Here is a 57,671-nt window from a genome sequence, read left to right as displayed (position 1 = left end):
TCCTCCTCGCCTCCGCGCTGCTCGTCTCGGCCTGCTCCTTGGGCAGCTCGACATCGGCGGCGTCGGCGACAAGGGCGACGGCGACAGGGACCACGACGCCGGGGACCACGGCGAGATCGGGAACACCGGCGCTCCATGCGCTGCCCGGCGCCACACCGTCGGCTCTGACCCCGTACTACGGGCAGAAGCTCACCTGGCGCAGCTGCGGTGGCCGCGGCTTCGAGTGCGCCACGTTGAAGGCGCCACTCGACTACGCCACGCCGGGCCGTGGCGACCTCAGGCTGGCCGTCAGCCGCAAGAAGGCCACCGGCCCCGGCAAGCGTCTCGGCTCGCTGCTGCTCAACCCCGGCGGACCGGGCAGCGCGGCCGTCGGCTACCTGCGGTCGTACGCGGGCATCGCCTACCCGGCGGCGGTCCGCGCCCGCTACGACCTGGTGGCCGTCGACCCGCGCGGTGTCGCCGGCAGCGAGCCGGTCGAATGCCTCAGCGGACGCCGGATGGACGCGTACACGCAGACCGACTTCACCCCCGACGACCGGCGGGAGACCGACGAACTGGTCTCCGCCTTCAAGGAGTTCGCGAACGGCTGCGGCGCGCAGGCCCCGCGGTTGCTGCGCCATGTCTCGACGGTCGAGGCCGCCCGGGACATGGACATCCTGCGCGCGGTGCTGGGCGACAAGCGGCTGACGTACGTCGGGGCGTCGTACGGGACGTTCCTCGGCGCGACGTATGCGGAGCTGTTCCCCGAGCGCGTCGGCCGGCTGGTCCTGGACGGCGCGATGGACCCGTCCCTGCCCGCCCGCAAGCTGAACGAGGACCAGACGGCGGGGTTCGAGACGGCGTTCCGTTCGTTCGCGAAGGACTGTGTGCGGCAGCGGGACTGCCCGCTGGGCGGCGCCGACGCGACCCCGGCTGAAGCGGGCAGGAAACTGAAGGCATTCCTCGGCCGGCTCGACGCGAAACCCATCCCGGCCGGAGACTCCGGCGGCCGTGCCCTCGGCGAATCCCTGGCCACCACGGGGGTGGTCGCGGCGATGTACAACGAGAAGTCGTGGCCCCGGCTGCGCCAGGCCCTCACCCGGGCGATCGACCACAGGGACGGCTCCGGCCTGCTCGCCCTCTCGGACGGCTACTACGAGCGGGGCGCGGACGGCGAGTACGCGAACCTGATGTCCGCCAACGCCGCCGTGAACTGCCTGGACTCCCCGTCGGCGTTCTCGACCCCCGAGCAGGCGCGGCGGGCGCTCCCCGCCTTCGAGAAGGCCTCCCCGGTCTTCGGCCGCTTTCTCGCCTGGTCGTCGCTGAGCTGCGCGTACTGGCCGGTGATGCCCACCGGCACCCCCCACCGCATCGCGGCGAAGGGTGCGGCCCCGATCGTCGTCGTCGGCACCACCCGCGACCCGGCGACCCCGTACCACTGGGCCCGCGCCCTCGCCTCCCAGCTGTCCTCGGGACGCCTCCTCACGTACGACGGCGACGGCCACACGGCGTACGGCCGCGGCAGCCGGTGCATCGACTCCGCGATCAACACCTACCTCCTCGACGGCACCCCTCCCACCCGGGGAAAGCGCTGCTCACAGGCCTGATCACGATCCCCTTCCGGGGTGCCCCCGTCATGTCTCCGGGCTGTCTCCGGGGTGCTTCAGGGGCTGGTACGGAGCACCCCGGAAACTGTGTAGACTTACCGACGTTGCTGATCGCACCATAGTGCGGACAGCGCGCCGCCTTAGCTCAGATGGCCAGAGCAACGCACTCGTAATGCGTAGGTCTCGGGTTCGAATCCCGAAGGCGGCTCCGAGAAGCCCCAGGTCAGATAGTCGCTGACCTGGGGCTTTCTGGTGCCCGCAAGCCGCTCACGCGGCCGTGCGTGAGTTCGGGGTGGGACCACATGTGGTGTACGGGTGCGGTGGCGTCGGCGTGATCGCGGTGCGGGGTGGGCAGGACAGGGGAGGTGGGGGGAGATGGTGAAGAAATGCCGGGCGGGATGTGAGGCGGGGATGCGACGATGCGCGTGAATCGACGATGCGCGAACCCGTTCGAGAGGTCCCTTGGATGTCTGGTGAGGTGCGGAGGCGCCGCGAAGCAGGCGCTGTGAAGAGGCCGTTGGGGGCGGAAACGTGGAGCTGGTCGAGGTGAGCCAACAACGGAACGTCTGGTTTCGACGCTTCCCATCGGCGGAGAACGCGCTTACTGGTCCCGGCCGCGGCGCGGAGTGCGAACTGGTCTGCTTCCCGCACGCGGGCGGCTCCGCCACCTACTGGCAGCCCCTGGCTCGCGCACTCGCTCCGACCGTGGACGTGGCGGCCGTGCAGTATCCGGGACGGCTCGACCGGTTGCGTGAGGCGCCGGTCGAGGATCTGCATCTGCTGGCCGACCTGATCGCCGAGGCGCTGGGCCCGAGGGGAGACCGTCCCCGGGCGTTGCTCGGGCACAGCATGGGGGCCTCACTCGCGTACGAGGTGGCCGTACGGCTCGCCCGGCGGCCCGGCGAGGAGCCGCAACTGCTCGTCGTGTCGGGCCGCCGCGGACCGGCTGCCGCCCGGGGAAGGAACCGGGAGTGGCCAGTGGGTGACGCCGAACTGGTCCGGCGGATACGCGGGTTGGGCGGCACGGACGCCCTGGTCCTCGACGACCCGGGAGTGCTGGAGCTGATCCTGCCCGCGCTGCGCGGCGACTACAGGGCCCTCGCCTCATACGAGGACACCCCCGGCCGGCCGCTGTCCTGTCCCGTGGTCGCCCTCACCGGCGACCGTGACCCGGAGGCGACCGTCGAGGAGGTCCGAACCTGGGGCGAGCAGACCTCGGGCGACTTCCGCATCCGGGTGCTCGCGGGCGGTCACTTCTTCCTCAACGACCATGCCGGGGACGTCATCGACCTGATCCGCGGACTGCTGCCCACCCGCGCCGGCTGACGGGGGCGGACCACCACCCGCCGGCATCGCCCACCGGCCTTCGTCTGTGCGGAGTCTGTGAGCCGCCTGGATCCGGCCATAAAACGGCCCGCTTCCTGAGAAAACTTGACCGGAAGACGAGGCTCGTGTGTCACTTGTGGACAGGTATTCGTGAGCGGCTCGGCGCGTCGACTTGCGGAGGCGGGGGGCACGGGGGTGGCACGACTGACACCTGGGCATGCCCCTGCAAGGGGCCTCGAAGGCGATCGCTTGCAAGAACTTGAGGAATCTTGTAATGGGGGAAAGCGATGCGGTTTCGAATGCTGGGACCATTAGAGGTCGTTTGCAGCGACCAGTTGGTCGGACTGGGCGGAACGAGACAACGTGCGACACTCGGGTTTCTGTTGCTGAACACCAACCGGGTGGTGGCGAGCAGTCAGTTGATAGAGGCGTTGTGGCCGGTCGGCAAGGCGCCCAAGTCGGCCCGGAAAATACTGCAGAACTCCGTGTGGAGACTGCGCAGGGCGCTCTCCCCGGTCGAGCGCGACGCCGGCTGTGTGGAGCTGTTGAGCCAGGCCCCGGGCTACATGCTGCGGGTCGCGCCCGACCGGACGGACCTCCACAACTTCCGGGGTCTGGTCGAAAAGGGTCGCGCGGAACTGGCGGCGGGATCGCCGGAAAACGCCTCCCTGCTGCTGCGGGACGCACTGGCCCTGTGGCGGGGACCGGTGTTGGCGGACCTGGTGGAAACCGGAATTGACTGGCCCGAGCTGACTTCTGTCAGGAACGCCCGGCTGGACGCTCTGGAGCACTATTTCGAGGCCGAGTTGGCATGCGGTCATCATCACCGCATTCTCGGCGAGTTGGAGAAGACGGTTGCCACCGAGCCGCTGCGGGAACGGCTGCTCGGACAACTCATGCTGGCGCTCTACCGGTCGGGGCGGCAGACGGACGCATTGGACGTTTACCAGGGCGCCCGCACCGAAATGGTGGAAAAACTCGGACTCGAACCGGGCCACGCCCTCAAGGCCTTGCAGCAGGCCATTCTCGTCCATGACCCGGCACTGGTCCCGGCCGGCGTCCGGCAGCAGATCGAGCTGCTCATGACGGGCGCCCCACGTGACCGCGCGGAGCCGGCCCCGCCGGGCGTACCGGGCGGGGACGCCGTACCCGCGCAGCCGGAGACCCCCGCCGTACCGGCCGTACCCCGCGACCGCCGGGTCGGGGAGAGCACGGCTCCGGAGGAGCCGGCCACCCGGCCGCCGACCGCCGAACGGCCGACCACGGAGGCGCCCGCACCGCCGGTGCTGCGGACCATGGTGGCCGAGCGCAAGGACGTCAGCGTCCTCATCGTGCGCGCCCAGCTCAGCCCGGAGGACGGCGACAGCGACCCCGAGCGGATCGACGAGGCCGCCGAGAACGCGGCCACGGTCATCCGCGAGGAGGTCGAGTGCCTCGGCGGTACGGTCACCGCCTCGATCGGCTCCATCTGGCTCGCCCTGTTCGGGGTGCCCCGCACCGGCGAGGACGACGCCGAACGCGCGGTGCACGCGGCGATGACGATCCGCGACCGCCTCGGTGTCGCGGCGGGCCCCGCCGGACCGGCCACGGCCGCGCGCGGGGTCTCCGTCCAGGCGGCGGTCGCCACCGGCGAGGCGCTCGTCCGCTACCAGCCCGACCGAGGCGAGGTCCCGCCGTCGGTCAACGGCGCTCTCCTCGACGAGTGCCACACCCTGCTGTCCCTCACCCCCGCCGGGGAAATCCGGGTCTGCGACGCCACCCGCCGCGCCACCGAGTTCGCGGTCACCTACCACCGCGGCGACTCCTCGCCCGGCTGGCAGGTCGGGGGCTTCCGCCAGGAGTACGTCGCCCTGCACGCCGTACCCGTGATCGACCGCGAGTACGACCTGGACGTGCTGCGCGGCCTGCTCCAGCGCACCCGGCACCAGGCGACGCCCCATCTGGTGACGGTGCTGGGGGAGCCCGGCATCGGCAAGACCCGGTTCATCATGGAGTTCGAGCGGCGGGTCGCGGCCAACCCGGAGGCCGTACGGCTGCTGGTGGTACGCAGCCGGCCCGTCATCGGCGAGGAGCCGCTGGAAGTCCTGTACGACCTGGTGGCGTCCTGCTGCGGCATCCTGCGGGGCGACTCGCCCGAGACGACACGGGCCAAGCTCAGCGCCACCGTCGAGCGGCTGGTCGAGGCCGAGGAGGAGCGGCAGTGGATGCTGACGTGTCTGCACCCGCTCCTCGACGCCGAGGTCTGCGCGAGCACCCGGGTCGCGGTCGGCGACGCCCTGGCCGCGTCGCGGCAGCTGCTCGCGGAGATAGCGGGGCGGGGCCCGCTCGTGGTGGTCTTCGAGGACCTGCACTGGGCCGACGACGTCCTGGTGGACTTCGTCGAGGACCTCGCGCCGCCGGTGGGCTCGCTGCCGCTGCTGGTGATCGCCACCGCCCGGCCGGAGCTGCTCAAACGGCGCCCGGAATGGGGCAGCGGTATCCGGCACGGACTCACGCTCACCCTGGAGCCGATCTCCGACGCGGCCATCGACCGGCTGCTGGAGTTCCTGATGTCCACCACGGCCGGCGGCCCCAACACCGCCGCCGGGGGACTGTTGCAGGCGCTGCTGGAGGGGGCGGGTGACGATCCGGCCGCCCGTCGCGCCCAGTTGCGCCGCATCCTGGCGTCCGGCTCGGCCTCCCTCAGGGACGAGCGGTGCGGCCCCGGCGCGGGCGGCCCGCAGACCGCCGCGCCGGACCTCTGTCTGCCGAGGTCAGCCGGACACCCGTACCGGTAGCCGAGTGGGCGAGATCAGCTGCCTGGGGTTCTCGAACTCCAGGGAGCCGGTCTCGTCCACCGCGATGTCCCGGTAACGGTCCATCAGGATGTTCAGGGCGACCTTCGCCTCAAGACGGGCCAGCGGCGCGCCGAGGCAGAAGTGGATGCCCTGCCCGAACACCAGGTGGCTGGTGGTGCGGTGGATGTCGAACCGGTCCGGGTCGGGGAACCGTGAGCCGTCCCGGTTCGCGGCCCCGATCCACGGCGTCACCAGCGACCCGGCGGGGATCGTGTGACCGCCCAGCTCGGTGTCGGCGGTGGTGACCCGGGCCAGCCTCGGGAACGGCGGCCGCAGCCGTAGCACCTCCTCCAGCGCGCCCGGCAGCAGCGAGCGGTCCGCGCGCACCGCGGCCCCGACCTCCGGGTGCCGGTCGAAGAGGAGGACGGCGTTGCCGATGAGGGCCATCGTGGTGGCGTGCCCGGCGAACATGGTCAGACCGGTCACCCCGACGATCTCACCGTCGTCCAGGTACGTGCCGTCGACCTTGGCGCCCGCGAGCCTGCTGAGCACATCGTCAGTGGGGTTCTTGCGCAGCCGCCGTACGTGCTCCAGCAGATACGCGTTCATCTCTCGTACCGCCGGGACGACTTCGTTCTCCAGCTGCTCCGGGGGAACGGTCGCGGCGTCCACTGTGCCGAGGGCCTCGCCCCACACCCGGAACAGCGGCTCGTCCTCGACCGGCAGGCCCAGCAGTTCCAGGATCACGTTGATGGGCAGGGCGTAGGCCAGCGAGTCGATCAGGTCGAAGCGGTCGGCGCCGCCCACCCCGTCGAGCAGGGCGTTGGTGATCTTCTCGATCCGGGGCGTCAGCCCGGTCACGGCCCGTGCGGTGAACACGGAGCTGATCACCGAGCGGAGCTGGCGGTGCCGGGGCGGGTCCGTCGTCACCAGGTTGCCCATGTCGAAGAAGTCGAGATCGGGCTGCGGTGGATTGAACGCGTGGGCGGTGTCCGAGGAGAAGGTGGTCGTGTCGGCGAGGATCCGGGAGATGTCGGCGTAACCGAACACCTGCCATCCCTTTTCCGGGTCCCGGTACACCGGCTGGGTGTCGAGCATCGAACGGAACCAGGCGAACAGTGACTCCGCCGGATCCTTTGCGAGAGTATCCGAAGCTATGCTCATGATCCTGACCTTATCCTCGCGTTTCTCGGGCCACGGTGAATTCCGCGGGCGTAAAAGGAATGCGTGAGAGATCTGAAACCGGCAGCGGACCGAAGTCCGCTGCCGGTGATGCGGCGCCGGTTTCCGAAGACCGCCCGTAGACCGTCGGCAGATCGGGGGGAGACCGGGCCGGGAGCGCGGGTCAGAACGCCGACATCGAGCGGTACAGCCGGCGGTCGACCTGCGGGGCCCGCAGGGCCGCCGCGCTCGTCAGATGCTTGATCTCAGTGGCGGTCAGGAGCTTGCCGCCGGCCGCGCGGATGCCCGACTCGACGGCGCCGTCCATGTAGCCGCTCCAGCCGTCGGCGATGTCGCCGCCCGCGAACTTGACGCGGCCGTGCGGCTTCTGGATGTCGCGGTGCAGCCGGGTCAGCTGGAACGGCTGGCGGAAGGCGCCGACACCCAGCGCGAACTCGTCCGCGTGCCAGTCGTGGGCCGTGTAGCCGAGCAACTCGGCGTCCGGGAGGATGTCCTTCACCGCCGCCTCGACCTGCCTGCCGTCCCGTACGTCGAAGGTGTCCTTCACACTGAACGCCACCACCGGCTGGCCCACGTCGAAGCGGCCCATGATGCAGATCGGGTGCCCCTCCGGGGCCTCCGCGACGAAGCGGTCGGCGGGCTGCTTCAGGTCCAGCCACAGCTTCTTCTCGTGCGGCACGCCGATGCCCGCGGTGGAGGCCGTGAGGTGCGCCTCCGGCAGCCCCGGGGTGAACCGGATCGTCTTCCACACGTTGACCGGTACGGCCATGATGACCTCGGGTGCGACGAAATGCTCCCCGGCGCGGGTGACGACGCGGACCCGGCTGCCGTCCTGCTCGACCGAGGCCACCGGGGAGTTCAGGCGCAGCGTGGGCGCCGCCTCCGTCAGGATGGCCTTGAGCAGGGAGACCGTGCCGTCCTTCGGACGGTAGGTGTTGACGCCGTGGAAGCCGTCGAAGTTCCAGCCGGACAGCGCCCACCACTGGGTGAGGTGGGTCAGCGCGCCGCGCTTGCTGGAGCCGCCGTACAGCGAGGTCGTGCTGGTGAGCCGGATCTCTTCGTCAGGGGCGTACGTCAGCTGGTCGAGCCGGTCGCGCAGCGAGAACCCGTCGTGCCTGCGCACCAGGTCCTCGCGGTAGAGGGGCTCGTAGGGGCGCTCGAAGTACTCCCGGTTGCCGTCCTCGAAGAACGGGGTGAACAGCTCTTTCTGGCGGGCGTACGCCTCGGCCGGGTCGTACTCCTGGAACCCGTCGAGGGTGGGCAGGATGCTTCGCTCGACCCCCGCGTCGGCGACGATCGGGACCTTGTAGCGGGTCAGCTCCCGCCACACGTACGGCTGGAGCGGGTCGACCCAGGCGCCGCCGCGCTCGATCTGCTGTCCCAGGTAGGTGTCGGTCCAGGTCCGTCCCCCGATGCGGTTGCGCGCCTCCAGCAGGAGGACGCGCTTGCCCTGGGCCTTCAGCTCGCGCGCGGCGGTGACCCCGGCGAGGCCGGCGCCGACGACGATGACGTCGAAGTCCTTCAGCTCCGCCGCCGCGGCAGGCCGCGCGACGGCCGCACCCGCCGCGGTGACGAGCGTGGTGGCTCCGGCCGCCTTCAGCAGGGTGCGTCGCGGCAGCCGCGACGCGGTCCGGCCGGAACCGGACGCCGCGTTCTCGTTGGCCGATATCGCGCCGTGGTCGTTGCGTGTACTCACATTTCTCCTCGATGTGTCGCCGGCATGAATGCCGGGCACTCCCCCGGATCTTCGGACTGTGTCCGGAAAACGCTGCCAAACGTAGTCGAGCAGCAGCGATTTTCGGTCTTCCGCGGGTAATTCCGTTTAGAGGGCGACAGGGGGTGGCCGGGGATTGAAATGCGAGAATTGCGTGCAGGTGGAATGCAAAAAAGCCTCCGGGGTACGGCTGGTGGGCCGTACCCCGGAGGCCGGGTGGAACGCGTGCGTCAGGCGGAGGGCTTGCGGAACTGCTCGATGAGAGCCGCGTAGCCGCTGTCGGCGTGGCCGTCGGCCACCGCGCGGTCGGCGAGCGCCTTGAAGAAGCGGGGCATTTCGGCGTTGATGCCGAGGGTCTCGCTCTCCTCGGCGAGGTGCTCCATCGCGTCCTGGTGGACCGTCATGGTGGCGTCACCGGCCGGGTACTTGCCCTCGTCGATCTGCGGGGCGTACGCGGTCACGTACTCGGTGACCACGTTGATCATCGTGTTGGCCAGCGGGGCGAAGGTGGTGGCCTTCACCTTGGCGGTGCCCAGCAGGGCGGCGCCCTGGAGGAAGCCGTTGAGTATGCCCCACATGATGCCCAGCAGCGACATGTCGTAGAGCGCGGACAGCCCGTGGTCGGTGTCCAGGTACGTGGTGCCCGCGGCGCCCAGCGCGCGCAGCGTCGCCTCGTGCTCCTCGAAGGCCGCCTTCGGGCCGCTGTAGAGCAGGACGGCGGCGTCGGTGGCGATGTCCGGCGGGATCGCCATGATGGCGCCGTCGAGGTAGGTGGTCTCCGCGCCCGCCGCCCACTCGGCGGTCTCGCGGGCCTGCGTCGAGGTGCCGGTCGTCAGGTTCACCACGACCTTGCCCTTGAGCGCACCGGCCAGCGGGTCGAGCAGCTCGCGCACGGCGGTGTAGTCCGTGACGCAGACGATGACCAGCGGGCTCGCCGCGACCGCGTCCGCGACCGAACCGGCGCGGGTGGCGCCCTCGGCGACGAGCTGGTCGGCCTTGGCGGTCGTGCGGTTCCACACGGTGGTGGGGTGCCCCGCCTTGAGGAAAGCAGCGGCTAGTGCCTGGCCCATCAGACCCAGGCCGATGACCGACACCGGAGCGTGGGCTGCGTTGGTGTTCGACATGGCGTACTCCCGTTCCAATTCACACTGTGGTTTGCATGGTTTGCATCTCGGCGATGGCCAACCCGCTGCCCGCAACCCTCGCACCGCGCTGCGGACGACGGACAGTGGCAGAAGTGCCGACCTTCGCAAAATTCCTGCCGTAGGCTTGGCGGTATGAATCCTGGGTCTGTCGCCATAGCTCTGGTCAACGACACGGACATGCAGGTGTGCGAGGTCTACGAGACGGCCATCGCCTACGCGGTCTTCGGTGATCCCCAGCCGGACCTCGCCGACCCCTGGTACGACCTGCGGGTGTGCTCGGTGACCCCGCCCTCCGCCGCCGGCCCGGCACGGGGGTTCTCCGTCCGCACCACCCACGGCGTCGAGGACCTCGTCACCGCCGACACCGTGATCGTGCCCTCGGTGCCGGACGCCGTCGTCAACCGGGGGGAGTCCCTCCCGGCCGAGTTCGTCGACGCGCTGCGCCGCGCCTACGACGCCGGTGCCCGCATGGTGTCCCTGTGCACCGGGGCGTTCGCACTCGCGGAGGCCGGTCTCCTGAACGGCCGCCGGGCCGCCGCGCACTGGCTGAACACGGCGGACCTGGCCAAGCGTTACCCCGAGGTGGAGGTCGACGACTCGGTCCTCTACGTGGACGAGGGCCGGGTGCTGACCAGTGCCGGTATGACGGCCGGACTCGACCTGTGCCTGCACATCGTGCGCCATGACCTCGGCGCCCACGTCGCCAACCAGCTCGCCCGCCGGCTCGTGGTCTCCGGTCACCGGCCCGGCGGCCAGAGCCAGTTCGTGGACCTCTCCGTCCCGGTCACCGACGACGACAGCCTCGCCCCCGTCATGGACTGGGCCGCCCGCCACCTCGACCAGCCCCTCACCGTCGACGGCATGGCCAAGCAGGCCGGGATGAGTACCCGGACCTTCTTCCGGCGCCTCCAGGCCGCCACCGGGATGACCCCGCTCAAGTGGCTGCTCAACCGGCGCCTCGCGCACGCGCAGACCCTGCTGGAGACCACCGACCTGCCGATCGAGCGGGTCAGCGAGTTCAGCGGCCTGGGCACGGCGGCCAATCTGCGCCGCCACTTCACCCTGCACGTCGGGGTGACGCCCACGGACTACCGCCAGTCCTTCGGGGCGGCCCCGGCCCGCCGCGCCATCCTCGACGGACGCCGCTGAACCCTGCGGGGCCCGGATACCTCTCGCGCCCGGGCCCCGCAGGGGCTACGCCCCGGCGGCCTCTTCCGCGGTGCGGGGACCGCTGGCGCCGTAGGGGTTGTCGACGACGTAGCGCCAGTTGCCGTCCTCGCCGCGCTGGAGGACGTCCACCGCGACACCCTCCAGGTGCTCCGGCTTGCCGTCGGCGTCCTTGGTCTCCATCGACCACTCGACGATCAGCATCGCCGTGTCACCGGTCACGAGGGTCTGGAGCACCTTCGCGTCCACGGTCGGGCCGTAGGACATGAACTCCTTGACCCGGTCCCGACGGGCCTGGCCCGTCAGCGGCACACCCGGGTCCCAGACGCCGACGGCGTCCTCGGTGTACATCGAGTTGACGGCGTCCGCGTCACCGGAGTTGAACGCCTCTCCGAACATCTCCTGATGCGTCTCGATGTCGCTCGACAAATACTTGTCGTACTTTCCGCTGGCCATGGATGAGCCGCTCCATTCACTCCCCCGCGAGGGAGTCGGACGAGAGTTGACAGATGGACATCGGGCGGATTGGGCATCGCGCCGCGCATTTCGACCCGTTGAACGCTACTGGCCGCCCGGAACGACCGGGCCACACCCCGGTAACCGCCCCTGACCAGTGGTGGAGAGCCGGCTGTTACCGTGCCGAGACCGCGTCCCAATCCGTCTCGGCCGCGTAGAGGCGGAAGTCACGCGGCTCCCGGCCGAGAGCCCGCCGCACACCGTCGGAGAGATAAGCCGTCCGGCCGTCACGAATGGTGTCGAAGAGCTCGTTCATGAAATCCGCGAAATCCCGCGAGTAGCCCCGTGAGACGAGATGCCGGGCGTAGGTCTCGCGGTCCACCACGACCGGGCGGATCTTGCGGCCCGCCGCCTCGGCGATCAGGTCGACGCACTCGGCGAACGTCATCAGCCGCGGCCCCGACAGGACGTACAGCTCGCCCGCGTGCCCCTCCTCGGTGAGCGCGGCCACGGCGACGGCCGCGATGTCCTCGGCGTCCACGAACGGCTCCACGCCCTGACCGTCCGGCAGGAACACCTCGCCGGCGGCGACGTCCGGCGCCAGCAGCCGGTCCTCGCTGAAGTTCTGCGAGAACCACGTGGGCCGCAGGATCGTCCACTCGGCGGCCGACTCCCGCACCGCACGCTCGGCGGCGAAGCGGCCCTCGTCGTGCGCCCACTGCTCCAGCACCCGCGCGGACAGGAACACCAGCCGCCCCACACCCCGCCGGGTGGCGAACGAAACGAAATCGGCGAGGAGTTCCGCCGCGTGGGGCCCCTGCTCGTCCACCACGTAGACCGTCTCGACGCCCTCGACGGCCGCCGCCCACGTCTCCTTGTCCCACCAGTCGAACCGCTGGGCGCCCGAGCGGGTCGCCACCCTGGCGATACGCCCGCGCTCGGCGAGCTGCCGCGCCACACGGCGGCCCGTCTTGCCCGTACCGCCGAGCACCAGAACGGGAGTGTCGTTCATGTCACCTGCCATCAGAGAGAAGCCGTCAGAGAGAAGTCGTCACAGAGAAGCTGTCACAGACAAGCTGTCCGGGAAGTCTGGGAAGTCCGGAGAGGGAGGGTCAGTTCGGCTCGGCCACCAGCGGGGCGTTCAGGGACGCCGCGCGGACGGCCGACTGGATCTCCGGGGCGACGAGCGCCTCCGGCGGGTCGACCAGGAAGACCACGCGGGCGTACGCGGTCAGCAGCGAGTGGTCGCGGGTGGCCGCCTCCAGGAGCTGCCCCACGTACGCCTGCTCCTCCCGCCACTCCTCGGTGCGCTCGCCCTCGACGCCCGGGAAGGCGAGATCGGCGCCGGTCGTCATCGACCACACCGCGTCCACCGCCCCCTCCGCGAGGTCGGCGAAGTACTCCTCGGCACGCGGCGCGCCCGGCCGGGACACATGGTCGCGGAGCACCATGGCACCGAGGGCGGCGACCGTCATGCCCTGCCCGTACACCGGGTTGAAGCTGCACACCGCGTCGCCGAGGACGAGCAGCCCGGCCGGGAACGAGGGCATCAGCTCGTAGCGGCGGCGCAGGTTCGCCGGGAAGCGGTACGCCACCGGGGCACCCAGCGGCTCGTGGTCCTTCACCGTGTCGTAGATGTCCGTCCCCGACAGTGACTTCAGGAAGGCGAGGAACCCCTCCGAGTCATGGGGCGGGTAGTCGCCGAGGAAGCCGTACGCCGTCACCACCGTGCGGCCGCCCTCGATGGTGGCGCAGATCGCGCCGCGCCCGGTCTCGGGCGAGGCCACCACGTCGATGGAGATGTCGTCGCCCATCAGCTCGGGCGGCAGCCGGAAGTACTGCGTGGTGTACCCGACCCCGATCCGCTGCTGGTCCTCCTCCACCTCCGGGAAGCCCAGCTCCGCCAGCCACGCCGGGGTGCGGGAGCGTCGCCCGGTGGCGTCCACCACCAGATCCGCGGCCAGCTCCCGCGACCGGCCGTCCCGCACCACCGACACCCCGACGACGGTCCGCCGGTCGTCCGACGTCAGCAGCCCGGTGATGTCGTGCCGGTGCAGGAACGACACGTTCGGCAACGCCCGCACCCGGGTCCGCACCCGCTGCTCCAGGTGCGGCCGGCTCATCGACAGCAGCAGCATGTCCGAGTGGGGCCGTGGCATCCGCTGCCCCTCCATGACCCAGCGCACGTTCCCGGTGACGTCACCGGTCACCGCGCCGGTGGAGATCAGCTCGTCGGTGATGCCGGGCAGCAGCTCCTCGATGATGTGCCGGCCACGCGCCAGCAGGGCGTGGACGTGGTTGCCCTGCGGCACGCCCTTGCGCGGCAGGTCGTCGTCCTTCAGCTCGTCCCGGTCCACCACGACGACCTCGTCGTACGCGTCCGCCAGCACACGCGCCGCCAGCAGCCCGGCCATGCTCGCGCCCAGCACGATCGCGCGGTTCCGTTCAGCTGTCCCCACGGTTGTCGCTCCTCACTGTGTCCACATCACTGGGTAGAAATCCGAAGCCACGCGAAGGGGCGCGGCTCATGCGTCGGCCGTCGGCACCGCGTGGGCGCCGGCCTTCGGGAAGTAACCGGCGCGCTCGAAGAACCCCACGTACTTCTCGAACAGTTCGCGCCCGATCTCCGGGCACTCGATGCCGGTGCCGGCCAGCGCCCGCTCCGTCTCCGACACGTCCAGCGGCGGATAGGTCGCGCGGCCGTCGCCCGCCATGAGGGCCTCGAAGGCGTCGAGCAGCGGCACCAGCGCGTTGTCGCGGTCGGCCCGCACCCGCTCCCGCCAGCTGTCCCAGTCCAGGACCGGCAACTCGTAGCCGTACGACCTCAGATGGCCGACGAAGTCGGCGAAGGCCTGGTCCTGCGCGTTGAACAGGTGGAACGTGCCGCCCGCGGCCTCCTCCCGCGTCGCGAGAGTGGTGATCGTCCCGCTGACGTAGTCCACCGGCACCATGTGGAAGGACCCGGCGAGCCGGTCCGGCACCGCGCCCGCCTGGAGCAGGCCCTTCAGGCTCAGCCAGACGAAGTCCTTCGTCTGGCAGGCACCGGCCCACTGGTCGCCGCAGACCACGTCCACCCGGTACATCGAGACCGGCAGCCCTCGCTCCCGCGCGATCCCGATGACCTGCTCGGCGACCCACTTGCTCTGCAGATACCCGTTCCACAGCTCCTCGGCGGGGCCGGTCGGGTCGGTCGCCTTCGCCGGGACCCCTTCGGCACCGGGCGCCGGCGCCGGGAAGACACCGCTCGTCGAGACGTGGTGCACGGGCACGGTGCGGTGCCGGGCGGCCAGCCGCAGCACCTCCCGCGTGCCGTCCACGTTGGGCCGCCGCAGCTCGGTGTACGGCCGCAGCCAGCTCACCGTGGCGCCCGCGTGGTAGACGACGTCGACGAAGCGCGCCAGATCGTCGAACTCGTCCTCCGTCAGCCCCAGCCGGGGCGCGGAGAGGTCGCCGACGACCACGGAGATCCGGTCCGGGTCCACCTCGTCGAGGACCTCGTACCACTCCAGGTTCGCTCGCAGCCGCCGTTCGGCGTCGGCCCGGTCGGTGCCGCGCACCAGGCAGTGCACACGGGCCCGCGTCGAGCGCATCAGGTCGCGCAGGAGGAACGCCCCGAGGAACCCGGTGGCGCCGGTCAGCAGGATCTCGCGGGGGTCGACGCAGACCCGGCTGATCTCGTCGGCCGGCCGTACGTCGTCGTCGAGCCGCACCTCCGCGGCGAAGTCCACGGCGGCTGTGGCGGGGGCCGCTTCCGGAGTGTTCGTGAGCAGTTCGGCGCACAGGTGCCTCGTCAGCGCGGCCGGAGTGGGGTGCTCGAAGACCACGGAGGCGGAGAGCCGCAGTCCCGTCGCGGCGCTGAGCCGGTTGCGCAGCTCCACCGAGATCAGCGAGTCGAAGCCGAGTTCGGTGAAGAGCCGGTCGGCGCCGATCGCGGACGCGTCGCGGTGCCCGAGCACCAGGGCGACCTCGCCGCGCACGAACTCCGCCACGACCTCCCGCTGCCGGTCCCCCGGCAGCCCGTCGAGGCGCTGCGCCAGCGACCGCGTGCCCGCGGCGTCGCCCCGGGCGGACGGGCGGGCCGGTGTCCGCGCCAGACCGGCGAGGACGATCGGGACCTGGGCGGGGCGGGCGCGCAGGGCGGCCACGTCGAGGGGTGTGGCCACGAGCGCCGGCCGGCCCAGCCGCAGCGCGGCGTCGAGGAGGGCCGGGCCGTGCTCCTCGGTCACCGGCAGCAGACCGGTACGGGCGATCCGCTTCAGGTCGGCCTCGCTGAGGACGCCGCCCATGCCGCCCGCCGCGTCCCACAGGCCCCACGCCAGCGAGGTCGCGGGCAGACCGCCGGCGGCACGGTGCTCGGCGAGCGCGTCGAGGAAGGTGTTCGCGGCGGCGTAGTTGGCCTGGCCTGGACCGCCCACGAGACCCGCCACCGACGAGAACAGCACGAACGCCGACAGATCATGACCGCGCGTCAGCTCGTGCAGGTTCCACGCCGCGTCCACCTTGGGGCGCAGCACGGCCGCCAGCCGTTCGGGGGTCAGGGCCGCGATCATCCCGTCGTCGTTCACCCCGGCCGTGTGCACGACCCCGGTGAGCGGATGCTCCGCCGGAACGGTCGCGAGGAGGGTGGCGAGGGCCTCCCGGTCCGCCAGGTCGCACGCCGTGATCGTCACCTTGGCGCCCAGCTCGGCCAGCTCGTCGGCGAGTTCGTCCGCACCGGGGGCCGCCGGGCCGCTGCGGCTGACCAGCAGCAGCCGGGACACCCCGTGCTCCCGGACGAGGTGCCGCGCGAAGAGGGCACCCAGCGCGCCCGTACCACCGGTGATCAGGACCGTGCCGTCGCGCCGCCAGGGCGTGGGCGCCGGCACGTCGTCGGCCGGCGCCAGGCGGGCCACACGCGGGACCAGCACCGTGCCGCCGCGCACGGCGACCTGGGGTTCGCCGGAGGCGACGATCGAGGGCAGGGCCTGCGCCGACGCCGGGTCGTCGTCCAGGTCGACCAGCACGATCCGGCCGGGCATCTCCGACTGGGCCGAACGCAGCAGACCCCACACCGGGGCGGCGACCAGGTCGGACACCCCGGCCCGCCGGTCGGCGCCCCGGCCGGTGGCGACCGCGCCCCGGGTCACCACGACCAGCGGGGTGTCCGCGGACCGCTCGTTGGACGGCCACGACCGGACGAGGGCCAGCGCCCGCCGTGTCGCCTCCTGCGCCCGCGCCGCCACGTCACCGCCCGGCGCGAACACGAACGGGGCGAGCAGCGCGTCGAACGGGACCGGCGAGTCCAGCGCCGCGTCGACATCGGCGAACCTGCGGACGTCCTCGAACCCGAGATCCCCGCTGCCCGTCTCCAGCACGGCCATCGCGGCGCGGTCCCGGTCCTCCGGAACGACCGGGTTCCAGTCGACCCGGAACAGCGAGTCCAGCGGACGCGACCGGGCCACGGCGACCTCGGCCGCGTCGACCGGGCGGGCGACGGCCGAGGCGATCGACGCCACCGGCCGCCCGGACGGGTCGGCGAGCCGTACCGCCCAGCCGCCCTCGGCGCCGGGGGTCAGCCGCACCCGCAGCGCGCCGGCGCCGACCGCGTGCAGCCGGGCCCCGCGCACCTCCGTGACGACCCCGGCCCGCCCGGCCGCGAGCAGCGTGCCGTGCAGGGCGGCCTCCAGCAGCGCCGGGTGCAGCCCGTACCCGTCGACGTCCGTGTCCTCGTCCAGCGCGACCTCGGCGAACAGCTCCCCGTCGCGGTGCCACACCGCCGAGACACCCGGGTACGCCGCCCGCTCCCCCTCGGCCGCGTCCAGGGCCTCCGCGCCCGCCGGCGGCCACGCCCCCAGCTCGAACGGGGCCTCCCGGCCGACAGGGCTCAAGGTCCCCGAGGCGGCGACGGTCCACGCCGGGTGGTCCTCGTCGGCCCCCGTGTGGACGGTGAAGGCGCGGGTGCCCGTGGCGTCCGGCGCGCCGACGGACAACTGGACACGGACACGGGAGCGTTCGGGGAGGACGATCGGTCGGCGTACGGTCAGCTCGTCCACGACCGTGCAGCCGACCTCGTCGGCCGCGCGGACCACCACGTCCAGCAGCGCGGAGACGGGGAGCACGACCTCGGCCTGCCGGGTGTGCCCGGCGAGCCACGGAGCCGATCGGGCCGTCAGCCGGGCGGTGAGGACCAGCTCGTCACGGCCGGCGATCTCGACCGCCGCGTCCACCAGCGGATGGCCGGCCGCGCCCCCGGAACGCCCGGACGCCTCGGCGGGGCCGGACTCCAGCCAGTACCGCTTCCGCTGGAACGCGTAGCTCGGCAGGTCCACCCGCCGCCGGGGCCCGGCCGGGGCGAAGAAGGCCGGCCAGTCAACGGGCACGCCCGCGCTCCACAGCCGCCCCAGCGCCGCCACCGCGGCCATGGGCTCGGACGGGCCGGACCGTAGGGCGGCCACGGCGGTCACGGCACCGGCGCCGGACACACAGTCGTCGACCATCGCCGTGAGCACCCCGGCCGGGCCCAGCTCCAGAGTGGTGGTCACCTGCCGCTCGGCGAGGGTGCGGACCGCGTCCACGAAGCGGACCGGCTGCCGTACCTGCTGGATCCAGTAGTCGGGCGCACGCAGGTCCGCCTCGGTGGCGATGCGGCCGGTGACCGTGGACACCAGGGGGATCTCCGGCGCGTTCAGGGTCACGCCCCGCACGACCCGGCCGAACTCCTCCAGCATCGGCTCCATCAGGGGGGAGTGGAACGCGTGGCTGACCACCAGCCGCTTGGTCGCGCGACCCCAGGAGCGGACCGTGGACGTGATCGCGGAGACCGCGTCGTCGTCGCCCGACACGACCGTGGACGACGGGCCGTTGAGCGCCGCGACGCCCACGCGTCCGCCGGCCCCGGCGAGGAGCGGCTCGACCTCGTCGGCCGTGGCCTGCAGCGCCACCATCGCCCCGCCCCTCGGCAGGGCCTGCATCAGCCGGCCCCGGGCGGCCACCACGGCCGCCGCGTCCGCGAGGGTGAGGACGCCCGCCACATGCGCGGCGGACAGCTCGCCGATCGAGTGCCCGGCGAGCAGGTCGGGCCGTACGCCCCAGGACGCGAACAGCCGGAACAGCGCGACCTCGACGGCGAACAGCGCGGGCTGCGCGTACCCGGTCTCGTCGAGCCGGTCGCCCGACGCGATCACCTCGCGCAGCGGCCGGTCCAGCAGCGGGTCGAGGTGCGCGCACACCTCGTCGAAGGCGGCCGTGAACGCCGGGAACGCGGCGTGCAGTTCGAGGCCCATCGCGGCGCGCTGGGCCCCCTGTCCCGTGAACAGGAAGCCCAGCTTGCCCGTGCTGGTCGCGCCCCGCGGCAGGACCGGGGCCACCTCGTCCGGCGTGAACGCGCTCAGCGCGGCGAGGAGTTCGGCGCGATCGGCGCCCACCACCACGGCCCGGTGCTCCAGCCCGGCCCGCGTGGTGGCCAGTGCGTGCGCCACGTCCTCGGCCGGCACCTCAGGATGCCGCTCGACGAACTCGGCCAGCCGCTCCGCCTGCGCCCGCACGGCAACGGCCGTCCGCGCGGACAGGGTCCAGGGGATGGCGGGGAGGGGGACCGGGGGAGCGGCGGTGCCGACGTCCGAGGCCGCGTCCGTGGAGGGGGCGGTCGCAGGGGCGGTGGCCGCGACGCCGGAGGACGGCGTCGCGGTCGACGCGTTCGCCGGGCGCGTCGTGTCCGCCGGTGCCTCCGTCGGCTCGGGGGCCTGCTCGATGATCACGTGGGCGTTGGTGCCGCTCACCCCGAACGCGGAGACGGCGGCCCGGCGCGGGCGGCCCGTGTGCGGCCAGGGGCGCTCCTCGGTCAGCAGTTCCACCGCGCCGTCGGACCAGTCGACCAGCGGTGTCGGCCGGTCGACGTGCAGGGTCCTGGGCAGCACCCCGTGCCGTATCGCCTGGATCATCTTGATGACGCCGCCCACCCCGGCCGCGGCGACCGCGTGCCCGATGTTGGACTTCAGCGACCCCAGGTACAGCGGGCGCTCCGCCGGGTGGGCCGCGCCGTACGTGCCCAGCAGCGCCTGCGCCTCGATGGGGTCGCCCAGCCGGGTGCCGGTGCCGTGCGCCTCGACCGCGTCCACGTCGGACGCGTCCAGCCGCGCCTCGGCGAGCGCCTGGCGGATGACCCGCTCCTGGGAGGGGCCGCTGGGCGCGGTCAGCCCGTTGGAGGCGCCGTCCTGGTTGACGGCGCTGGCCCGCAGCACGGCCAGGACGCGATGTCCGTTGCGTACGGCGTCGGAGAGCCGTTCCACGAGGAGCAGGCCCACGCCCTCCGACCAGCTGGTCCCGTCGGCGGCGGCCGCGAACGACTTGCACCGTCCGTCGGCGGCGAGGCCCCGCTGCCGGGAGAAGTCGACGAACCCGCCCGGCGTACCACTGATCGTCACCCCGCCCGCCAGGGCGAGCGCCGACTCCCCGCTGCGCACGGACTGCGCCGCGAGATGCAGCGCGACCAGCGACGACGAGCACGCCGTGTCCACCGTGACGGCGGGCCCCTCGAACCCGAGCGAGTACGAGACCCGGCCGGAGACCACACTGCTGAGCTTGCCGGTCATCAGATAGCCCTCGAACTCCTCGGGCCCTTCCAGACCGAGGTACGTCTGGTCCACCGCGCCGACGAAGACACCCACGCCGGACGTCTTCAGCCCCGTCGGGTCGATGCCCGCCTGCTCGAAGGTCTCCCAGGCGGTCTCCAGCAGCACCCGCTGCTGTGGGTCCATCGACAGCGCCTCACGCGGGGAGATCCCGAAGAACGCGGCGTCGAAGTCGGCCGCGCCGTCCAGGAACCCGCCCTCGCGGGTGTACGACGTGCCGGGCGTGTCCGGGTCGGCGTCGTACAGCCCCTCCAGGTCCCAGCCCCGGTCGGCGGGGAACTCCGAGATGGCGTCCCGGCCCTCGGAGACCAGCCGCCACAGATCGTCGGCCGAGGCCACTCCGCCGGGGTAGCGGCAGGCCATGCCGACGATCGCGACCGGCTCCAGCCGTCCGGACTCCAGCTCGGCGATGCGGCTGCGTGCCTTCCGCAGGTCGGCCGTGACCCATTTCAGGTAGTCGGCCAGCTTCTTCTCATCCGCCATGGGACAACTCACATCTTCTCGGGGACGGCAGTGACGGCAGTGACAGCGGTGCGGGACATCGGGGGGCGTGCGGGACGACGGTTCGGCGCGGCATCAGCTGCCCGCGCGGCCGAGCTCGTTGTCGATGAAGTCGAGGAGCTCGTCGGTCGAGGCCGACTCCAGCGGGTCCGCCGGGCCGGAGTCGCCGGGCGTGCCGCCCCAGGCGTCCATCCAGCGCGACAGGATCGTCTGCAACCGGACGGTGACGGCGGCGCGTTCGTCCGCGTCGGCGGCACCCGTGTTCTCGGTGTCGCCGGCCGTCGAGAGGATCTCCTCCAGCTTGTCGAGCTCGGCGAGGAGCGGGGATCGCTCGGCGGGCTCCTCCCCGGACCCGAGCCCGGCGAGCAGGAACGCGGTGAGGGCCGCCGGGGTCGGATGGTCGAACACCGCGGTCGCCGGCAGCCGGACGCCGCTGACCGCGCTCAGCCGGTTGCGCAGCTGCACACCGGTGAGCGAGTCGAACCCCAGCTCCTGGAAGGGCCGTTGGGTCTCGACGGCGGCCGGGTCGCGGAAGCCCAGCACGATGGCCACCTCGCCGCGCACCAGGTCCAGCACGAACTCCCGCCGCTCGCCCGCGTCCATCCCGGCGAGCCGCTCCGCGAGAGGCACTCCCTTCTCGGCGCCGGCCCGCTCCGGGCGGCGCTCGGCCACCGGCACCAGGGCCCGCAGCAGCGGTGGCACCGGACCGCCCACGGCCCGTACGGCCGCCAGGTCGAACGGCACCGCCGTGAGAGCCGGGTGACGTACCGTCAGCACCGCGTCGAACAGCGCCAGCCCCTCCGCCGTGCTCGTCGGTACGAAGCCGTCGCGGGCGAAACGGGACCGGTCGGCCGGGGTCAGCCCCGCGTTGATCCCGCCCTCGACCTCCCACAGCCCCCAGGCCGGTGAGCTCGCCGGCAGGCCCTCGGCGCGGCGCCGCTCCGCCAGCGCGTCCAGGAAGGCCCCGGCCGCCGCGTAGTTGGCCTGGCCCGGGCCGCCGAACACGCCCACGACCGAGGAGAACAGCACGAACGCCGCCAGCTCCTCCTCAAGGGTCAGCTCGTGCAGATGCCACGCGGCGTCCGCCTTCGGGCCCAGCGCCGCCTCCAGCTGACCGGACGTCAGCGCCGGGAGCAGATCGTTGTCCAGGACCCCGGCCGCGTGCACGACACCGGTCAGCGCGTGCTCGGCCGGTATCTCGGAGAGCAGCGCCTTGAGCGCGTCGCGGTCGGCGACATCGCACGCCGCGATCCGCACCTGGGCCCCGAGCCCGGTGAGCTCGGCACGCAACTCCTCGGCCCCCGGCGCCCGTTCGCCCCGGCGGGAGGCCAGCACCAGCCGCCGGACGCCGTGCTCGACGACGAGGTGCCGGGCCACCGCGGCGCCGAGCGCCCCCGTGCCGCCGGTGACGAGGACCGTGCCGTCCGGGCGCCAGCGGGGGGCCGTGCCGTCGCCCGCGTCGGCCCGGGCGACCCGGTGCAGCCGGGGCACCAGGAGCCGGCCGTCGCGTACGGCGGCCTGCGGTTCGTCCGTGGCGAGCAGGGCGGCCAGGAGCGCCAGGGGGACGTGCGAGGCATCGGCGCCCGCGCCGGGGGCGTCCACGAGGACGATCCGGTCCGGGTTCTCCGACTGCGCCGAGCGCACCAGGCCCTGGACCGCCGCCGCGCCGAGGTGCGGCACCTCGCCGGCCGTGGCGGCCACCGCGCCCCTGGTGACCAGCACGAGCCGGGTCGCGGCCAGCCGCTCGTCGGCCAGCCATGCCTGGAGCAGGGCCAGCGCCCTCCCGGTCGCCGAGTGCACACCGTCCACGACCTCGGTGTCGTTGCCGGCCGCCGGGAGATGGACGAGGAGGGCGTCGACCGCCGTACCGGACTCGACCGCACGGCCGAGGGCGGCGAGGTCCTCGTAGGAGGGGACGCCGGACTCGCCGTCGTACGCCCCGTGTGCCGCGTACGAGACGCCGGGCTCCTCGTCCGGCAGATGCCCGAGGGCCGCCCAGGCGACCGGCCGGTCCGGCCGACGGGGAGTGAGCGGCGTCCAGGCGACGTGGTGCAGGGCCCGCAGCGGGCCGGGGCCGCCGATGAGGTCCGACGGCTCGGGGGAGCGCCGGACGACGGAGTCGACGGTGGCGACGGGCGCCCCGTCCGGGCCGGTCAGCACGAGGGACACGGCACCCTCCTCCGCGGCCCCTTCCTCCACAGCCCCCTCCCCCACGACGGCCTCCCCGGCGCTCTCCCCGGCCGGGGACAGCCGGGCCCGTACGGCCGTCGCGCCGGGGGAGTGCAGCCGCACCCCGCGCCAGCGGACCGCGAACGGCTCGCCCCCGTCCACCGCGAGCGCGGCCTCCAGCAGCGCCGGGTGCAGGAGGTGACGGCCGGCGTCGGCGGCGTGCTCCTCCGGGAGCCGCACCTCGACGCCGTCGGCGCTCCCCGCAGCAGGCCCTAGTGCCCCGGCAGGCAACGTTTGCCCGTCAAGGGCCGGGCGTCGCGACGGGGCGAACGTTGCCTGTTGGGGCACTGGGCCGGCGGCCGTTCCGTCCTCGGCGCGCAGGGTCCCGGAGGCCAGCTCCGCCCACTCCCCGGTGCCGGGGTCCGGCAGGGCGTGCACGGTGACGGGGCGCCGGCCCGAGTCGTCCGGTGCGCCGACCCGCACCTGGAGCGGGACATCACCGGTGTCGGGGACGGCGAGCGGGGCCCGCACGGCCAGTTCGTCCACCACCGGGCAGGCCACCTCGGTGCCCGCCCGGGCCACCGCGTCCACCAGGGCCGCCGACGGCAGCACGACGGTGCCGGACACGGTGTGCCCGGACAGCCACGGCTGGGCGGCCGCCGCGACCCGGCCGGTGAACAGCACCTCGTCGGCGCCGGCCACCGTGACCGCCGTACCCAGCAGGGGGTGGTCCGAGGGGCCGGGGCCCGCCGCGTACGTGGGTGCCGACTGCTCCAGCCAGTACCGCTCGCGCTGGAACGGGTAGGTCGGCAGCTCGACGGGGCGCACCGGCAGGCCCTCGAACACCACCGGCCAGTTCACCGGGACCCCGGCCACGAAGGCCTCGCCCAGCGCGGCCAGCACCCGGTCGGGCCCGCCCTGGTCACGGCGGAGCGAGCCGAGGCCGATGACCGCCGTGCCCACGGCGTCGGCGGTCTCCTCGATGCTGTGCAGCAGTACCGGGTGCGGGCTGCACTCGACGAAGACACCGTGGCCGCCGTCCAGCAGGGTCCGCGTGGTCGGCTCGAACAGCACGCTCTGCCGCAGGTTGGTGTACCAGTACGTGGCGTCCAGACCGGTGGTGTCGAACAGGCCGCCGGTGACGGTGGAGTAGAACGGCACCTCGGAGGGGCGGGCCTCGATGCCCGCCAGGTCGGCCAGCAGCCGCTCACGGATCGACTCGACGTGCGCGCAGTGCGAGGCGTAGTCCACCGGGAGGCGCTTGGCACGGCCGCCGTCGGCCACCACCGTCTCGCGCAGCTCGTCGAGGGCGTCGGCGTCACCGGAGAGCACCACGGACGCGGCGCCGTTGACGGCGGCCACCGCGACCCGGCCGCCGTAGCCGTCGATCAGTTCGCGCACGCGGGGTTCGGGCAGCGCGACCGACATCATGCCACCCCGGCCGGAGAGGTCCTCGGCGATGGCGCGGGCACGCAGGGCCACGACCCGGGCGCCGTCGGCCAGGGACAGCGCGCCGGCCACGCACGCGGCGGCGATCTCCCCCTGGGAGTGGCCGATCACGGCGGCGGGCCGCACCCCGTGGGCGCGCCACACCGCCGCGAGCGACACCATGATCGCCCACAGCGTCGGCTGGATCACGTCCACCCGCTCCAGCGGCTGCCGGGCCCGTACGGTCTCGATCAGATCCCAGTCGGTGACCGGTGCCAGCGCCGCCGCGCAGTCGGCCATGGCTGCCGCGAACACCGGTGAGGCGTCGAGCAGTTCGGCCGCCATACCGGCCCACTGGGACCCCTGCCCGGGAAACACGAACGCCACCCGAGACGCCCCCGCACGATCACCGCGCACCACGTTCGGAGCCCCGCTGCCCTCGGCGAGCGCGGCCAGCCCGGCGGTCAGCGCGTCCAGATCGGCGCCGACGACCACGGCCCGGTCGTCCAACGCGGCCCGCGTGGTGACCAGGGAGTGGGCGATGTCGACGGCGGAGGCGGGGTCGACGGCCAGGTGGTCGAGCACCTGCCGGGCCCGCGCGGCGAGGGCGTGCTCGCCCTTGCCGGACAGGACCAGCGGCAGGGGGCGGCCGGGCCAGGCGGAGGACTCGCCTTGGGCGGGATGCTGTGCAGCGTCCGCGACGGTGCCCTCGGCTCCCTCACCCGCCTCCGTCGTCGTCGTGTCCTCCGTCGCCTCCTCCACGATCACGTGGGCGTTCGTGCCACTGAAACCGAACGACGAGACCGCGGCGCGGCGGGGGCGTCCGGTCTCCGGCCAGGTGCGGGGCTCGGTGAGGAGGGCGAGCGCGCCGGTGTCCCAGTCGATGTGCGGGGAGGGCTCCTCGGCGTGCAGGGTCTTCGGGAGGACCCCGTGGCGGATCGCCTCGACCATCTTGATGATGCCGCCGACGCCGGCCGCGGCCTGCGCGTGTCCGATGTTGGACTTGAGCGAGCCCAGCCAGAGCGGCCGGTCGGCGGGCCGTTCCTTGCCGTACGTGGCGAGCAGGGCCCGCGCCTCGATCGGGTCGCCGAGCGTCGTCCCCGTGCCGTGCGCCTCGACCGCGTCGACATCGGCCGGCGACAGCCCCGCGCTCGTGAGCGCCTGACGGATCACCCGTTCCTGGGCGGGGCCGTTGGGCGCGGTGAGCCCGTTGCTGGCGCCGTCCTGGTTGATCGCCGACCCCCGGATCACGGCCAGCACGGGACGGCCCTCGCGCCGTGCGTCGGACAGCCGGGCGAGCAGCAGCAGACCGGCGCCCTCGGCCCAGCCGGTGCCGTCGGCGGACGCGGCGAAGGACCGGCACCGCCCGTCGGGCGACAGCCCGCGCAGCCGGGAGAACTCCACGAACGACGTGGGCGTGGACATCACCGTCACCCCGCCGGCCAGTGCGAGATCGGCCTCCCCCCGGCGCAGCGCCGTCGCCGCCAGATGCAGGGCGACCAGCGAGGACGAGCACGCGGTGTCGACCGTGACCGCCGGGCCCTCCAGACCGAAGGTGTAGGCGAGCCGGCCCGAGGCGACACTGCCCGCGCTGCCGCCGTAGAGGTAGCCCTCGAACTCCTCGGCCGGCAGATGGGGCCGCGAGCCGTAGTCGTTGTACATCGCCCCGACGAACACCCCGGTACGGCTGCCCCGCACCGACTCCGGCACGATCCGCGCCCGCTCGAACGCCTCCCAGGCGGTCTCCAGGAGCAGCCGCTGCTGGGGGTCGGTGGCCAGGGCCTCGCGGGGCGACATCCCGAAGAACTCCGGGTCGAACAGGTCCGCGTCGTGCAGGAAACCGCCGTACCGGGTGTACGACTTGCCGACCGCGTCCGGGTCGGGGTCGTAGAGGTCGTCGACGTCCCAGCCGCGGCCCTCGGGAAAGGCCGACACCGCGTCGACGCCGTCGGCGACGACCTGCCACAGCTGCTCCGGGGAGCGCACGCCGCCGGGGTAGCGGCACGCCATCCCGATGATCGCGATCGGCTCCTGCTCCCGCTCCTCCACCTCACGCAGCCGCTTGCGGCTCGCGCGGGCGTCGGCGACCGCACGCTTGAGGTACTGGCGGAGTTGGTTCTCGTCGGTCGTCACGTCGTCTCAGCTCCATGGGGAAGTCGGCGGAAGTCGTGGGGGCGCCCGGGCCCGTCCGGGGGGAGGGGACGGGCCCGGGCCGTACGGGCCTGCGCGCTAGTCGAGTTCGTCGACCAGGGCGAACAGGTCCTCGTCGGTCGCGGAGTCGAGGTCGGCCAGGTCGTCGTGGAGCGGGTCGGCGGCGTCGGCGAGGTCGAGCAGTTCCCGCAGCCGGTCGACGATGCTCCGGTGCGCCGCCGTGTCGGAGAGGGCGTCCGGCAGCGCGGCCTTCAGCCGGTCGAGGTCGGCCAGCACCGGATCGGCGCGGGACGGCTCGGCGACCTCCGCGACGAGTTCCGCGCGCAGATACGCCGCCAGCGCGTCCGGGTTGGGGTGGTCGAAGACGACCGTGGTGGGCAGCCGCAGCCCGGTGGCGCTGTTCAGCTGGTTGCGCAGCTCGACCGCGGTGAGCGAGTCGAAGCCCAGCTCGTTGAAGGCGCGGGTCGTCCCGATCGAGGTGGCGTCGGTGTGCCCGAGGACGGCGGCCGTCCTCGCCCGCACCAGGTCGGTGAGCATCTGCCGCTGTTCCTCCGGCGGGAGCCCGGCCAGCCGCTGCGGGAGCGGCACCTGCTGCCGCTCGGGCCGGGGCGCCGGACGCGGGGCGAGCCCCCGCAACGCCGCCGGCAGGTGTTCGGCCCTGCGCAGCGCACCGGTGTCGATCCGGGTGACGGCGTGTACGGGCCGGTCGAGGCCGAGCGCCGCGTCGAACAGCGCGGTGGCCTCGGCGTTGGTGAGGGGCAGCAGTCCGAGGCGGGCCAGACGGCCCAGGTCCGCGTCGGACAGGTGGGTGCTGAGCGCGCTGCTCTCGGCCCACAGCCCCCACGCGAGGGAGTGCGCGGGAAGGTTGTTCGCGTGCCGGTGGTGGGCGAGCGCGTCCAGGAAGGTGTTGGCGGCGGCGTAGTTCGCCTGACCCGGTGTGCCGACGACACCGGCGACGGACGAGTACAGGACGAACGCCGACAGGTCCGCGTCCTTGGTCAGCTCGTGCAGGTTCCACGCGCCGTCGACCTTGGGCCGCAGTACGCCGTCGAGTTGGTCCGGTGTCAGTGAGGTGATCGTCGCGTCGTCGGTGATGCCGGCGGTGTGCACGACGGCGGTCAGCGGGTGGTCGTCCGGGATGCCGGCGAGCAGCGCGGCCAGTGCGTCACGGTCGGCGGCGTCGGCGGCCACGATCTCGACGTGGGCGCCGAGCGCGGTCAGCTCCGCGGCCAGTTCCCGGGCGCCGGGGCCGTCTGGCCCGCGTCGGCTGGTCAGCAGCAGACGACGGGCGCCGTGCTCGGTGACCAGGTGCCGGGCGAGGACGGTGCCGAGGGCGCCGGTGCCGCCGGTGACGAGTACCGTGCCCCGCCCCCAGTCCGGTCCGGCCCCGCCGGGCCCGGCCGGGGTGCCCGGTTCGGCCGGGGCCAGTCTCGGGGCGAGCACCTCGCCCGCCCGGAGGAGGAGTTGGGGTTCGCCGGTGCGCAGCGCGGCGCCGAGGACCTCATGGGAGCCGGGGTGGTCGTCGAGGTCGACGAGCGTGAACCGGTCGCGTTGCTCGGCCTGCGCGGAGCGCAGCAGACCCCAGACGCCGGCCCGCGCCAGATCGGTGACGTCCTCACCGTCGGGGGCGACGGCCCCCCGGGTGAGCACGACCAGCCGGCTCGCCGCGAACCGGTCGTCGGCCAGCCAGTCCCGCACGGTGCCGAGCACCTCGTGCAGGACCGCCCGGGCCCGCCCGGCGAACCCGCCGCCACCGCCCGAAGCGTCCGCGCCGACCGCGTCCGCGCCGACCGCAGCCGGCGGTGGCAGCAGGGGCAGCAGCACCGTCGACGGGACCTCGGCACCGCCGTCGACCGCCTCCCGCAGCGCGGCGAGGTCGTCGTACGACGGGCCGGGCCGGGCACCGGAGGGCAGCGGGCGCCCCTCGCCCAGCACCGCCCAGGGGCCGTCGCCGGCTGTGGTGGCCGGGTCGGTCGGCACGGGGGTCCACCGCACCCCGTACAGCCCCTCCCGGGCGCCGGTGCCCGAGACGGCCAGGTCGCCGGGGGAGAGGGGGCGCAGCCGGAGTTCGTCGATCGTGGCCAGCGGCAGCCCCGTCTCGTCGGCGAGGTGCAGGGCGACCACCACACTCGTGTCGTCGGACTGCGTCACCGCGAGCCGGACCCGCAGCGCGCCGGGACCCGTTCCGGCCGGGGGCACGCTGATGCCGGACCAGGAGAACGGCACCATCGGCCCGGAGGCCACGTCCGCCACGCCCGGCAGCAGCGGGTGCAGGGCCGCGTCGAGCAGCGCCGGGTGCAGGGCGAAGCGCGCGGCCTCGGCCCGGTGCTCCTCGGCGAGGGTGACCTCGGCGTGCAGGCCGTCCCCGTGGCGGGAGAGCCGGCGCAGGTTCCGGAACAGCGGACCGTAGGCGTACTCCCGTTCGGCGAGGGCGTCGTAGACCCCGTCGAGGTCGATCTCCACGGCGCCGGCGGGCCGCCGTACGTCCTCGGGGAGGGCCGTGGCGGGCTCGCCCGTGCTCAGCGTTCCCTCGGCGTGCCGGGTCCAGCGGCGGTCGCCGTCGGCCCGCGCGGGACGGGAGTGGACGGTCAGCGGACGTCGGCCGGAGTCGTCGGGGGCGCCGACGGACACGTGGATGCGTACGTCGTCGTCCTCGCGGAGCACCAGCGGCGCGGTCAGGGTGAGTTCGTCGACCAGGGTGCAGCCGGCCCGGCGGGCGGCGTGCAGCGCGAGGTCCACGAACGCGGTCCCCGGCAGCAGCACGGTGCCCATGACGGCGTGGTCGGCGAGCCACGGGTGGGTACGCGGGGAGACCCGGCCGGTGAGGACGACGCTGTCGCCGTCGACCGCGTCCACCGCCGCGCCCAGCAGCGGATGGTCGGGGGAGTCGAGGCCGAGGTCGGTGGCGTCACCGGAGGCGGCCGGGGCCGTCAGCCAGTAGCGCTGCCGCTGGAAGGCGTAGCCGGGCAGGGGGGTGCGGCGGGCGCCGGGGAAGACCGCGTTCCAGTCGGTCCGGGTTCCGCGCAGGGCGAGGAGCGCCAGAGCGGCGGCGGCCGTACGCGTTCCGGGGCGTCCGGCCCGCAGCAGCGGGACCACCGTCCCCGCCGGTGCGGTCAGACACGGCTCGACCAGCGCGGAGAGCACCCCGTCGGGGCCCAGCTCCACATAGTCGGTGACCCCGGCGGCCTCCAGCCGCCGTACCCCGTCCGCGAACCGCACCGCCTGACGCACCTGGGCCACCCAGTACTCCGGGGTGCACAGTCGCGCGGCGTCGACCAGGTCACCGGTGACCGTCGACACGATGGGCAGCGTCGGCGGGTGGAAGGTCACGGCACGGGCCACCTCGGCGAAGGCGTCGAGCATGCCGTCCATGCGGTGGGAGTGGAAGGCGTGCGAGACGACGAGGCGCTTGACCTTGCGTCCCTCGGCCCGCCAGTGCTCCTCCAGTGCCGCGACCGCGTCCTCGTCGCCCGAGACCACGACCGCCTCGGGGCCGTTGACGGCGGCGAGGCTCACCCCCTCGGGCAGGGTGATCTCGTCCTCCGCCGCCGCGACAGCGAGCATCGCGCCGCCCCCCGGCAGGGCGTCCATGAGCCGGCCCCGGGCCGCCACCAGCGCGCACGCGTCGGGCAGCGACAGCACCCCGGCGACATGCGCCGCCGCGAACTCGCCGACCGAGTGGCCGAGGAGATGGTCGGGTGTCAGGCCCCAGGACTCGACGAGCCGGAACAGCGCGACCTCCAGCGCGAACAGCGCGGGCTGCGCGAACACCGTGCGGTTCAGCTCGTCCCCGCCGTCGAACACGAGGTCTCGCAGAGGCCGTTCGAGGTGGGTGTCGAGGTGGGCGCACACCTCGTCGAAGGCGGTGGCGAACACCGGGGAGGCCGCATACAGGTCGCGTCCCATGCCGGGGCGCTGGCTGCCCTGCCCGGTGAACAGGAACGCCGTCCTGCCCCTCGTACCGCCGCCGTCACGGACGACGGAGGGTGTGTCCTCGCCCCGCGCCAACGCGTCGAGGGCGTGCAGGAGTTCGTCCCGGTCGTGCCCCAGCACGGCGGCCCGGTGCTCGTGCCGGGTCCGGCCGGTGGCCAGCGAGAAGCCGACGTCTACGGGGGCGAGTCCGGGCCGCTCGACCACGAACGCCCGCAGCCGCCCGGCCTGCGCCCGCAGCGCCGCGTCCGACCTGGCCGACAGCAGCCAGGGCAGGGCGGTGCCCGGGGCCGGGCGGTCCTCGGCCGTCGCCGCATCCCCGGAGCCCGAGGTGCCGACCGTATCCGCCGAGTCCCCGGTGCCCGCCGCGTCCCCTGAACCCGGAGCGCCGGCGGTCGCGGGCTCCTCCGCCACCTGCTCGATGATCACGTGCGCGTTGGTGCCGCTGATTCCGAACGACGACACGGCGGCCCGGCGCGGACGCCCGGCCTCCGGCCACGCACGGGCCTCGGTGAGCAGGGCGAGGGCCCCGCTGTCCCACTCGACGTGCGGCGAGGGCTCCTCGGCGTGCAGGGTCTTCGGCAGCACCCCGTGCCGCATCGCCTGGACCATCTTGATGACGCCGCCCACCCCGGCCGAGGCCTGCGTGTGTCCGATGTTGGACTTCAGCGAGCCCAGCCACAGCGGGTTCCCGGCGTCGTGCCCGGCGCCGTACGTGCCCAGCAGGGCCTGCGCCTCGATCGGGTCGCCCAGCGCGGTGCCGGTGCCGTGCGCCTCCACGGCGTCGACGTCGGAGGCCCGCAGCCCGGCGCCCGCGAGGGCCTGCCGGATCACCCGCTCCTGCGAGGGGCCGTTGGGCGCGGTGAGCCCGTTGCTGGCGCCGTCCTGGTTGACGGCGGAGCCACGCAGCACCGCGAGCACCTGGTGCCCGTTGCGCCGGGCGTCGGACAGCCGCTCCAGGAGCAGCAGACCCACGCCCTCGCTCCACGCGGTGCCGTCGGCCTGCGCGGAGAACGACTTGCAGCGGCCGTCCGGCGCGAGCCCCCGCTGCCTGCTGAACTCGACGAACGAGCCCGGCCCCGCCATCACGGTCACCCCGCCCGCCATCACGAGGTCGGACTCCCCGGACCGCAGCGCCTGCGCCCCCAGGTGCAGGGCGACGAGCGACGACGAGCAGGCGGTGTCCACGGTGACCGCGGGACCCTCCAGGCCGTACGCGTAGGCAAGCCGCCCGGAGATCACGCTGGAGGTGTTCCCGACCAGCAGGAACCCCTCGAACTCGGCGGGCACCGACGGCAGCCGCGACGCGTAGTCGTCGTACATCGCGCCGACGAACACCCCGGTGTTGCTGCCGCGCAGCGCGGCCGGGTCGATCGCCGCGTTCTCGAAGGCCTCCCAGGCGGTCTCCAGGAGCAGCCGCTGCTGGGGGTCGGTCGCGGTCGCCTCGCGCGGCGAGATTCCGAAGAACTCCCGGTCGAAGAGGTCCGCGTCGTGCAGGAACCCGCCCTCGCGGACGTACGACGTGCCGGTGCTCTCGGGGTCCGGGTCGTAGAGCTTCTCCAGGTCCCAGCCGCGGTTGGCGGGGAAGCCGCTGATCGCGTCCGTCCCGGAGGACACCAGCCGCCACAGGTCCTCGGGCGAGCCCACCCCGCCGGGGTAACGGCACGCCATCCCGACGATCGCGATGGGCTCGTCGGTGCCGGTCGCGGCCGGCGCCTCGGCCACGGCGGCCGGGGCCTTCCCCGCGATCCTGCCCAGCAGATGGCGGGCCAGCGCGTCGGGGCTCGGATGGTCGAAGACGACCGTGGGCGCCAGCCGCAGCCCGGTCGCGCTGTTCACCTGGTTGCGCAGCTCGACGGCGGTGAGCGAGTCGAAGCCCTGCTCCTTGAACGCCCGCGCGGGGTCCACGGCGTCACCGGAGGAGTGCCCCAGGGCCAGGGCGGTGCACGTCCGTACCACGGCGAGCACCGCGGCGTACCGCTCCTCCTCCGGCAGCGCGGCGATCCGCGCCGACCAGTCCCCGGTGCCGGGGGCGCTCGCCGTGCGCGCGACCCGGCGGGTGCGGACCAGGCCCCGCCAGACGGCCGGGACCTGCTCGGCGCCCGCACCGGCCCGGCCCGGCCGCAGCGCCGCGGGCACGATGAGCGCCCCGGGGCCGGCCAGCGCCTCGTCGAACAGCCGCAGCCCCCGCTCCGCGTCCAGCGGTACGACACCGGTCCGCGCCCAGCGGGCCACGTCCGCCTCGGAGAGCGTGCCGCCCATGCCGGCGGTCGCGTCCCACAGCCCCCACGCCAGCGAGTGCGCCGGCAGGCCCTGCGCGCGCCGGTGGTGGGCGAGCGCGTCGAGGAAGGTGTTGGCGGCGGCGTAGTTGGCCTGGCCCGCCATACCGGTGATGCCCGACACGGAGGAGAACAGCACGAACATCGCCAGGTCATGACCGCGCGTCAGCTCGTGCAGATGCCACGCCCCGTCGACCTTGGGCCGCAGGACCGTCTCCACCTGCGCCCCGGTCAGCGAGCCGAGCGTGGCGTCGTCGAGGACACCGGCCGTGTGCACGACGGCGGTCAGCGGATGCTGTGCCGGTATGCCCGCGATCAGCTCGGCCAGGGCGTCACGGTCGGCGGCGTCGGCGGCGACGATCCGGACCCGCGCGCCCAGCCCGGTGAGTTCCTCGGCGAGCGCGGAAGCGCCGGGGCTGTCGGGTCCTCGCCGGCTGGTCAGCACCAGCCGGCGGGCGCCGTGCCCGGTCACCAGATGCCGGGCGAACAGCGCGCCGAGACCGCCCGTACCGCCGGTGATGAGCACCGTGCCGTCCGGGTCCAGGGCAACACGCCCGAGCTGCGGCTGATCGGTGCGGCGGTCCGTGGCGCGGGCCAGCCTCGGGGCGTGCGACCGCCCGTCCCGTACGGCGATCTGCGGTTCGCCGGTGGCCACGGCGGCGGCCGTCAGTGCCCGCGCGTCGCCCTTCCCGTCGAGGTCGACGAGCACGATCCGGTCCGGAAACTCGGTCTGCGCGGTGCGCAGCAGACCCCACAGGGGCGCGTGCACCAGGTCGGTCACGTCGTCGCCGGGCAGCGCGGCGACGGCACCGGTGGTCACGACGACCAGCCGGGACCCCGCGAACCGTTCGTCGTCCAGCCACCGCTGAACCAGCTCCAGCGTCCGTACCGTCGCGGTGCGTGCGGCGGCGGGCGTCGCCTCCCCGTCCGCGGCGAGGGTGACCACCACGAGGTCGGCCGGTGCGACGGCGGACAGGCCGGCCGGATCGGTGACCTCGCTCCGGCTCCACGCCGGCACCTCCGGCGCGGGCAGCGCGGGCCAGTCGACGGTGAACAGGGAGTCGTCGCGGGCGGCGGTGGCCGTGGCGAGCCTGCCGCGGTCGACCGGGCGCAGCGCGAGGGAGTCGACGGTCACGACGGGTGCACCCGTGCCGTCGGCGACCGTCAGCCGGAAGGTGTCCGTGGCGAGGGGCGAGATCCGCACCCGCAGCGCGGTGGCCCCGGCCGCGTGCAGCCGGACCCCGGCCCAGGAGAACGGCAGCCGGATCCGCTCCGGGTCCTCGGCCGCCGACGGCAGCAGCGGGTGCAGCGCGGCGTCGAGCAGCGCCGGGTGCAGCCCGAACAGGGCGGCCTCCTCGCGCTGTTCACCGGCGAGGGTCACCTCCGCGAGGAGGTCGTCGCCGAGCCGCCACACGGCCCGCACGCCCTGGAACGCGGGCCCGTAGTCGTAGCCGAGGTCCCGCAGTACGGCGTAGGCGTCGTCGACCGGCTGCGCCACCGCGCCGGCGGGCGGCCAGGCGCCCGTGTCCCCGGCCGTCACGGCCGGACCGGCGGTCGGCGCGAGGACACCGGTGGCGTGCCGGGTCCACGGCCGGTCCGCCGCCGTGTCGTGGTCGGCGGTGGCCGGGCGCGAGTGGATCGTGAACGACCGGGCGCCCGTGCCGTCCGGGTCGGTGACCCTGACCTGGACGCGCACCGAATCGCGCTCGGGCAGCACCAGCGGCGTCTCCAGGGTGAGGTCCTCGACCGTGTCCGCGCCCACGCGCTCCCCGGCGGCGAAGGCCAGCTCCAGGAAGGCCGTGGCGGGCAGCAGCACCGCGCCCGCCACGGCGTGGTCCGCCAGCCATGGGTGCGTACGCGGCGACAGCCGGCCGGTGAGGACGAGGTCCTCGCCGCCGGCCATCTCCACCGCCGCGCCGAGCAGCGGGTGACCGGCCGGGTCCAGCCCGAGCCCGCGCGCGTCGGAGCGGGCGCCGGGGGCCAGCCAGAAGTGGTCGCCCCGGAAGGCGTACGTGGGCAGGTCGATCCGGGCGGCGCCGGGGAAGGACGCGGTCAGGTCGACCTCGCCGCCGGACGCGTGGAGGTGGGCGAGGGCGGTCGTGTACGTGTCCGCCTCCGGCCGCCCGGCCCGCGAGAGCGCGACGCTCGTCACGGAGCCGCCGTCGTCGTCGTCCTCGGCGAACGCCTCCCGCGCCATGCCGGTGAGGACGGCGTCCGGGCCCACCTCCACGAACAGCCCGGCCCCGAGCGCCCGCAGCGACCGTACGGCGTCGTGGAAGCGGACGGTGGCACGGATCTGGTCGGCCCAGTAGCCGGGGGAGCACAGCAGCTCGGGCCCGGCGGGTTCCCCGGTGACCGTGGAGACGACGGGGATCGTGGGCGGGTGGAAGGTCAGGGACCGGGCCACCTCGCGGAACTCGTCGAGGATGCCGTCCATGTGCGGTGAGTGGAAGGCGTGGCTCACCTGGAGCCGGCGCGTGCGGCTGCCGCGCTCGCGCCACTCCTGCGCGATCCGGGTGACCACCGGCTCGTCGCCCGCGAGGACCACGGAACGGGGCCCGTTGACGGCGGCGAGGGAGACGGCGTCGGCGTGCCCGGCGATCGACTCGGCGACCTCTCCCGGGTCGGCCTGGATCGCGATCATCGCCCCGTCCGAGCGGGCCGCCTGCATCAGCCGGCCCCGGGCCGCGACCAGCGTGGCCGCGTCGTCGAGCGACAGCACGCCGGCGACATGGGCCGCCGCGAGCTCGCCGATCGAGTGCCCGGCGAGCAGCTCGGGCACGATCCCGTCCCGCTCGACCAGCAGCCGGAAGAGGGCCACCTCCACGGCGAACAGCGCGGGCTGGGTGTACCGCGTGCGGTGCAGCAGCTCCGCGGCCGCACTGCCCTCCTCGGCGAACAGCACCTCGCGCAGCGGCCGCTCCAGATGCGGGTCGAGCGCCGCGCACACCGCGTCCAGCGCCTCGGCGAACACCGGGAACGCCTCGTACAACTCCCGGCCCATCCCGAGGCGTTGGGCGCCCTGCCCGGTGAACAGCAACGCCGTCCGCCCCGTCTCGCCGACGGTGCCGCGCACGACGTTCGGCGCTCCCGCCCCGTCGACGACCGCGTCCAGCCCGGCCAGCAGCTCGCCGAGGTCCGAGCCCAGCACCACGGCGCGCCGCCGGAACGCCGTCCGCGTGGTCGCCAGCGCCAGCCCGACGTCCCCGACGCGCACCCCGCCCGCACCTCCCACGAACTCCCGCAACCGCCCGGCCTGCGCGCGCAGGCCGTCCTCGGTGGGGGCGGAGAGGACCCAGGGGACACGAGGGGCGGGGGATGCCGCGGCTGTGCCGGCCGAGGGGATCGCGTCCGCGCCGGTCGCCGGGGGCGGTCCCAGCGGCGCCACGGCCGCCGTGTCCGCCCCGGCCGGCTCCGCCACGTCCCCCTGTTCCACGATCACATGGGCGTTCGTGCCGCTGATCCCGAAGGACGACACGGCGGCTCGTCGGGGTGCGGCGGTGTGCGGCCACTGCCGTCGCTCGCGGACCAGTTCGGCCGCGCCGGACGTCCAGTCGACGTGCGGGGTCGGCTCGTCGACGTGCAGCGTGGCCGGTACGACGCCGTGCCGCATCGCCTGGACCACCTTGATGACGCCGCCGACCCCGGCTGCGGCCTGCGCGTGCCCGATGTTGGTCTTCAGCGAACCGAGCAGCACCGGCTCCCGGCCCTCCCGGTCCCGCCCGTACGTGGCGAGGACGGCCTCCGCCTCGATGGGGTCGCCCAGCGCGGTGCCCGTGCCGTGCGCCTCCATGACGTCGACGTCGGCCGCGCCGAGCCCGGCGTCGACGAGCGCCTGCCGGATCACCCGCTGCTGCGACAGCCCGTTCGGGGCGCTCAGCCCGTTGGACGCGCCGTCGGAGTTGACGGCCGAGCCCCGCACCACCGCGAGGACCCGGTGGCCGTTGCGGCGCGCGTCGGAGAGCCGCTCCACGACCAGCAGGCCCACGCCCTCCGCCCACGCGGTCCCGTCGGCCGCCGCCGCGAACGCCTTGCAGCGCGCGTCCGCCGCCAGCCCGTGCTGCCGCGAGAACTCCAGGAACATGCCAGGCGTCGACATCACCGTCACCCCGCCCGCGACGGCGAGACTCGACTCGCCGCGCCGCAGTGACTGCACCGCCAGATGCAGCGCGACCAGCGACGACGAGCACGCCGTGTCCACGGTCACCGCGGGCCCCACGAACCCGAACTGGTAGGCGATCCGCCCGGACATCACGCTCGCCGCGCCGCCGGTCAGCAGATGCCCCTCGACACCCTCGGGCGCGTCGTGCATCCGGGGCCCGTAGTCCCCGGCCGTCGCGCCGACGAAGACCCCGGTACGGCTGCCGCGCAGCGCCGGCGGGACCAGTCCGGCCCGCTCCAGCGCCTCCCAGGCGGTCTCCAGCAGCAGCCGCTGCTGCGGGTCCATGGCCTGCGCCTCGCGCGGGGAGATCCCGAAGAAGGACGCGTCGAACCGGCCCGCGTCGTGCAGGAACCCGCCCTCGCGGACATAGCTCTTGCCGGACCGCTCGTGGTCCTGGTCGTAGAGGTCCTCGGCCCAGCCACGGTCGGTCGGGAACGCGGAGATCGCGTCGCCGCCCTCGGCCACCAGCCGCCACAGATCCTCGGGCGAGGCGATGCCGCCGGGGTAGCGGCAGGCCATGCCGACGATCGCTATCGGCTCGTCGTACGCGTCCTGCCCACCCGAGCCCGGACCGGCCCCGGCCACCGCCCCCGGCAGCACCTCACCGGCCCCGCCCGGGTCCGCCCCCGCCAGCTCGGCCGCGACGAACTCCGCCAGCGCCCTGGGGGTCGGATGGTCGAACACCAGCCCCGTCGGCAGCCGCAGCCCGGTCGCCCCGGCGAGGTTCTCGCGCAGCTCCACGGTCATCAGGGAGCTGAACCCGAGGTCCCGGAACGGCACGTCCATCTCGACGGCCCGCCCGGCGGCGTACCCCAGGACGGCGGCGACATGCGAGCTCACCAGCTCGACCGCCGCCCGCTCATCCGCCGCCCCGGACACGACGGCGCGCTTCGGCCGTACGGCGGCGGGCAAGGCTCCGGGCCCGAGCGCGGGCACGGAGGGACCGCCGGCCGCGGCATCCGCCGCGCGGGCCAGGTCCGTCACCCAGTACCGCTCCCGCTGGAACGCGTACGTCGGCAGATCGATCCGGCGCCCCCCGGCCCCCTCGAACACGGCCTCCCAGTCCACCGCCGCACCGCGGACGAACGCCCGCGCCAGCGCCGCCCAGGCCGTCCGCTCCTCGGGCCGCCCCGAGCGCAGCGCCGGTTCGGCGGCGACGGAGTCCTTGTCGAGCACGCTCTCGGCCACCATCGCCGAGCAGACGCCGTCGGGCCCCAGTTCGAGGACGGTGCGTACGCCCTCCGCCTCCAGGGTCCGCGCGGCCCGCATGAACCGCACCGGCCGGCGGACCTGCTCGACCCAGTACTCGGGGGAGGTGAGCAACCCGGGCGCCGCGATCTCGCCCGTCACCGTGGAGACGACGGGGATACGGGGCTGGTGGAAGGCCAGTCCGGTGACCACCCGGCGGAACTCGTCGAGCATCCCGTCCATGTGCGGCGAGTGGAAGGCGTGGCTCACCGTCAACCGCTTGGTCTTGTGTCCCCGGTCCTTCAGGACGGTGGCGATCTCCAGCACCGCGTCCGTGTCCCCGGAGAGCACGAGGGCCGCGGGGCCGTTGACGGCGGCGACTGCCACCTCGCCCTCCCGGCCCGCCAGCAGCGGCAGCACCTCGTCCTCGGCGGCCTGTACGGCGACCATGGCGCCCGCGGCGGGCAGTTCCTGCATCAGCCGGCCCCGGGCGGCGACCAGCGCGCAGGCGTCGGCGAGCGAGAGGACCCCGGCGACGTGGGCGGCGGCGACCTCACCGATCGAGTGCCCGGCGAGGAGGCCGGGCCGTACGCCCCACGACTCGAACAGCCGGAACAGCGCGACCTCGACGGCGAACAGCGCGGGCTGGGTGTACCGGGTCTCGTCGAGTCCCTCGCCGGTGGCGACGACCTCGCGCAGCGGCCGCTCCAGCAGCGGGTCGAGGTGGGCGCACACGGTGTCGAAGGCGGCCGCGAACGCCGGGAAGGCGGCGTGGAGTTCGGTGCCCATTCCGATCCGCTGGGCACCCTGCCCGGTGAAGACCATGGCCAGCCGGCCCGTCGCCTCGGCTCCCGTCACCACCCCGGCGGCGGGCAGCCCCGACGCCAACGCGTGGAGCCCGGCGGCCAGTTCGTCCCGGTCGGCGGCCAGCACGACACCCCGGTGTCCGAGCCGTGACCGGGTGAAGACCGACGACCGGCCGACGGAGGCGGGCTCGGCGTCAGCGTGGCTCTCGACGAACTCGGCGAGCCGCCGGGCCTGGGCGCGCAGCGCGTCCGTACCCCGCCCGGAGACCACGACGGGCAGCACGGCGTCGGCGGGGCGGGTGCGCGGGGCGGTCTCGGGTTCCGGCCCGCCGGGCGCCTCACCCACGATCACATGGCAGTTGGTGCCGCCCATGCCGAAGGAGCTCACGCCGGCGAGCAGAGGGCGCTCGGGGTGCGGCCACTCGCCCAGCCGGTCGTTGACCGACAGGTTGAGCGTGCCGAGGGGGATCTCGGGGTTGGGCGTACGGAAGTTGAGGCTCGGCGGGAGCATACGGTGGCGGACGGAGAGGACCGTCTTGATGAGCCCGGCGATGCCGGCGGCCCCTTCGAGGTGCCCGATGTTCGTCTTCACCGAGCCCACCCGCAGCGGGTCACCGGGTGCCTTGAGCGCACCGACCGCCGCTCCGAGCGCGGTGGCCTCGATCGGGTCGCCGACCGGGGTTCCGGTGCCGTGCAACTCGACGTACTGGACGGCGTCCGGCACGACCCCCGCCCGCCGCTGGGCGAGCCGGACCACCTTCTCCTGTGCGGCGGCGCTGGGCACGGTGAGGCCGGGCGTGGCGCCGTCGTTGTTGACCGCGCTGCCGAGGATCACGCCGTGCACCCGGTCGCCGTCGGCCAGTGCCCGTCGCAGCGGTTTGAGCACGACCATGCCGGCGCCCTCGCCGCGCACATAGCCGTTCGCCCGGGCGTCGAAGGTGAAGCAGCGCCCGTCCGGGGACAGCCCGCCGAACCGCTCGGCGCCCACCACCCCTTCGGCGAGGAGGTTGAGGTTGACGCCCGCCGCGAGCGCCAGTTCCGCCTCCTGGGCGCGCAGGCTCTCGCACGCGAGGTGCACGGCGACCAGCGAGGACGACTGGGAGGTGTCGACGGTGAGGCTCGGCCCGTTCAGGCCGAGGGCGTACGAGACCCGGTTGGCGATGATGCCGCGGTGGGTGCCGGCGACGGTGTGCTGGGTGATGGCGGCGGAGCCCTGCCGGTAGAGCAGGCTCGTGTAGTCCTCGCGGGCGGTGCCGACGAACACGGCCGTGGGGCTGCCGTCGAGGCTCGCCGCGACGATCCCCGCGTCCTCCAGCGCCTCCCAGGTGATCTCCAGCAGCAGCCGTTGCTGCGGGTCCATGACGACGGCCTCGCGGGGCGAGATCCCGAAGAAGGCGGCGTCGAACTCCTCGACGGCGTCCAGGAACCCGCCCCGGCGTATCTCGCTGCGGGCGTCCGCCGAGATCGGCTCCCACCGGTGCTCGGGCATCCGCGTGACGGCGTCCCGGCCCTCGCGCAACAGCTTCCAGAACTCCTCGGGACCGGCGGCGCCGGGCAGCCGACAGGACAGTCCGACGACGGCGATCGGTTCCTGCCGATCCAGTGGGTCGATTGCTGCGGAGTGTCGCTCACTCGTCATTTTCGCTCGGCTGCCCTTCCATTACTGGAAATCACCTCGGGTAACGACCATGCGCTCCCGGCGAGCGTATCCGGAGTTTTTTCGACCCGGCCCAAAATTCAGTCCCGCCCCGGTAACGTGCCGTTCGCCACGGAATGAGCGCGCCACGAGGACGTTCCATTACCGGAGATGTTCCCGAGACTTACCGGAGAGCGGGACGTTACCGGCTCATTACGGCAGAACCAGTAGGTGGGAGATGTGAATGTTAGGGTCTGCCGAAATCGGTCGGGCAGAAAAAATCGGAGAGGAAAACCCGGTGGTCGAGAAACTCGAACTGGCGGAACCGCACCTTGCCGGATGGCTGTCCTCACTCGGACTCGGCGTCGAATACATCCGCTCCCAGGGAAACACCCTCTTCTACCGTGACGACCAGGGCACGGACGTCCCCGTCCTCGACCTGGTGGGGGGCTACGGCTCGGCGATACTCGGGCACAACAACCCGGAGATCGTGGCCTACGCCACGTCGCTGCTCGACCAGGGGACCCCGATCCACGCCCAGTTCTCCCGGCACCCGTATGCCAACGACCTCGCCTGGAAGATCAACGGCATCCTCCAGCGGGAGTTCGGCACCGACGAGCATTATTCGGCGGTCTTCGCCAACAGCGGCGCCGAGGCCGTCGAGGTGGCGGTCAAGCACGCCGAGCTCGACCGGGTGATGAAGCTGGCCGAGTTGACGGCGGAGATCGAGGCTCACCTCGACGAGGCCCGCGAGGCGGTACGGTCCGGCGCCCGCATCGCCACCGACGGCGCCGCCGACCTCCTCGGCCCCGACGCCGCGCCCGGGGACGCCGGCGACATCGACGGCCTGCTCGACGCGGTCCGGGCCGCCAACAGCAAGCGTGTGTCCGCCCGTCCGGTGTTCCTGGCCCCGGAGGGCTCCTTCCACGGCAAGCTGGTCGGCAGCGTCCAGCTCACCCACAACGTCGGCTACCGCACCCCGTTCACCGCCCTGGCCGCCCAGTGCCGCTTCGTGCCGCTCGACCAGCCGGACGCGCTGGAGAAGACCGTGGCGGAGGAGCGCAGGACGGTCCTGGACCTCACCGTCGAGGACGGCGTCGTCCGCCTGACTGAACGGGAACTGCCCGTCATCTGCGCCTTCATCCTCGAACCCATCCAGGGCGAGGCCGGCATCCGGGTCCTCGACCGGGCCGCCGTACGCCGGGTCCAGGAGGTCTGCGCCACGATCGACTGCCCGATCATCGTGGACGAGGTGCAGAGCGGCATGGGCCGCTCCGGCGCGTTCTTCGCCAGCTCGCACCTCGGCCTCCAGGGCGACTACTACACCCTCGCCAAGAGCCTCGGCGGCGGCATCGCCAAGGCCGCGCTCACTCTGATCCGGGGCTCCCGCTACCGCACCGACTTCGAACTCGTCCACAGCTCCACCTACGCCAAGGACAGCTTCTCCACCCTCATCGCCGGCCGCACCGTGGACCTGCTGGAGGCCGACGACGGCGGGGCGTACCGGCTGGCCACCGAGCGCGGCGACCAACTCCTCGCGATGCTGGGCCGGTTGAGGGAGGAGTTCGGCGACATCGTCAAGGACGTCCGCGGCAAGGGCCTGATGATCGGCCTGGAGTTCCACGACCAGTCCGAGTCCGGCTCGCAGATCATCCGCGACCAGGCGCAGGCGGGCCTCCTCGGCTATCTCTTCGCCGGTTACCTGCTGCGCGTCCACGCGATCCGCATCTTCCCCACCGCGAGCGCCACGAACACCCTGCGCTTCGAGCCGTCCGTGTACCTCACGGACGACGAGATCGCCCTGGCCGACAAGGGCCTGCGTGACCTGATCGCGGTCCTGAGGAAGCAGGACGGCGAGACGTTGCTGCACGCGCGGGCCTGAGAGAAAGCGGGACGGCCGTCGGCCCCCCGGACCCAGCTGGGTCCGGGGGGCCGACGGCCGTTCTCATGAACGCGGGGTCGTCCCGTCAGCTGATGTCGGCCCCGTAGACGTGGTCGACCGTCATGGTGATGAGCACCCGGCGGTCGGAGACCATCACCGCCCGGTACTCCTCCCAGTCCGGGTGCTCCCCGGCGGCGACCCGGTAGTAGTTCACCAGCGCCTCCACCTCGGGCCCGTGGGGGTCGGTGCCCGGCCCGGTGAGCGTGGCGATGCCCTCGGCGGTGGCCCACGACATGCCGTCGGGGCTGGTCACCTCCAGCGTGGCGCGGGCGTCGCGCCGCAGGTTCGCCACCTTGGCCACGCCCGCGCTCGTGGACACGTGGATCACGCCTGCCGACTCGTCGTAGAACGGCTGGACGGGGGAGAGCTGCGGCCGCCCGTCCGCCTTGATGGTCGCCAGCACACCGAGCCGGCTCTTCGCGAGCAGCGCATGGGGGTTGAAGGATGTAGCGGTCATGCCCCGAATATCAACCTTTCACATCACCTTGGAGGTTGGCGCGGGTGTGCTGCCACCCTTCCTTCGACCTTCATACCAGGACGAACCCGGTGTACTCCACGGCATGATCAGCCATTCTCCGGGGCGCGGCCGGTGTGCCGATCGGACCGGGAGTGTGGACGGTCGGCCGACGCGGTGGCGGGCGGGGTGCGTCTAGCGTCGTGGTGAACAGGCCACCGCGCATGGAGGGGAACGTTGATGGGGCAGCGAGAGACGACCGGAGCCCACGCCGTCGGCACGGCCGTGGCCGGGGCGACCACGGAGTTCGAGCAGGACGTCATGGACCTGCTCGTGGAGACACTGCGCCGCGCGGTGAGGCGCGAGGTGTCGGTCGTGGGGACGGACACCCTGCTGGGGGAACTCGTGATGGGGGACTCGGACGCCGGTGAGGCGATCGCCCCCGGGATGCGGAAGGCCGGCTCGCTCAGCGGCTCGATAGCCGGCCGGGCGGGCCGCGGTTGGGTGAGCGACGACGAGGTGGGCCCTGCACCCGGCGCGGACAGCGCCGACGGCGCCGGTGAGAGGGAGGTCGATGCCGCCTGGCGTGAGGCAGTGTGGCGCTTCGGTCTCGGTTCACGCCGCTCGGCCCCGGACGGCGACCGGGTGCTGCCCGGGATGACCGGGGCGTTGCGCGCGTGCCTGCTGCTCGCGCTCGGCAAGGCCCGCGCGGAGGGGACGATCTCGGTGCGCTGCCGGCATGTGGCCCGTGCCCTGCTGGACCTGCCGGACACCAGGGCAAGGGAAGCCCTGCTGCTGGAGCGGCTTGATCCGGCCGCCGCGGCCACCGCGCTCGACGCACTGGACGCGAGCGCCCCGGCGGAGACCGAGAAGCCGGAGTCCCGCGGTGTCACCCTTCTCCGCCGGGCCGGAACGCTCGGGAAGAGCGGTAACTTCCTGACGCGTGCGCTGACTTCGTGGACCTCCGGGGCCTCCGCCTCCGTGAACGGCTCACCGGTGGTGTTCGCGGTGACCGGCGAGGCCGTCCGGCAAGCGGTGCGGTGCGGGCGGGCCGCTGTGGAGCCGGTGGATCTCCTGCTGGGGATACTGGCCCTGGACCGGGCACTGTCCGTTGCCGGGCGTTCGCTTCCCGCGAGTCTGGCGGACGCCAACGCCGCTGCGGACCTGCTGCGGCGGCACGGCGTACGACAGGCTTCCCTGGTCTCCTCGGCCTGGGAGAGGCAGCCCGCTGCTCTTCCCAAGGGCGACGGTGAAGGTGACGGTGACAGTGTCTGGCTGTCCGCCGCCGCCGACCGGATCGTGTCGGTCGCGCGGCTGACCGCCGCGGAGCACGGTTCGCCCACGGTCGGTACCGTCCACCTGCTGTCCGCCCTGCTCGACGAGCCGGCGGCGGGCGACGACGAGGGGGCCGGTGGTGCGGTCGTACGGCTGCTGGCTGCCGACCAGGTGGATCCGGCCGCGTTGCGGGCGGAGTTGAGTTCCCGGCTGGGCGCGTGACATCCGGGGGCCGCCGTGCGGCGATCGCCGCCGCGGCTACCGTTCCTCCCGGCAGAGAGATCCATGGTGGCGGGGCAGAGTGATGGTGAGTCAGGTGGGGGAGGAGGCACAGCCGTCGAGTGCGTCGCGTCCGTCCGTACGGCTGGGGCACGCGCTGAGCGGTGTGCCTCGGTGGGTGCGCCGCGAGGTCGGCGAGAGCTGGGCCGCGGTGCGTGCCGCTGAGCGGCGTACGGTCGTGGTCGAGGCGCTGGTCTGTGCCCTGGCGGCGGCTCTCGGTCTGGTACCGCTCCTGCTGATTCCCCCGGATCGGCCGGGGTGGGCGGTGCTGGAGGCGTTGTGGGCGGCGCTGCTCGTCCCCGCTCGGCGTGCCCGGCCGGTGGCCGCCGTGCTGTGCGCCTCTCCGCTGCTGGTGGCTCACAACGTGTGGACGCTGGCGGTGGTGCCGCTGATCGTGCTGTCCGCCACCCGTCGTATCGCACCGCCGCGGCATGCGTGGCGGGTCGTCGGGGTGGCCTGCGCCGTCGTCGGTGTCCTGACCGTCGCCCGCGCCCTGGTCCGGTCCGGGGACCTGCCGTGGGAACTGGCCGACGGCGCCCTCTCCACGGTGCTGCTTCTGCTGCTGCCCGCCCTGTCCGGGACCCTGCTGGGTCGGCGGCGGCCGCTGGTCAGCCTGCTGCGGGAGCGCAACGCCTACCTGGAACAGGCCCGCACGCTGACCGCCGCGGCGGCCCGGATGGAGGAGCGGACCCGGATCGCGGGAGAGATGCACGATCTCCTGGGTCACCGGCTGAGCCTGATCTCGGTGCACGCCGGGGCACTTGAGCTCGCCGCCGCGCGGCAGGCACCCGCCCTCGCCGGACAGGCCGAGCTGCTGCGCACGACCGCCGGTACGGCCATGGAGGAGCTGCGCGAAATCCTCGGTGTCCTGCGGCACGAGGACATGTCAGCTCTGATGAACGCGACAGACAGGGCGGACAGGACGGACGGGGCGGGAAGCGACAGGGGTACGCGTGAGGACATCACCGGTCTGGTGACCGAATCCCGGCAGGCCGGCAGCGCCGTCGAGCTGGACTGGTCCGTTCCCGACGCGGCCGAGGTGGGGCTCCGTACCCGTCAGGCGATCCACCGGGTGGTCCGCGAAGGGCTGACGAACGTGCTGAAGCACGCGTCCGGCGCGCCCACCAGGGTGGAGGTCAGGGGCACGGACCAGGGGATCGAGGTGTCCGTCACCAATGAGGCGCCGCCTGCGACGGGCCACTCCCAGGGGGGAACCCGCAGCGGGCTGGCCGGCTGCCAGGAGCGGATCTCGTTGCTCGGCGGCACGTTCGAGGCGGGTGCCCTGACGAACGGCGGTTTCCGCGTGGCGGCCTGGCTGCCCACCCACGGCAGCCGGCGCCCGGAATCCGCCGCGCTCCCGGGGACCTGCGGCGACGCCCCTCCGGACGCGGTCCGCCCTCAGCGCGGCGGAGCCGGCCGGGAAGGGGCCCGTGCCCCGCTGCCGGACGAGATCCTGACCTGGCCGCGCGTCCTGGGATCGGGCTGCGCGGCGCTGCTCGTGGTCCTGCCGACGGCGGGCTTCCTCGTCGTACTGCTGACCACGACGGTCCTGAGGTGAGGCAGAACTGAGGTGAGGCAGACCTGAGGCGAGGCAGTCCCGAGGTGAGGCAGCCCTGACATGGGGCGGACCTAAGATGAGCTGATGATCCGAGTCCTGGTCGCCGACGACGAGGCGCTGATGCGCGTGGGAATCCGGCTGATCCTGGAGAACGCCGAGGACATCGAGGTGGTCGCCGAGGCGGGCGACGGCCGGGAGGCCGCGGCGGCCTGCCGCGCCCAGCACATCGACGTCGCCCTGCTCGACATCCAGATGCCGACCCGGGACGGCATCGCGGCCGCCGAGGACATCGCCCGTCTCTCGCCCCGCACCTGTGTGGTGATGCTGACGGCGTTCGGCGAGGAAGCGAGCGTGACGCGCGCCCTGCGGGCCGGGGCGAGCGGGTTCCTCCTCAAGGACACCGGTCCCGCCGACCTGATACGGGCCGTGCAACTCGCCGCGAGGGGAGAACCGGTACTGGCACCCCGGATCACCCGGCAACTGCTGGAGAGGCACGTACGGTCCGGCCGGGACACGGAGGCCGCCCTGCGCAGACTCGAAGAACTGACCCCGGCCGAACGGGACGTCCTGCGGCTGCTCGGCACGGGCCTGTCCAACGCGGAGATCGCCGACCAACTGCACCTGAGTGCCGGCACGGTCAAGGCGCACATCAGCCGGATCCTCACCCGCACCGGCTGCGCCAACCGCGTCCAGGCCGCCGTCCTCGCACACGACGCCGGGCTGCTCACCGACCGCTGAGTCCTTCCCGATCCACCTTTGTCCGAAGTCTAGGGACGTACGATGCTCCGCGCGTAGTCTGAGGTGGTATGGGGGAACTGCGTGCCGACTGGAGACTCAGGCTGCGGCGCGAGGACGCGTACGGACCCATCTGCGGTGCCGGCGTGCTCGTCGACCAGTACACGGCCCTGACCTGCGCCCATGTGGTGCGCCGTCCGGACGCCGTGATGTGGCTGGAGTTCGCGGAGAACAGCTGCCTGGAACCGGTGGCCGCACGCGTCGCGCCCGGCGGCTGGCTGCCGGAGAGCGAGGGCGGCGAGGACGTCGCCGTACTGCGCCTGGACAGCCCGCGCCCGCGAGCGCGCCCGGCCCCGCTCGAACCCAGGCTGTGGGGCGGCCTGGAGGTGTACGCGACCGGTTACGCGGAGGGCTTCGACGAGGGCATGACCCTGTGGGGCCGGGTCTCCGGGGCCAGCGGCGAACTGGTGCAGCTCGACGCCGTCACCAAGGCGGAGGTGGTGCGCAAGGGCTTCAGCGGCGCCGCCGTGTGCACCCGGCCGCACGAAGGGCGTGCCGCCCGTGTCGTCGGTCTCGTCGTCAGCTGGCGCGGCGACAGGCGCGCGTCGCTGCCCGAGAACAACCGGCTCGCCTTCTCGTATCTGATCCCCGTCGACCGTATCGCCGCACTCTCGCCGGTCATCAAGGAGCTGAGCAGCCCGCACGCATGGGATCACGGCTTCGAGGAGCGGCTGGTCCGGTGGTTCGACGATCCGGACGAGGACCAGGACCCGGTGAAGATCACCGTGGTGCCCCCCGGCAGCGGCAAGGACCGCTCCCTGCGCCATCTGCTGCACCGCGCCCACCTCGTCCACCGCGGCGGCCGTTCCAGCAGGCCGGACCTCGCCGACCACGCCCTGGGCCATATCGCCTTCCCGCCCGGCCAGTACCTGGCGTACTGGGACTGGCTGCTCGGCACCAGGCCCCGGCCCGCGCAGGTGCTCCCGCGCACGCCCGGCCGCCAGGTCACGGTCCTCGTCGACGGCCTCGACGAGGAACCCGAGCCGGGCCCTCTGATCGAACTCCTCGCCCGGCTGAGGGTGTTCGGCTTCCGGCTGCTGCTCGTCTTCCGCCACGAGGGCGGCACCGGCTGGACCGCGGCCCGCGACGACCTGCTGCGGCCCGCGCTCCTCGGCCACGCGGACGCGCTGCTCGCCCGGCTGGAGCGCGCGGAGTTCAGCCGGGCCGTCCGTCTCGGCGTCGTCGACAGCGCCTCCCTCGGTTCCGTGTCCGAGACGGCCCACCGGCGCCGGGCCGAGCGCCGCGGAATCGACGCCCTGACGGACCCGCAGCAGCAACTCGCCCGGGTGCGCGAGCTGACCAGAACCCTGCGCGCCGACCTGAGGCGCTCCGGAGGGCGGGCATGAGGAGCTCCGCCCGGACCGGGCAGACCGGGCAGACCGGGCAGGAGGACAAGGACGACGAGAAGGCGGCGACCTGCCCGCACCGGCGCTTCACCGGAGCCCCCTGCGGCGGCATCCTGCTGCCCACCGGCCACTGCGCCGAGTGCGGCCGCGCGAAGAACGGCCCCGGGCTGCCCGCCCTGCCCGAGGACCCCCAGGATTTCGGCCCCCACGAGCTTCTCGCCCTGCCCGAGCGCGCGCCGCGCCCCGCACAGGAACGCCTCGTCCATCCCGAGGCGTCGCTGCGCATCCGCATGAGCTGCTCGTCCGCCGGGTGCGGCATCGCCTTCGCGCCGCCGTACACCGTGGGCCCGGTGCCGATCGAGGGCCACTGCCCGGCCTGCGGCGACCCGTACTCGTACCGGCCCGAACTCGCCGAGGGCGATGTGCTGCGCGACCAGTACCGGATCATGGGACCCATCGCGCACGGCGGCCAGGGCTGGGTCTATCTCGCCGAGGACACACATCTCGGTGACGTCGTCGCCGTCAAGGGACTGCTCAACCGCTACGAGCAGGACGGCGCCCGCCTCGCCGACGTCGAACGCCGCAACCTGGTCGCCATCCGCCACCCCCGCATCGTCCAGATCCGCGACTTCGTCGCCCGGCGCGACGACACCGGGCAGGTCACCGGCGGCTACATCGTCATGGACGACGTCGGCGACGGCACCCTTGAGAAGGTCGTGGAAGAGACCCGGCGCGGGGAATCGGTCCTCGACATCGAGCACGTCGCCGCGTACGGCTGCCAGATCCTCGAAGCCCTGGTCCATCTGCACGCCGGCGGCGAACGGGTCTTCGTGTACGGGGACATGAAGCCCTCGAACGTCGTGCACCACGGGGACGGCGTCAAGGTCATCGATCTCGGCGGCATGCGCGAACAGGGCCAGAGCCAGCCGCCCGCCCATGTCACCCCCGACTACATGGCACCCGAGACCGGGTCCTCGGCCGTGCCCACCGTCGCCCACGACCTGCACACGGTCGGTGTCACCCTGCGGGAACTCGCCGGCTGGGCCGTCGACGAGGTACCCGGTCTCGGCACCGCCTCCTTCCGGGGAGTCGTCGAACGCGCCACCCGGAGCCACCCGGGCCTGCGCTTCGCCGACGCCCGGGAGATGGCGGGCCAACTGCGGGGCGCCCTGCGGGAGATCCGGGCCCTGCGCGGCAAGAGCGACCCGCCCGAGCCCTCCGACTACTTCTGGCCGTCCCCGCAGCTGCTCGGCGCCCGGCTGGGCACGGTGCCGGGCATCGAGCACTGGCTGGACCGCCCCCGCCGCGACCGGTACGCGCCGCCCGTGGCCCCCGCCCTCGACCTCGGCGCCCCCACCCCCACCGAGATCGCCCGCTGGCTCCCGGTGCCGAGGCGGTATCCCGGCGACCCGCAGACCGCGCGGTTCGAGGTGAGCAGCGGCTACGACCCGGGCCAACTCCTCGGCCAGGAGGGCGAGAAGCCGCCCTCGGTGGAGATCCGCCTGCACAACGTGCGCGTCCTGCTGGGCCGGAACACACGGGAGGACCTGGAGCGCGCCCAGGAGGAGCTCGACACCGCCGACTCCATTCCGGGGCCGTCCGCCGTGCGTCGATGGCGGCTGGAGTGGCACCGCGCCCTGGTCGCGCTGCGCCGCGCGGACCTCGACGACGACCCACGCCAGGTCGCCGAGGCCAAGACCCACTTCACGAGGGTCGGCCTCGAACTGCCCGGCGAGTACGCACCCAAACTCGCCCTCGCCTACTGCGAGGAGCGGCTCGGCGACGACACGGCCGGGCCCACCGCCCAGGAACTGTACGAGGCCGTGTTCGCCCGCAACCCCGCGCACGGCGGCGCCGCCCTGGGCCTCGCCCGGCTCGCGCTGCGCGCGGGTGACCGCCGGGCGGCCCTCGACGTGCTCGGCCGGGTCCGCCCCGGCACCCTGGACCACACCGTCGTCCGTATCGCCTCCCTGCGCATCCGCGCGGCCCGGCTGCCGGGAGACGGCGATCCGCTGCCCGCGCCCGCCGAGGTCGACGCGGCGCTGGACGAACTGGACGGCCTCGTACGCCAGAAACCGGGCGCCGGCGAGCCCAGCCTGTCCGAGGACGAGGCGCTGCGCCTGAGCGCCGAACTCCACGAATGGAAACTGGACGCGCTGTACAGCAGCAGCGACCGGCCCGGCCCCGGGGGAGGGGCCACCGGACGGCTCGACGCCCGGCACCTGAGGCACCTGAGCGCCCGGGAACGCGGGCTGCGCGAACGGATCGAGTCGCACTACCGGCAACTGGCCGCCCGCCACCGGGAGTCGGCCATAGCCCACGAACACCTCGTGGACCTCCTGCACGCGGTACGACCTCAGACCGTGTTCTGACCGCACGGCAGCGACACCGTGCGGCAGCCAAGACCGCACGGCAGCGACGGCCCGGACGGCACCCCCCTGCGGGTCCCGACGGTGACGAAGGGGAAGGAGCGGTGACGTACGACATGAGCAGCCAACCCCGGCCGCCGCAGCCGGACATCCGGCTGCACGTAGACCTCGACGGCCGACTGCGCCCGCACCGCAGCGCGAAGATCGAGGCACATCTGCGGGTCGACGTGGCCGCCACCGGCGCGCCCGCCGACCTGCCCGCGGTCGAACTCGCCGTGGTCATCGCGGTGGACGTCGCCGAGCCCCTCCGGGCGGCCGTCCGGCACGCCCTGCCGGCCGCGCTGCGCGCCCTGCCCGACGGCATCTCCTTCATCGTGCTCGGCGGCGGTCCCGAGCCCGTCGGGTGTTATCCGCGAGGTGGCGCCGAGTGGGCCGTCGCCGACGCCCACGAGAAGCGCCGGGCCGCCTTCGCCGCGGGCGCGGTCCCGCTGCACCGGGACGGACCGCGCCCCGCCGGGTACGCCGCCTGGGCGGCCAGGGCACGCGCCCTGCTCGCCGGCCGCCCGCTGTCCGTACGCCATCTGCTGCTGATCACCGACGGGTCCAGCGCCCCGGGCGAGACCCGTCTGGAGGAGGAACTGGACGCCTGCGCCGAGCACTTCACCTGCGATGTGTTCGCCGTGGGCGCGGACTGGACACCCGACCCCCTGCTGACCCTCGCCGAACGGCTGCACGGCACCGCCCAGTTCGTGGACGACGGCCTCGGCCGGGAGCTCACCGCCGCCATCCGGCGGCTGCGCCGGGTGCACGCGCCCCAACTGCCCGTCGAGGTGACCGTGCGGCCCTCGGTGCGCCAGGTCGCGCTGAGCGAGAAGGCGCCCCGGCCCCACCGGCTGCGCGGACTGCCCCAGCCCGGCCGGCCGCACCGCTGGAGCTTCCCGACGTACCAGTGGGAGCAGGGCAGCCGCGACTACCTGCTCACCCTCGTCGCCGACGCCCACGCCGACCCGCTGGAGACGGAGCTGCAGTTCGCCATGGTCTCGGTCGGCGATGTCCACGCGCCCGTCACCGCCCGCTGGCACCGCCCCCGGCAGCCACCGCCCCATGTCCCCGCGGGCAGTGACGCCGTACCCACCCTGAAGGCCACCGCCGTGATGCGGGACGCCCTGCGCCGGGGACTCGTCACCCTCCGCGAACACCAGCCGGGCGCCGCCCAACGCTACTTGGGGCAGGCCGCACGCCTCGCGGTGCGGCTCGGCGAGGACTGGGTCCTGGACGAGATCGGAGCGGTCGCCCACATCGAGGACGCGGCCGCGGGGAAGGTCGTGCCGCGCCCCGCCGTCGAGGCCGACACGCTCGGCTCGATGATCCTGCGCGCCGGGTCCCTCCCCGGCGCACCGCTGCCCGGCACCGCCGGTCCGCGGCGGGGCCCGCGCTGCGGTCACTGCGACGCCCCGGCCGGGAGCGAGGCCCGTTACTGCATCGTCTGTGGGGAGAAGCTGCTGTGACGAACCGACGCCCCGCCTCCGCCCCTGCCCCCTCCGCCCCTGCCGCCTCCGTCTCCGTCTCCGCTTCCTGGCGCAGGCTTTCCCCCGCCGCTTTCTGGCGCAGGCGCCTGAGCCCCTACCGGACGCGTCGGCTGCTGCGGGCGCACCTGCTGGTCCTGGCGGTGTGCGCGGCGGTGGCGGTGAGCGCTCTGCTCGTCTCCTGCCGTCAGATCCTGGACGGCACCGAGGCGGTCGCGTCCCGTGAGGCGCCGGCCGTGCAGGGACTCGCCGCCGCGCGCCTCGCGGTGCTGCGCGCCTACCAGGAGGCCGATGACCTGGACGACCGGGAGGCGCATGACCTGGACGACCTGACACTCGTCGGCGTCGCGGGCCTGGGCGAGACCTACCGGGCCCAGCTCTCCGCCGCCGACCAGGGCCTGTCCCGGATCGCCGACCGGACGGACCAGGACCTCGGCACCGTCAACGGTCTGCTCGCCTCCTACAGCAACTCGATCAACCTCGGCACGGCCATGTACCGTGACCAGCCCCTCATGCGGCAGCAGAAGCTCACCGAGGCGCGCTCACTGCTCACCCGCCAGGGCGTGGGACTCGTGCCCCGCCTGGACGGACTGCAACGGGCCCAGTTGAGGCACGCGTCGGCCACCGCCACCATGGGGTGGCTGCAGCGCGGCGGCTGGTGGATCGGCGAACTCGCCCTGGCGGCCTTGGCGCTGACCCTGCTCTCCGCCCTGTTCGTGCTGCGCGACCGCTGCGGCCGCGACTGGAATCCGTACCTCCTCGCCGCCTTCGCCCTCACCGTGCTGCTCGCGGTCGTCCCGCTGCTGACGATGTTCTCCGCCCAGGACGGCCTCGACAGCGTGGTCGGGGACCTGCGGCAGATCACCGAGGTCTCCCGGCAGGACTGCTGCGGCGCGGGACTGGACACGGCACAGCAGACCGTGACGGACACGTCCGAGCACCTGCGGCTGGAACTGTCCGGGGACACCTGGACCGAGCGGGTCTACCAGGGCACCCTCACCGGCGGCCTGCTGGTCGTCGTCCTGCCCGTGGTGGGGCTCGGGTTACGGCTCGACAGCGACTACGGGAGGCGGCCGTGACCCGGCGGTTCAAGGTGCTGGCGCTGCTCGCGGTGCTGCTGCTGGTCTGTGCCGGCAGCCTGGTGGCGGTCTGGGCGCGGTCCGACGACGAGCCGGTGACCATCCTGGGCCCGTGGACCGACGAGCAGGGAGAGCAGTTCGAGAAGGTGCTGCGGGGCTTCGGCATCCCCTTCGAGTACCAGGGCACCGCGGCCCAGCGCGAGGTGCTGTTGTCCAAGGTGCAGTCGGGGGAGCCCCCGGACATCGCGATCATGCCGGGCGTCGGCGAACTCGCCGAGTACGCCGAGCAGCAGCGCCTCAAACCACTGAACGGCCTGTACGACGAGAAGGAGTACGGCTCCCCCTGGAAGTCGGCGAGCACGTCCTCCTCGGACGTGTACTGGGTCCCGGTCAAGGCGGACCTGAAGAGCATCGTCTGGTACCGAGAGGGCAACGAGCCCGCCAACTCACCGGCGCCCCTGGAGAGCTGGTGCATCGGCATGGGGGAGGACGGAGCCTCCGGCTGGCCCGGCAGCGACTGGATCGAGGACCTCGTGCTGCAACGGGAGGGCCCGGACGTCTACGGCAGGTGGGCGCGGGGCGACGACGACGCGAAGTGGACCGGGGACGAGGTGCGCACCGCGTGGGAGGCGTGGGCCGGCCTGCTCCAGCAGAACCGGGGGGCGGCCGAGCACGCCCTGCTCACCGACCACCGCGGTGACCACAAACGCAACGGACTGCTGTTCCGTGGCTGGGGCGGCTGCACCCTGGAGCACCAGGGCTCCTTCGCACGCTCCTTCTACCGGGAGGAGCGCACGCACGCGCGCCTGAAGGACTCCGCTCCGCTGCTGCCCTCAGGCCCGTACCCGGTCCGCGCCCATGAGGTGACCGGCGACTTCGCCGCGCTGTTCAGCAAGCGCCCCGAGGCCCAGGACCTGATCGAACGCCTGGCCTCCCGTGAGGGCCAGCAGAAGTGGGCCGACACCGCGGACGTCTTCTCGGCGAACCGCCAGGTGCGGCCACGGGGCGGCCCGGTCGAGCGCGACATCGCCGCACGGCTCACCGGTGACGGCCCCCTCTGCCTGGACGCCTCGGACGTCATGGCACCCGCCGTGCGGGACGCCTTCTACGAGGCCGTCCTGCTGACCATCGCCAGGGCCGCCGCCGGGGAGGAGCTCGGGATACGGGGCCTCCTCGAAGACGTGCAGCAGGTCCAGGAGGCGCAGCCCCCCAGACACACGGCACCGCGGACGGTGTGCAGTACGCGGTGAGCGCCGCACGGTCGTCGGCGCGGACCGTGTGTTCCCCACGCGGTGTCGTAGCCTGTCGGCCATGGTGCGCCGCATATTGGCTCTGCCGTGGATACACACGGTGTACGACGTCGCCCTCGCGGTGCTGGTGGTCTATCTGACCTCGTCCTACGACCAGGCGTACGACTCCGTCATCGGGTGGGCGATGGCCCTGGTGCTGTTGTTCCGCCGGCACCGGCCGATGAAGGTCATGTGGCTGGTCACGGGGCTTGCGCTGGTCCAGTCCGTGGTGGCGACCGCCCCGGCCGTGTACGACGCGGCGCTGCTCATCGCGATGGTTTCGGTGGTCACCCACGCCCAGTCGATGCGGGATGCCTACACGGCGGGCGCGATCGTGCTGCTGGGCGTGGTGGTGACGTTCGGCGGGTTCCTTCCGTTCGGCGAGGAGTTGCGCGAGGGCGTCGGGGACATCGTCGCCATCGGCGGCGTCTGTGCGGCCGTGTGGCTGACCGCCATGGTGCTGCGGACACGCCGGCTCTACGTGGCCAGTCTGGAAGCCCGGGCCGCCACGGCCGAACGGGAGCGTGAGCACCTGGTGCAGCTCGCGGCGGCCGAGGAGCGCGCGGAGATCGCCAGGGAGCTGCACGATGTGGTGGCCCACAGCCTGGCGGTGATGATTCTGCAGGCCGACGGGGCGGGATACGCCCTCAAGTCGGATCCCGACAAGGCAGGTTCGGCGCTGAAGGCGATCGCCGACACCGGCCGTGACGCGCTGGAGGACATGCACCGGATCGTGCGGGTCCTGCGCAGCGGCCGAGCCTCCGGCCAGGGTGAGGCGGCGGACGCGGACGCCGACCGCCGCCGGGTCTCGCTGGACGACCTGGAGACGGTGGCCGAGCGGGCCCGCACCGCGGGGCTGAAGGTGGCCCTGGAGGTCGAGGGTGAACGAGCCGGGCTGTCGACGGCGGATGAACTGACCGTGCTGCGGATCGTCCAGGAGAGCCTGACCAACGTGCTGCGGCATGCCGGTCCCGGTGCGGAAGTGACGATCACGCTGCGGTTCGACAAGGACGCCGCACTTGTCCGTGTGGTCGATGACGGAGGCGGCAGACTGGCCGGCACCCGGCCCGCGACGGAGAGGGCCGGCGGCGGGAACGGGCTGGTGGGCATGCGCGAGCGGGTGGAGGTGTCCGGTGGCAGTTTCACCGCCGGGCCGCGCCTGGGCGCGGGATGGCAGGTCGACGCGGAGCTTCCGCTGAAGGAGCCTGCGGTGAGGACGACGGGATGAATGACAGGACAACCGGCGGGACAACCGACAGGGCCACCGATGGCATGAAGGACACGCGCGGGCCGATCCGTGTCGTCGTGGTGGACGACCAGCCGCTGATCCGGGCGGGGTTCGCGATGGTGCTGGCCGCGCAGAGCGACATCCAGGTCGTGGGCGAGGCGGAGAACGGCGCGGACGCGCTGAAGCTGCTGGCGGGCACGGAGGCCGATGTCGTCATCATGGACATCCGCATGCCCGTCATGGACGGCGTCGAGGCGACCGGGCGGCTGAGCCGACTCTCCGGAGCGCCCCGGGTGCTGGTGCTCACCACCTTCGACACCGACGAGGACGCCTTCGCCGCGCTGCAGGCCGGTGCGAGCGGCTTCCTGCTGAAGAACACCCCGCCCGAGGAGGTCGTGACGGCGATCCGTGTCGTGGCGGCCGGCGAGTCCGTCGTGGCCCCGCGCGTCACCCGCCAGCTGCTGGACCGGTTCGCGGGCAAGCTGGCGCCCACGCCCCGCCATGACGAGCGGCTGGACCTGCTGACCGCGCGCGAACGGGACGTGCTCCGGCTGATCGCCGAGGGCCTGTCCAACAGCGAGATCGCCTCTCGCCTGTTCATCGCCGAGGCGACCGTGAAGACCCACTTCGGGAAGATCCTGACCAAGCTGGACCTGCGCGACCGCGTGCAGGCCGTCATCTTCGCCTACGACGCGGGCCTCGTCAGCCCCGCCGGCTGACGACCCGTCGGCTGACCACCTGCCTACGGGGCCCACCGCGGGACTGCGACTGTGGTCGTAGTCCCGCCCTCCCCTCCCGGTCGCAGTCGGGCGGTGCGGAGATCAGGTTCTGATCCGATGTGCCGCGACGGCCGTTCTTCGAGAATTACCCGTGCTGATCGACAAACAGCGTCGAGCGTCGCCAAACAGCGTCGCCAAACAGCGTCGACAAACAGCTTCGGAAGAAATCCTCGGAGGGCATCATGGCGGTTTCCGTATCCGTACCCGGCCGGAAAAAGAAGGCGATAATTTTCGGCACCGTCGCGGCAGCATTTCTCGTGGCGATTGCGACAGCCGGCGGATACTGGCTCTACGAGCGCAAGCAGCCCAGTCAGGCGTCAAAGGCCGACTGCGAACTGGCGCAGCGCATCGTCGACGGGGCGCAGGACCTCTCCCACGACAAGGAAGCCGTCGAGGAGTGGGAGAAGAACACCATGCAACTGCGCAGGTCGCAGATGAAGGACGGTTACCTCGGCTTCCGGATCGCCCAGTACGAAGTCTGGGCGGCCCTGCAGGCGAAGGGGGAGGGCACGCCCCCGACGAACAAGCAGGTGCGGGAGTTGGCGGACAAGGCCAACAGCCACTGTGCGGACGCGGGCGTCACGCTCACGCTGCCTCCGATCGCGTCCTGAAAACGCCGACGCGAAAAGGGAATTCATCTCATGGCTATCGCTCGGGGAACGGACGTTTCCCCTTCCGCGGCCGCCGGTGAGCACATCGCGGCGGCCGTGGATCTCGTCAAGATCTATCAGCAGGGGCAGGCGCAGATCAGGGCCCTGGACGGAGTGACGGTCGGGTTCGCCCGTGCGCGGTTCACGGCCATCGCGGGCCCGTCGGGCTCGGGCAAGTCGACACTGATGCACTGCCTGGCCGGTCTCGACTCGCCCACCTCCGGCCAGGCGGTGCTGGAGGGCACGGAGTTGAGCGGTCTGTCCGACCGGGCGCTGACCCGCGTACGACGCGACAAGGTCGGCTTCGTCTTCCAGTCGTTCAACCTGCTGCCCCAGCTCACCGCACTGGAGAACATCGCGCTGCCGGTCACCATGTCCGGCCGGCGCCTGGACCAGGACCTGCTCGACCACCTCGTCGGCGTGCTCGGCATCGGCGACCGGATGGCGCACCGGCCCGGCGAACTCTCCGGCGGCCAGCAGCAGCGGGTGGCGCTGGCCCGGGCCCTGGTGGCCCGGCCCGCCGTGGTCTTCGCCGACGAGCCCACCGGCAACCTGGACTCGCGGTCGGGCACGGAGGTACTCGACTTCCTGCGCCGGTCCGTGCGGGACCTCGGCCAGACCGTGGTCATGGTGACGCACGACCCCCGTGCCGCCGCCTACGCCGACCGTGTGCTCGTCCTCGCTGACGGACGCATCGTCGACGACGTCGACGCGGCGGCCGGAGCCGATGTCACCAGGGCCCTGCGGACTGCGGGGAGGGCCCGATGACCCCTTCGGCCCCCTTGAAGCCCCCCGTGAAGCCCTCCTGGAAGCCTTCTTGGCGCGCGAGCGTCCTGGGATCGCAGCTGGCCGAACTGCTCCGCCGCCCGGGCCGGTTGCTGACCACCGGC

General features: G+C 73.4%; 27 protein-coding genes, 1 tRNA gene and 1 pseudogene (2 of these 29 cut by a window edge). 19 read left to right on the top strand and 10 right to left on the bottom strand.

Annotated features, from left to right (window positions below; genetic code table 11):
- From IE262_RS26785 to IE262_RS26770, 4 genes are all read left to right on the top strand, one after another.
- Positions 1–1,586, top strand: partial view of an alpha/beta hydrolase gene (locus IE262_RS26785; protein ID WP_189877265.1) — the 3' portion only. The gene continues 127 nt to the left of window position 1, outside the view; the window shows 1,586 of its 1,713 coding nt (coding positions 128–1,713); its start codon lies beyond the left edge, outside the window; its stop codon occupies positions 1,584–1,586.
- A 134-nt stretch (positions 1,587–1,720) separates the two neighbouring features.
- Positions 1,721–1,794, top strand: a tRNA-Thr gene (locus tag IE262_RS26780).
- A gap of 329 nt (positions 1,795–2,123) precedes the next feature.
- Positions 2,124–2,912 (top strand): thioesterase II family protein, encoded by a 789-nt coding sequence (locus IE262_RS26775; protein ID WP_229877523.1) that lies wholly within the window; start codon positions 2,124–2,126, stop codon positions 2,910–2,912.
- 383 nt (positions 2,913–3,295) lie between these two features.
- Positions 3,296–5,689 carry an AfsR/SARP family transcriptional regulator gene (locus IE262_RS26770; RefSeq protein ID WP_229877505.1) on the top strand — a complete coding sequence of 798 codons (2,394 nt, stop codon included), beginning with the start codon at positions 3,296–3,298 and terminating at the stop codon, positions 5,687–5,689.
- Here the strand turns inward: IE262_RS26770 and IE262_RS26765 are convergent.
- The 3 genes from IE262_RS26765 to IE262_RS26755 all read right to left on the bottom strand — a co-directional run bounded on the left by IE262_RS26765 (position 5,666) and on the right by IE262_RS26755 (position 9,709).
- Positions 5,666–6,853 carry a cytochrome P450 gene (locus IE262_RS26765; RefSeq protein ID WP_134034853.1) on the bottom strand — a complete coding sequence of 396 codons (1,188 nt, stop codon included), beginning with the start codon at positions 6,851–6,853 and terminating at the stop codon, positions 5,666–5,668. The genes IE262_RS26770 and IE262_RS26765 overlap by 24 nt on opposite strands.
- Before the next feature lie 181 nt (positions 6,854–7,034).
- Entirely contained in the window at positions 7,035–8,567 is a 1,533-nt protein-coding gene (locus IE262_RS26760; RefSeq protein WP_189877259.1) for a flavin monoamine oxidase family protein, read from the bottom strand.
- 248 nt (positions 8,568–8,815) lie between these two features.
- A complete protein-coding gene (locus IE262_RS26755) occupies positions 8,816–9,709 on the bottom strand; it encodes an NAD(P)-dependent oxidoreductase (RefSeq protein WP_189877257.1) in 894 nt (297 codons plus the stop codon).
- A 153-nt stretch (positions 9,710–9,862) separates the two neighbouring features.
- Between IE262_RS26755 and IE262_RS26750 the strand changes: the two genes are divergently transcribed.
- Positions 9,863–10,879: a GlxA family transcriptional regulator gene (locus tag IE262_RS26750; protein WP_189877255.1), complete on the top strand. Its 1,017-nt coding sequence runs from the start codon at positions 9,863–9,865 to the stop codon at positions 10,877–10,879.
- 45 nt (positions 10,880–10,924) lie between these two features.
- On the opposite strand, the gene IE262_RS26745 is transcribed toward IE262_RS26750, so the two are convergent.
- The 6 genes and pseudogenes from IE262_RS26745 to IE262_RS26720 all read right to left on the bottom strand — a co-directional run bounded on the left by IE262_RS26745 (position 10,925) and on the right by IE262_RS26720 (position 40,215).
- Positions 10,925–11,353, bottom strand: a complete 429-nt coding sequence (locus tag IE262_RS26745) for a YybH family protein (protein WP_134034863.1) — start codon at positions 11,351–11,353, stop codon at positions 10,925–10,927.
- Between the two features lie 175 nt (positions 11,354–11,528).
- On the bottom strand, positions 11,529–12,365 hold the full coding sequence (locus tag IE262_RS26740) for an NAD(P)H-binding protein (protein WP_189877253.1): 837 nt from the start codon (positions 12,363–12,365) through the stop codon (positions 11,529–11,531).
- Positions 12,366–12,465: 100 nt separating this feature from the next.
- The gene (locus IE262_RS26735; RefSeq protein WP_189877250.1) at positions 12,466–13,812 is read right to left on the bottom strand and encodes an NAD(P)/FAD-dependent oxidoreductase; all 1,347 of its coding nucleotides are present in this window, start codon (positions 13,810–13,812) and stop codon (positions 12,466–12,468) included.
- Positions 13,813–13,878: 66 nt separating this feature from the next.
- The gene (locus tag IE262_RS26730) at positions 13,879–20,445 is read right to left on the bottom strand and encodes a type I polyketide synthase (RefSeq protein WP_189877248.1); all 6,567 of its coding nucleotides are present in this window, start codon (positions 20,443–20,445) and stop codon (positions 13,879–13,881) included.
- Positions 20,446–20,538: 93 nt separating this feature from the next.
- Positions 20,539–26,187 (bottom strand): annotated as a pseudogene (locus IE262_RS26725) (type I polyketide synthase); the annotation flags it as partial.
- Between the two features lie 102 nt (positions 26,188–26,289).
- Positions 26,290–40,215 (bottom strand): type I polyketide synthase, encoded by a 13,926-nt coding sequence (locus tag IE262_RS26720; protein WP_189877243.1) that lies wholly within the window; start codon positions 40,213–40,215, stop codon positions 26,290–26,292.
- 295 nt (positions 40,216–40,510) lie between these two features.
- Here IE262_RS26720 and IE262_RS26715 point away from each other — a divergent pair, with 295 nt between their 5' ends.
- On the top strand, positions 40,511–42,094 hold the full coding sequence (locus tag IE262_RS26715) for an aspartate aminotransferase family protein (RefSeq protein WP_229877504.1): 1,584 nt from the start codon (positions 40,511–40,513) through the stop codon (positions 42,092–42,094).
- A gap of 85 nt (positions 42,095–42,179) precedes the next feature.
- Here IE262_RS26715 and IE262_RS26710 read toward each other — a convergent pair whose 3' ends face one another.
- Positions 42,180–42,611: a PPOX class F420-dependent oxidoreductase gene (locus IE262_RS26710; protein WP_134034884.1), complete on the bottom strand. Its 432-nt coding sequence runs from the start codon at positions 42,609–42,611 to the stop codon at positions 42,180–42,182.
- Positions 42,612–42,848: 237 nt separating this feature from the next.
- Between IE262_RS26710 and IE262_RS26705 the strand changes: the two genes are divergently transcribed.
- The 13 genes from IE262_RS26705 to IE262_RS26645 form a co-directional block, all read left to right on the top strand.
- Complete coding sequence (locus IE262_RS26705) at positions 42,849–44,105, top strand: Clp protease N-terminal domain-containing protein (protein WP_189877239.1); 1,257 nt, start codon at positions 42,849–42,851, stop codon at positions 44,103–44,105.
- 94 nt (positions 44,106–44,199) lie between these two features.
- Positions 44,200–45,720: a histidine kinase gene (locus IE262_RS26700; RefSeq protein WP_229877503.1), complete on the top strand. Its 1,521-nt coding sequence runs from the start codon at positions 44,200–44,202 to the stop codon at positions 45,718–45,720.
- Positions 45,721–45,804: 84 nt separating this feature from the next.
- Positions 45,805–46,458, top strand: coding sequence for a response regulator (locus IE262_RS26695; RefSeq protein WP_189877235.1), 654 nt, complete (start codon positions 45,805–45,807; stop codon positions 46,456–46,458).
- A 68-nt stretch (positions 46,459–46,526) separates the two neighbouring features.
- Positions 46,527–47,861 (top strand): S1 family peptidase, encoded by a 1,335-nt coding sequence (locus IE262_RS26690; RefSeq protein WP_189877234.1) that lies wholly within the window; start codon positions 46,527–46,529, stop codon positions 47,859–47,861.
- On the top strand, positions 47,858–50,233 hold the full coding sequence (locus IE262_RS26685; RefSeq protein ID WP_189877232.1) for a tetratricopeptide repeat protein: 2,376 nt from the start codon (positions 47,858–47,860) through the stop codon (positions 50,231–50,233). Before IE262_RS26690 ends, IE262_RS26685 begins: the two co-directional genes overlap by 4 nt.
- A 113-nt stretch (positions 50,234–50,346) precedes the next feature.
- Positions 50,347–51,738, top strand: coding sequence for a vWA domain-containing protein (locus tag IE262_RS26680; protein WP_189877230.1), 1,392 nt, complete (start codon positions 50,347–50,349; stop codon positions 51,736–51,738).
- Positions 51,735–52,835: a hypothetical protein gene (locus IE262_RS26675; protein WP_229877502.1), complete on the top strand. Its 1,101-nt coding sequence runs from the start codon at positions 51,735–51,737 to the stop codon at positions 52,833–52,835. The genes IE262_RS26680 and IE262_RS26675 overlap by 4 nt, the downstream gene beginning before the upstream one ends.
- The gene (locus IE262_RS26670) at positions 52,832–54,085 is read left to right on the top strand and encodes an extracellular solute-binding protein (RefSeq protein ID WP_189877228.1); all 1,254 of its coding nucleotides are present in this window, start codon (positions 52,832–52,834) and stop codon (positions 54,083–54,085) included. Before IE262_RS26675 ends, IE262_RS26670 begins: the two co-directional genes overlap by 4 nt.
- Positions 54,086–54,146: 61 nt before the next feature.
- A complete protein-coding gene (locus IE262_RS26665; RefSeq protein WP_208329706.1) occupies positions 54,147–55,352 on the top strand; it encodes a sensor histidine kinase in 1,206 nt (401 codons plus the stop codon).
- A 44-nt stretch (positions 55,353–55,396) separates the two neighbouring features.
- Positions 55,397–56,071, top strand: coding sequence for a response regulator (locus tag IE262_RS26660; protein ID WP_134035126.1), 675 nt, complete (start codon positions 55,397–55,399; stop codon positions 56,069–56,071).
- A gap of 242 nt (positions 56,072–56,313) precedes the next feature.
- Positions 56,314–56,742 (top strand): hypothetical protein, encoded by a 429-nt coding sequence (locus IE262_RS26655; protein ID WP_134034909.1) that lies wholly within the window; start codon positions 56,314–56,316, stop codon positions 56,740–56,742.
- Positions 56,743–56,772: 30 nt separating this feature from the next.
- Entirely contained in the window at positions 56,773–57,549 is a 777-nt protein-coding gene (locus tag IE262_RS26650) for an ABC transporter ATP-binding protein (RefSeq protein ID WP_134034912.1), read from the top strand.
- Positions 57,546–57,671 carry the 5' end (the start) of an FtsX-like permease family protein gene (locus IE262_RS26645; RefSeq protein WP_134034915.1) on the top strand. It continues 2,499 nt past the right edge of the window, so only the first 126 of its 2,625 coding nucleotides appear in the window; its start codon is at positions 57,546–57,548; its stop codon lies beyond the right edge, outside the window. Before IE262_RS26650 ends, IE262_RS26645 begins: the two co-directional genes overlap by 4 nt.

Origin of the sequence: Streptomyces bluensis (assembly GCF_014650715.1) — a bacterium.
In the GTDB taxonomy this organism is placed as follows: domain Bacteria; phylum Actinomycetota; class Actinomycetes; order Streptomycetales; family Streptomycetaceae; genus Streptomyces; species Streptomyces bluensis.
Note: the sequence above shows the minus strand (reverse complement) of the source record. Positions and strands in the feature narration are given on the sequence as shown.

Excerpts from the sequence above, each read along its gene's own strand:
- IE262_RS26655 (WP_134034909.1), top strand. The coding sequence starts at position 56,314 with ATGGCGGTTTCCGTATCCGTACCCGGCCGGAAAAAGAAGGCGATAATT.
- IE262_RS26650 (WP_134034912.1), top strand. The coding sequence starts at position 56,773 with ATGGCTATCGCTCGGGGAACGGACGTTTCCCCTTCCGCGGCCGCCGGT.
- IE262_RS26685 (WP_189877232.1), top strand. The coding sequence starts at position 47,858 with ATGAGGAGCTCCGCCCGGACCGGGCAGACCGGGCAGACCGGGCAGGAG.
- IE262_RS26745 (WP_134034863.1), bottom strand. The coding sequence starts at position 11,353 with ATGGCCAGCGGAAAGTACGACAAGTATTTGTCGAGCGACATCGAGACG.
- IE262_RS26690 (WP_189877234.1), top strand. The coding sequence starts at position 46,527 with ATGGGGGAACTGCGTGCCGACTGGAGACTCAGGCTGCGGCGCGAGGAC.
- IE262_RS26765 (WP_134034853.1), bottom strand. The coding sequence starts at position 6,853 with ATGAGCATAGCTTCGGATACTCTCGCAAAGGATCCGGCGGAGTCACTG.
- IE262_RS26665 (WP_208329706.1), top strand. The coding sequence starts at position 54,147 with ATGGTGCGCCGCATATTGGCTCTGCCGTGGATACACACGGTGTACGAC.
- IE262_RS26695 (WP_189877235.1), top strand. The coding sequence starts at position 45,805 with ATGATCCGAGTCCTGGTCGCCGACGACGAGGCGCTGATGCGCGTGGGA.
- IE262_RS26740 (WP_189877253.1), bottom strand. The coding sequence starts at position 12,365 with ATGAACGACACTCCCGTTCTGGTGCTCGGCGGTACGGGCAAGACGGGC.
- IE262_RS26720 (WP_189877243.1), bottom strand. The coding sequence starts at position 40,215 with ATGACGAGTGAGCGACACTCCGCAGCAATCGACCCACTGGATCGGCAG.
- IE262_RS26710 (WP_134034884.1), bottom strand. The coding sequence starts at position 42,611 with ATGACCGCTACATCCTTCAACCCCCATGCGCTGCTCGCGAAGAGCCGG.
- IE262_RS26750 (WP_189877255.1), top strand. The coding sequence starts at position 9,863 with ATGAATCCTGGGTCTGTCGCCATAGCTCTGGTCAACGACACGGACATG.
- IE262_RS26680 (WP_189877230.1), top strand. The coding sequence starts at position 50,347 with ATGAGCAGCCAACCCCGGCCGCCGCAGCCGGACATCCGGCTGCACGTA.
- IE262_RS26755 (WP_189877257.1), bottom strand. The coding sequence starts at position 9,709 with ATGTCGAACACCAACGCAGCCCACGCTCCGGTGTCGGTCATCGGCCTG.
- IE262_RS26705 (WP_189877239.1), top strand. The coding sequence starts at position 42,849 with ATGGGGCAGCGAGAGACGACCGGAGCCCACGCCGTCGGCACGGCCGTG.
- IE262_RS26660 (WP_134035126.1), top strand. The coding sequence starts at position 55,397 with ATGAAGGACACGCGCGGGCCGATCCGTGTCGTCGTGGTGGACGACCAG.
- IE262_RS26730 (WP_189877248.1), bottom strand. The coding sequence starts at position 20,445 with ATGGCGGATGAGAAGAAGCTGGCCGACTACCTGAAATGGGTCACGGCC.